Consider the following 57,340-nt stretch of genomic DNA (forward strand, 5'->3'; position numbering starts at 1 on the left):
CTATTGCGGTGCACCCGAGCACCCGCGGTGTACCCGAACGCCGCGCGCACCCCGCGAACGGTGCCATCTCCCGCGCGGCGCATGCCACCCGCATCCCGCGAACGGTGCCATTTCCGGCATCCCACCCACAAACCGGCACCGCAGCCGACAAATGGCACTCGCATACCGGTGCCACAAGTCAATAGCGGTGCCACTTCCCGCTAGTGGCCTGGTTTCCCGCCGATGTGCACGCTGCCCGCTGATGGGTGAGCGCCACCCCGCGCTCCCACCCCTCCCGGCCACACACTCCCGCGCACACCCCCGCCCGCGCCGCCTGCGTGCATCAACCGTTCTGCCCCTGCGGTACACCCAAAACCCTCAGGGACACCACCACTGCGGTGCACCCGAGCACCCGCGGTGTACCCGAACGCCGCGCACACCCCCGCGCACCCCGCGAACGGTGCCATCTCCCGCGCGGCGCATGCCACCCGCACCCCACGCGGCGCCGCCCGCTTTTGTGCTCGCGGCAAGATGCAACCACTAGGCTTAGATGCGTGACTGAACGTACCGTGATTTCGGCGCTTGCCGCCCTCGAAGAAGGCCCAGTAAAGGTTCAGGGATGGGTTGACACCGTCCGCGACCAGAAAAAAGTGCAGTTCATTGTGCTGCACGACGAGACCGGCGCATGCCAGCTCGTCAACCCGCGCACTGAAGATCGCGAGCACATCAGCGAGGTCATCTCGCCGCTCGCCAAGGGCACCATGCTCACCATCGAGGGCGATCTCAAGCACGACGAGCGTGTGAAGCTCGGTGGCCTCGAGGTCAAGATCTCGTCGATCACGGTTGAGTCGACAGCGCTTCCCGAAACCCCAATCGCCGACGACTCATCCATCGATGTGCGGCTCGACTGGCGTTTCCTCGACCTGCGCACCGAACGCAACAACCTCATGTTCCGCGTCCAGACCACGTTCGTCAACACGATGCGCCAGTACTGGATCGAGAACGACTACATCGAAATCTTCACCCCGAAGCTCATGGCCTCGGCATCCGAAACCAAGGCCGAACTCTTCGAGGTCGGCTATTTCGACCGCAAGGCCTATCTCGCGCAGTCGCCGCAGTTCTTCAAGCAGATGGCGCAGTCGGCTGGCTTCGGGAGGGTTTTCGAAATTGGTCCCGTGTTCCGCGCCGACCCGTCGTTCACCTCGCGTCACGCCACCGAGTTCACCGGCGTTGATGCCGAAGTTTCGTGGATCGACTCGCATGAAGATGTGATGCGGATGCAGGGAGAACTCTTGCGCACCGCACTCACCGCGGTGAAAGAAAAGCACGGCGACGACATCGAGCGAGTGTTCGGCGTCGAGGTCAAGGTTCCCGGCCCCATCCCCCGCGTGCCGCTACTCGAGGCCCGCAAGATCGTCGAGTCGCGCGGCCACAAGTTTGAACGCCAAGACCTCGACATGGATCCCGAGGGCGAGCGCGAGATCGGCCGCTGGGCGCTCGAAGAACACGGTTCTGAGTTCGTGTTCCTCACCGACTACCCCGCCTCGATCCGCCCGTTCTATCACATGCGCCATGACGACGAGGCCTCCCTGACGAAGTCGTACGACCTCATCTGGAACGGCGTCGAAATCTCCACCGGTGCGCAGCGCGAGCACCGCATCGACGTGCTCGAGCAGCAGGTTGCCGAAAAGGGGATGGATGCAGACGAGCTCGGCTTCTACCTCGACTTTTTCCGCTACGGCGCTCCCCCGCACGGTGGTTTCGGGATGGGGCTCGCCCGCATGATGATGCTCATGCTTCACCAGCCCAACCTGCGCGAAGTAACCTATCTGTTCCGCGGCCCGAACCGCCTGCAGCCCTAGGCATCCGACCCGAGACGATGAGTGCGCTGGCTGCCGAACCCGATCGCAACAACCTCACGCATCGTGTCGGCCGCGCCGGCCGCGAAGGTCTCGGGGTGGCCGACACCTCTGCAGGTGGCGAGCAACGTACCGGCAGCACTCAATGCATTCACCCGCGCTGGCTCGCGAAAGAGACGCCCCGGCAATATCTCAGTTCTGCTGCCGCGGTGCTCGCGATAGTGCCGCTGGCGATAGTTACGGGCATCCGTTTCGATATCGCCGAGGGGGTGCCCCGCTACCTCACGCAGCTCATCTACATCTACGCGGTCATCATGATCGTGTCGACACTGGTGTATGTGCCGCTCACGCTGTTCGCTTTTCGACAGCTCTCGGGGCTGTCGCTGCGCCGAGTTGCCGCGTGGTCGTCACCTCGATCAGAAGCCGAACTGGCCACCCAGCGACGCCGCGGAACCGGCGAGGTGGCGCAGGCGATCGGCTCAGCTTTCGTCTCGCTCGCAATCGTGGTGATGCTGCTGAGTTCTGACCAATTGCGTGGCGATCTGCTGCTCTCGGCTGCGGCACTCGCCGGAGTTGCCTGCTCGTGGGTGCTCATCCTCGTCTCGTTCGCGGTGCGTTATCTGCGCGAGTGGGCGCTCGGCAGGCTCCACTACGATTTCGGCGAAGATCCGCCAGTGTTCTCTGACATGGTGTTTCTCTCGCTGCAGATGTCTACCGCCTACAACCTCGCAAACACTCAGCTGCGCTCGGCGGCACTGCGACGGGTCGCCACCGCGCACAATCTGATGGCATTCGTGTTCAACACCGTGATTCTGGCGCTGCTGATTTCGGTGGCGCTGCCGTCACTCGTGTAACGCCGCTCGCAATCTCTCGGCTTCAACGAACCACTGCGCATGCTGTACGCCGTTGATTTCTACCACCGGCACGAGCTCTCCATACTGCGCCTGCAGTTCGGGATCGGCGTCAATATCGTGGCGCACCACTTCGGCCCCGGCATCTGCGGCTGCTGTCAGCACCACCGCGAGCGCATCGTCGCACAGGTGGCATCCCTGGCGTTCATAAAAATCGATGCGCGTCACGGCAGGAATGCTTCGTCTTCGTCAAGCTGATCGTTGGCTGCAGCCCTCGCTCGCATCCGCAGTGTTACTGCAGCGATAGCCGCGGCAGCGATCGAACCGAACAGCACGCCCAGATGCGCGTAGTCGGTGAATTGCGTCTGGCTGCGGAATGCGAGCTCACCGATGAGCAGCGACACGGTGAAGCCGATTCCTGCCAGGCCACCGAGCGCGGCCACATCGGCCAGGTGCATATTGTCGTCAAGTTTGAACATTGGCAGGCGGTGCAGCAGCAGCACCGTGAAGAAGATGCCGATGGGCTTACCGATGACCAACCCCAAGAATGTGCCGAGGAAAACCGGGTGTTGCAGCGCATCGAGCATGGTGCCGTTGCCCACAGCCATCGGCACTCCGGCCGCGAAGAACGCGAACACCGGTAGCGCGAGCCCCTGCGACAGCGCGTTCCAGTCATGTTCCATGTCTTCGGCGAACGAAATCTCTTGGCCGCGTTTCGGGAGGGCGGGCACGGCAAGCCCCAGCAATACGCCGGCGATTGTGGCGTGCACGCCCGAACAGAGCATGAAATACCACGACAGTACGCCCAGCGGGATCAGCACCGCCGCGAGGTTGATGCCGTTGTTCACCACCAGTGCGTACACCGCGATCGCTGCGGCCGCCGCCAGCAACCACCAGAGGTTGAGGTGCTGGGTGAAGAAGATCGCGATTACGAGGATGCCGAGAAGGTCATCCATCACCGCAAGCGTGAGCAAGAACACTCGGAAGGGTGACGGGAGCCCCTTCCCGAATACCGCCAGCACGCTCAGCGCAAAAGCGATGTCGGTGGCTACCGGCACCGCCCAGCCCTGCATCGCATCCACGCCGCTGGTGGCCACTATGATGGCGTATACGGCCGCGGGTACGGCCATGCCGCCCACTGCGGCGGCGATTGGCAGTGCCGCTTTGCGGGGGTCGCGCAACTGCCCGGTGACGAACTCGCGTTTGAGTTCGAGACCCACCACAAAGAAGAAGATCGCGAGGATGCCGTCGCTGGCCCAGCGGGCAGCGGGCATGTCTTCGATGCCGAGAAACGGGATTGGCAGGTTGAGGTTTTTCACCGCCGTATAGGACGGTTCGAGCGGTGAGTTGGCGAAAATGAACGCCAGCAGCGCCGCGAGCAGCAGTAGAACCCCGCCCACTTTGCGGGAGCCCAACCGCTCTTTCAGCGAGAACGTGTCGTCCGGGGGTCGATTTTGCAGCGCTGCCATGCCGTACATGGTACGCCGCTGGAAAAATCTTGGGGAAACGAGGATGCCCCACCGATTCGGCGGGGCATCTGTGTTGCAGTTCTACTTCTTGTTGCGACGCTGGTGGCGGGTCTTGCGCAGCAGCTTGCGGTGCTTCTTTTTCGACATGCGCTTGCGGCGCTTTTTGATGACTGAACCCATGGGCTCTCCCAACTATCTGGAAAATGTTGACGAACTCGCCGATGAGGCGCATCGGCGAAATTTTGCGCTCTTCCGAGCTTACTACGCGCTACGCGTCCCAGTCACACCCGAGATCGCTTCTTGCACCGAAGATTCCGGCACCCGGAACGACCGACCAAACTTCACCGCGGGCAGTTCGCCCGCGTGAATCATGCGGTAAACGGTCATCTTCGAAACACGCATCAGCTGTGCGACCTCGGCCACAGTCAGGAAATGAACGTCTTGTAGCTCGTTCGCTGCGCGCTGTTCTGGCGTCACCGCAGACTCACTTTCTGTGGCAAATGTAAACACGTGATACCTAAACCCTAGAGTGTCGTCGCAAATTCTCCAAGCTCGGGCATTAAAGTTCGCCCTCGAATCAGACGAGCCTCGCTGCGCTCACGGTCGCGACCCCAAACACGAGTAGCATCGTGCGTATGCCGTTGCTTCAGCGTTCGCGCCAGGCAATCTCGAAAATGAGTTCGGCTTCGCCGAGTCGGTTCGCGGTGCTGGTGTTCACTTCGATCATTTTGCTGTGGTCGTTGCTGCTTACGCTACCTATTTCTTCGGCCGACGGCACCCCCACAAGATACTTGGATGCGCTGTTCACAGCGGTCTCAACGATCTGTGTGACCGGTCTTTCCACAGTAGACATGGGCTCGCACTGGTCGCCTTTCGGCAATGTGGTCATCTTCCTCGGCATTGAGGTAGGCGCGATCGGTGTGCTGACGCTGGCATCGATTCTCGGCAGCGTGGTTACCCGTAAGCTCGGGCTTCGGCAGCGGTTGATTGCCGCCTCCGACGGTAATGCGCTGCGTTTACATCGCGGTGCGGTGTCTGAGAGTCAGGCTGTGCGTCTGGGCGAGATAGGCGGGATGCTCGCCACGGTGGCGCTGTCGCTCATCATTATCGAGACGATTATTGCGCTGTTCATCCTGCCGATGTTTTGGGCGTCTGATCTGGTGACCAATTGGTGGGATGCGGTCAGCTATTCGTTCTACTACTCGGCCAGCGCGTTCACCAACACCGGTTTTGCACCGAACCCCGGCGGCGTTGCCGAGTTCGCTGACAACGGTTGGTTTTTGGGATGTTTGGCTGCGGCCACATTCCTCGGTTCGCTCGGTTTTCCGGTGCTGTTTGCGCTGGTTCGCTGGATGCGTGACCGCACGAAGCGTCCCGGTGTGCACGTGAAACTGACGCTGGTGACCACGCTGGTGTTGTTCTTGCTCGGGGCTTTGGCGCTGTGGCTGCTCGAAAGCGGGAATGCCGACACCTTCGGTTCGCGAACCCCGGTCGAGGGGCTGCTGGGTGGCTCGTTCTTGTCGGTGATGGCCCGTTCGGGTGGGTTCTCGACGGTTGATATTAATGCGTTGAGCGACTCGTCGCTGCTGGTGCTGAACTCGCTCATGTTCGTGGGTGGTGGTTCGGCCTCGACTGCCGGTGGTATCAAGGTGACGACGCTGGCGATTCTTTTTCTCGCGGCGGTTGCTGAGGCGCGCGGAAGTTCAGATTTGCAGTTGTTCCGCCGCCGCATCCCCCACGATGTGCTGCGTCTGGCCATTGCCGTCGCGCTGTGGGGGGTCACGGTGGTGGGGTTCAACTCGATCCTGGTGATGACGCTCGGCGGTGCCGGGATGCGCGAGGCGCTATTCGACACGATCAGTGCATTCGCTACCGTTGGGTTGTCCACCGGGTTGACCGAGTCGACCACTCCGGCGGCGCAGCTGGTGCTTGCGGTGACCATGTGGCTTGGCCGGGTGGGCACCGTCACGATGGCAGCGGCGTTTGCTTCGAGCGAACGCAAACAGCTGTATCGACTTCCTGAAGAGAGGATCATCGTTGGTTGACGCGAACAGCAAGAATTCACCGGTGCTGGTGATCGGTCTTGGCCGGTTCGGTGCCGCCACTGCCGGGCAGCTGCAGCGGCAGGGCCGCGAAGTGCTCGCCGTAGACACCGATCCCGATCTGGTGCAAAAGTGGGCCGAGCGCGTCACGCACGCCGTGCAGTTAGATGCCCGCAATATCGAGGCGCTGCGGCAGATCGGGGCGCAGGAGTTCTCGGTGGCGGTGGTTGCCGTGGGCACTTCGATTGAGGCGAGTGTTCTGGTCACCGCGAACCTCGCCGACCTGAAGATCAATCAGATTTGGGCGAAGGCCATGTCGACCACACACGGTCGTATCCTCAAGCGCATCGGGGCGCACCACGTGATCTACCCCGAGGCTGAGGCTGGCGAGCGCGTCGCGCATCTATTGGGTGGCAAGATGCTCGACTTCATCGAGTTTGATGACGAGTTTGTGATGGCGAAGATGTATCCACCGAAGTCGATTCGCGGTAAGTCGCTGCGTGATTCGCAGGTGCGTTCGAAATATAAGGTGACGGTGGTGGGCGTGAAGTCGCCCGGCAAGGAGTTCACTTACGCCACCGCCGACACGACGATCACCAACTATGACGTGATTATTGTGGCGGGTACGAGCGATGGCGTCGAGGCGTTCTCGCTAGTGTCGTAGACACCCACGCTAGCTTGTCTCGGCACTCGCACTGCTGAGGTCTTGTGGGGGCAGCCGGCACCACGACTCGGCGACCAGTCCGGCGATCAGCAGCACGAGTGCACCCGCGGCCGAAAAGAGTGTGACCAGCGCACCCGAGTTGACGACCGTGCGCGATATCAGCCACAGCACCGCGCCACCGGTGAAGCCGACAAAAAGCGCCCCTACCAGGCTCGCGGCCTTGGCGAATGCGAGCGCGAACACCGCCCGAAACGGGTTTACCCGATGTGCGGTTGCCTGTTTTTCGGCGGCTTCGGCGGCATGTTCGGCCGCGGTGTGGCTTGCCGTACCGGCTACCGCGTCGGATGCGTGCTGTCGGTGTCGCACGGCTTCGCGCAGTCGTGAGGTGTATCCGCGCACGGGCCATGCCACCGCCAGCACCACCACGCCGATCAGTGCGAGGGTGATGCCCAGCAGTGGTGACGGGATGAACGCGGCCGAGCCGGTGCCCACTAGCCACAGTTCGAACGCCCAGCCGACCACCGCGCCGGCGATAACCGCGAGCACGAGTGTGAGCGGATTTGTTGGGGTCATCCTCGATACCTCCGCACTTCATCCGTGGTTTCAGCGAGCAGTTCGGTGATCGGGCCGCGGCCGGGAATCGTGGCGGTGGGCTCAATTTCTGCCCAGGGTGACAGTACGAATGCGCGTTCGAACGCGCGCGGGTGCGGCAGTTCGAGCGTTTCGTCGGCGATTTCGAGCCCGCCGTGTTCGATGAGGTCGAGGTCGAGGGTGCGGCTTCCCCACCGTTCGGCGCGCACGCGCCCGTGCAGATCTTCGATGCGCAGCAGTTCGTGCAGCAGCGCGTGCGGTTCGAGATCGGTGTGCACGGTCATGACGGCGTTGAGGTAGCTTGGCTCGCTCTCGTCGACCCCGTGCGTGGTCAGGGCCGCGGTTTCGTACAGCCGCGAACGGCGATGCGGCCACACGCCCGGCAGCGCTTCGATTTGGTCCATTGCCTGGCGGACTGCTGCTTCGCGGTTGCCGAGGTTCGCGCCGAGTGCAATCACCGCGCGGGCGGTGGGTCGGCGCGGTGTGGTGGGTTCGGGGCCTTCTGGGCGGTAGCGCAGCACGCTCACCGACACATCTTCGAAGCGAAGTTTCACGGGGGCCTGGGGTTTGTGTACGGTGATGCGCACCGCTTGCGGGCCTGAGAACGCAAACGTCACCGCGGCGAGTCGTTCGGCGAGCGTTTCGAGCAGGTCGACCGGTTCGTGCAGCGCCACCTCGTAGAGGGCCCGCATCAGGTGCCCATAGTGCAGTGTGTCAACGATGTCATCGCTGTCAGCGGCGGCGCGGGTGTCGAGCCACACTTCGGCATCGATGTAGAAATCTTGGCCGTTGGCTCGCTCGTGCGCGAACACTCCGTGTCGGCCGTGCACGTGCAGCCGCTCAATGCGGATGCGGTCGAGTTCGGGTGACGGTAGTGCCGGGTGGGCTTCGGGGCCGGGCCGGTTTGGCATCAGTTCGAGCGCCCGCTCAACCGGGTGCTGCTGGGTCATTGCTGTTTGCCCGCCCGCCACGAACGCGTCACCGCTATCGCGGTGGCGCTGGCCGCGACATTGTGCACCCGCACGGCCCACACATTGCGTTCGGCGCACAGTGCCGACACCACCGCGGTGGGGAGGTCGCGTTCGTTTACGGGTGCATTTTCTGGCAGTAGCGCACCCATGAAGCGTTTGCGGCTCACGCCGATCAGCAGCGGGTGGCCGAGGGCGAGAAAGTCGTCGAGCCGCTGCAGCACCGCCCAGTTGTCGTTGTGGTCTTTCGCGAAACCCAGACCTGGGTCAAGGATGATCTGGTCGGCGCTCAGCCCCGCTGCCAGCGCACGGTCACGCATCCCGATGAGTTCGGCGAGGATCTCGCTGCCGGCATCGCCATAGTCAGCCAGGTCATTCATCACCACCGAGTGTCCGCGCCAGTGGCTGAGCACGTAAGTGGCGCCGGTGCGGGCCATCAGTGGCAGCATGTCGGGGTCGGCGCGCCCGCCCGAAACATCGTTGATGATGACCTCACCCATTTCGAGGCAGGCGGCTGCGGTTGCGGCGTTCATCGTGTCGAGCGAGACGCGGATGCCGCGGGCGAGCAGCTGTTCAACCACCGGGGCCACCCGCTCGAGTTCTTCGGTTTGGGGGATGCGCTGGGCGCCTGGCCGGGTCGATTCACCTCCGACGTCGATGATGCTGGCCCCCTCGGCGACCATTCGTTCAGCAGCGGCCACCGCGCTCGCGCAGCGCTGCTGCGCGTCGGCAGATTCGTGCGCACCGCCATCAGAGAACGAGTCGGGGGTGACGTTCAGCACGCCCATAATTTCGGTCACAGCAGCTCCTCACGCGCAGTTGGTTCGGCGGCATCTGCTGCGCTGTCTCGATCGGTGCCGCCGAGGGCAATGAGTCGAAACGCTTCGGCCCGCTCATCACCGGCCAGCAGCGTGCCGCGGGCGGCTACTGAAACCGCGTCTGAATCACGCTGTTTGGGGCCGCGGGCGGCAACGCAATTTTGTCGAGCTTCTACTACCGCGAGCGCACCGCGGGCGTCGAGCCCGGTCATGAGCGCGTCTACGAGCTGTTCGCCGATGCGTTCTTGCAGCGCGAGTCGTGCGGTGCAGGTGGCAACCAGGTTGTGGATGCGACCGAAGCCGGTGATCCAGCTGCCGGGCAGGTAGGCCAGGTGAATCCAGCCATCAAAGGGCAGCAGGTGGTGTTCGCACATTGAGCTGAAGCGAATATTGCGCACCAGCACGAGGTCGCTGTCGGCTGCCGGGATGCGACCCTCGCGCAGGGCGGGCACGGGGTCGATGCCCTCGCCTGCGAGTAGTTCGGCTGAGGCGTCGGCCACCCGATCGGCGGTGCGCTCCAGGCGTGGGTCTGCGGCCAGCCCCCAGGCGTCGATGAGTTCGGCGATCGCCGCTCGGGTTCGTTCGCGATCTACGGTCATCGTGTGCCTATTCGGGTGAGTTCGAGTTGGCGGCTGTGCCGCCATGCGCGGTGCCCGGCCCCGAGCCGTCCATTTCGTCGGCGCGCAGGTGGGGTTTGAGTTCTACCGGTGGCTGGTTCGAGATTGGGCGACTCGGGCTTGAGAGCCACTGTTCGCGTGGCGGCAGCTTGGTGATGTTGGCGAACAGTTCGTCGAGCCGTTCGTGGCCGAGGGTTTCGTGTTCGAGCAGTTCGGATGCGAGCTGGTCGAGAATCGCGCGGTTGGCGGTGAGCACCTCGTAGGCTTCCTGCTGTGCGTTTTCGAGCAGGGCTTGCACTTCGGCATCGATCTGCGCCGCGACCGCTTCGCCGTAGGGTGCGCCCTGGGTTTGGGCGTAGGGTGAGTCACCTTCACTGTCACCGAACTTTACAGCCCCGAGTCGGTTCGACATGCCGTATTCGGTGACCATTCGGCGCGCAGTTTTGGTGGCTTTTTCGATGTCGTTAGAGGCTCCGGTGGTGGGGTCGTGGAAGACAATTTCTTCGGCGATTCGGCCGCCCATCGCGTAGGTGAGCTGGTCGAGCAGCTCATTTCGAGTGATTGAGTATTTGTCTTCGAGCGGCACCACCATGGTATAGCCGAGTGCGCGGCCGCGGGGCAGGATGGTGATCTTGGTTACCGGGTCGGTGTGGTTGAGTGCGGCGGCGGCAATTGCGTGGCCGCCCTCATGGTAGGCGGTGATGAGTTTCTCTTGGTCGTTCATCACTCGGCTGCGGCGCTGGGGGCCGGCGATCACACGGTCGATTGCCTCGTCGATGGCTCGGGCGTCAATAATTTGTGCGCCCATTCGTGCGGTCAGCAGTGCCGCTTCGTTCAACACATTGGCGAGGTCGGCACCGGTAAAACCGGGGGTTTTACGGGCGACGATGGCGAGGTCAACATCGGATGCGATGGGTTTGCCTTTGGCGTGCACCTCAAGAATCTGCCGGCGGCCCTCCATATCGGGTGCGTCAACACCGATCTGGCGGTCGAAGCGGCCCGGACGCAGCAGCGCCGGGTCGAGCACATCCGGGCGGTTGGTGGCGGCGATCAGCAGCACATTGGTGTTGTTGTCGAAACCGTCCATTTCAACCAGCAGCTGGTTGAGGGTCTGTTCGCGCTCATCGTTTCCGCCGCCGAGACCGACACCGCGCTGTCGTCCAACCGCGTCAATTTCGTCGATGAAGATGATGGCCGGTGCGTTCTGCTTGGCCTGTTCGAACAGGTCACGCACGCGGGAGGCGCCGACACCGACAAACATCTCAACGAAGTCAGAACCTGAGATCGAGTAGAAGGGCACCTGGGCTTCGCCGGCGACGGCTCGGGCGAGCAGCGTTTTACCGGTGCCGGGAGGTCCGTAGAGCAGCACACCCTTGGGCACTTTCGCACCCACGGCTTGGAACTTCTGCGGTTCTTTCAAGAAGTCTTTGATTTCGCCGAGTTCTTCGAGTGCTTCGTTGGCGCCGGCCACATCGGCAAAAGTGACCTTCGGGTCTTCTTTACTGACGAGTTTGGCGCGCGATTTACCGAAGCGCATCACCCCGCCGGCACCGCCCTGAGCGCTTGAGAGCATCAGCCACACGAAGAAGCCGATGAGCACCAGCGGCAACAGCAGTGAGAGTGCTGTACTCAGCCAGTTGGGCCCGGGCACCTCGTCGTTGTAGCCGCCGGCGGGTTCGGCTTCGTTCACCGCTTCAACTACCGCGTCAGCGCGGGCATTGACGAAGTAGAACTGCACCTGCTGACCAAATTTCTCGTCGGGCTTGGTGAGTTCGACGTCGACGCGGTTCTCACCATCGACAATCTTCACCTTCTCGGCCTTGCCTGACTTGATCAGCTGGATACCCTCTTGCGTGGTCACCTCGCGGCTGCCCTGCATGTTGATGAGGCTGAAACCAACCCCGATGAGGATGACAGCGATGAGCACGATGACGATCGGGCTCTTAAGGAACTTCTTGGGGCTCTTCATATTGGCTGTTGGAAACTTTCGGTTTGGCTTCATCGCGCACCGGTGTGCGGTGGCGAGAAAATGCGGCGCTCGCTGACTGAACTCTACCCGTGACAGGGCGAGCCCCGCAGTGAGTCTGCCCGGTGATCGCCCAGCGCGTACTTATGAATGACGCACGCGTGGTCTATAGTGCGGGCGGTTTCGGGGTCACTGACCGGTGCTCTCAAAACCACCGTAACGACCAGTTACGTCCCTTGAGCGCTCCGATCGAAGTTCAAAAACTCTCCACTATGATTGCCGAGCGCTGCCCGCAGCCCGGGAAATTTTCCAGGTTGTTCGGGCACGGATTACTGGTGAAACGCAACGAGGATTGGTAAAAATATTGCCCCACATTTCCGAAGCTCAATCCCACAGCGGTACCGGGTCTGCTTCTAAAATGGTCCGCCTCACCCTGTCTACCAACCTGCTCGACCGGTTCCTCGACCTCGCAGAGCGCTTGCAGCTCGAGCGAACCGATCTCATCGATCTGCTCGTGATGCGTGGCTGGCCGGTTGAACTTGAAGCCGCTGACCTTCAAGAAGCTGACGGTCAGCGCGCCAAACTCGCCACCGAGCTACTCGACGGTTTCGCCACCGGTAGAGCACTCAGCCGCTTCGACGTTGAAGCTCGCATCGAGTCGCCGGTTAATGTAACTGCCCTACGCATGGCAGCTCGCCGCGAAATTGATCCCAACGAGGTTGACCCCGGCCAGGGGTTCGCACGCACCCACATGGGTATGGATCTGCTCGATGGCCCCGAGGAGGTTTGGGCACAGGCCCGCGGATACTGGACAGCTCAGCCCGATGCCGAGTACCTTATCCCGGTGCGCCTCGGCTACGCCCCCTACGTGTTTCGCACCAATCGCTGGCAGCGCACCGAGGGGAGCGTGCGCCGTGTCTGGGCAACCAGCGGGCATCTGATCGACTACGAGAAGCAGCTGGCTGTGCCGCTGGTTGACACTCCGAACTTCGATGCCCCGGCGAAGCTCGACTATTCAGCGGCAACCCCCGCGAACGAGCTTGATCTGCAGGTGGCCGAAGCAATTGCCGGCCACATGATCGCCTTCACCGTTGGCGCCTCAAACCCGGTGGTGCGACTGCGCCAGCGCGGGCACGACCTGAGTTAGCGGTTGCATACAATTCGGCCGGGTAGCCAAGTGATTGGCTACCCGGCCGAATCGGTTTCTGCAGGCCGAATAGTTACCGCATCGGCAGACTCGGGTTAATCACTCGCCGGGCAGGTTCCACTGGCGCATCGATCAGCTCACCGCCAAACACTTCCGAGCGCAGCACCACCACATCGCGCAGATTGCGGTAACCCTCGTCGTAGTCGAGCCCGTACCCCACCACAAACTCGTTCGGCACATCGAAGCCGATGTACTTTACGAACACATCCGACTTCAAGCGCGTCGGTTTTCGCAGTAGCGTGCAGATTTCAACCGAGGCAGCACCACGCGAGCGCAGGTTTTCGCTCAGCCAGGTCAGTGTCAAACCCGAGTCGATAATGTCTTCAACGATGAGCACATCACGGCCCGTGACATCGGTGTCGAGGTCTTTCAGGATGCGCACCACACCAGACGATTCGGTACCCGAGCCGTATGACGACACCGCCATCCAGTCCATCTCAAGGTCAATGTTCATGGCTCGTGACAGATCGCTCATCACATACACCGCGCCTTTGAGCACACCAACCAGCAGCGGTGTGCGGTCGCGGTAGTCATTGTCGATCTCGCGGGCGAGTTCGGCCAACCGGCCACGAATCTCATCCTCAGTGATCAGAATTTCTCGGATCTGATCGTGGATCTGTTCGGCGCGCATGCCTGACCTTTCTCAGTCGCTTTCGGTGGTGGTGGCTCAGTGGGCTGACTCAGATGCATCGTGCTCGGCAGCATCGGCACGCGCCGCGCCGAAAAATAGCTGCCCTGCCAGGCGTTCAACACGGATACCCGGAAGATCGATCGGCCCCTGCCCGCGCCACTCGGTGGCGAGCGCGGCAACGGCCATCGTGTGCGCGCGGCTGAGTGACACGCCGAAGCCCTGCTCGGCAACCAAGCGGCAGATGCGCTGTCGCAGCGCTGCCGGCTGTGTTACCAGGCCGCCGATATCGAGCGTGATGCGCCCCTCGGCGTCCACATCAACAATTTCGCGTGCCCATTCTGCAGCCAGCGCATCGAGGGTTTCAGCGTCTTCACGCAGTGTTGTCGCCGTGCGTGCGAGTGCTTCGGCGATACCCGGCCCCAGCTCGGCTTCGAGCACGGGCATGACCGTTTTGCGGATGCGCACCCGACGGAATCGCTCATCGTCATTCTGCGGGTCGTGCCAGGGTTCGAGCCCCTGATCGGCGCAGGCCTGTACCGTCTCGCTGCGACGCATCCCCAATAGCGGGCGCACGAGGTTACCGTTTACCGAAGCCATCCCGTGCAGTGATTTACCACCCGATCCGCGAGCCAGCCCCAGCAGCACGGTTTCGGCTTGGTCGTCGAGCGTGTGGCCAAGCAGCACATACTTTGCATCCACTCGCTTACAGACCCGCTCAATCGCGCTGTAACGCGCGGCGCGTGCCGACGCTTCCGGGCCCGCCCCGCCGTCGATGACCTCAACCCGCTCAATAATCACCGGGTCGAGCCCGAGGTCGCGCGCCTGCTTGGCAGCGCGCTCAGCCTGCTCGGCCGATCCCTCTTGCAGCTGGTGGTCGACGATCACGCTTCCCACTCGTAAACCGGCACGCGGGCATTCGAATGCGGCCGCGGCCGCGAGCGCCAGCGAATCTGGTCCGCCTGAAAACGCAACAAGCACGAGATCGCCTTCACTGGCGTTTCCCCGCAGCGCGTTGCGAACCGCGCGGCGAGCGTCGGCTACTGGAGGGGTAAGACGGGCACGATTTGACACGCTGCCAGCCTACTGTGTGCGCGATCGACGCGCAGTATCTATCAGGTCACGGCCGGCCGAGTTTCTGATACAGCGCCCGACTGCTGAAATCTTCCGACAACTGTGCGCGGTAGCCTGAACACAAGCATTCGTTCTATTTCCAAGGAGTATCGATGGGCGCATATGACGTTGTCATTGAAATCCCCCGCGGCAGCCACAACAAATACGAGGTTGACCACGAGACCGGTCGTGTCTACCTCGACCGCGTACTGTTCACACCGTTTGTGTATCCCGTCGACTACGGATACTTCGAGAACACCCTCGCCGATGATGGCGACCCGCTCGATGCGCTCGTGATTCTCGAATACCCGGTGTTCCCCGGCGTGGGCCTGAAGGTGCGCCCGGTTGGCGTGCTGCACATGTCAGACGAGGCCGGCGGTGACGACAAGGTGCTCTGCGTACCCGCGAAAGACCCGCGCTTCGCCCACATCCAAGACCTCGAAGACGCGCCTGAAGACCTCCGCAACCAGCTCAAGCACTTCTTCGAGCACTACAAAGACCTCGAGCCCGGTAAGTGGGTCAAGGTCGACTCGTGGGGCGATGCGGCCGAAGCCGAGCAGATCGTCGAGAAGTCACTCGCCGCATACAAGCCCGCCAAGTAGTCGTGTTTCGGCAGTGATCGCAGCACTGCCCAGGCGTGAGGGCCGAGCACCGTCCCGGTGGCTCGGCCCTCAGCTTGTAAGTGCCAACGTTTTCAGCATCCTGGGCGGGTTGCTTTTGGCCGCATCCTGTTGCGGTGCCGGCAACGCTGACTAGTAGTAGTAGATACCGCGGGCAGCGAACCAGACCTGGGGATCGACGAGGTTTCCATACTCGGTAATCTCGATGTGCAGGTGGCAGCCGGTGGATGGCCCGGTTGTGCCGGCATAGGCGATGAGTTGACCGCTAGAAACATGCTCGCCCCAACCAACCGCGATACCGCCCGGCATGATGTGTGCGTAGCGGAAGGTATTGACCCCATTATCTGAGGTGATGTCGACCATATTTCCGTAGCCATCGGTCCAACCGGCATAGGTTACGGTGCCCGAGGTGACGGCGTAGAGTGGCGTACCGCAAGTGCCATTGACAACCAGGTCGAGTCCCGCGTGCAGTCGCCAGGTGCCGTAGATTGGGTGCAGTCGATACCCGAACGGGTCGGACACCCAGGCACCGGCACCGATCGGTCCGCTGACACCCGATGACGACTGTGCTCCGCCACCCCCACCGGATGCGCCGGAGCTTCTGGGTGCACTGGGTGCCGGGCTGTTTGCTGCTGCTGCAGCAGCAGCCGCACGTTCTTCTTCGGCGCGGCGGCGACGCTCTTCTTCTTCGCGGCGGCGTTGCTCTTCCTGGCGCTTGCGCTCAATTTCGCGCAACCGCTCGCCCTCTTTATAGTCGGCTTCAACCACGTCGCGACGTTCTACCAGCGGTGCCAGCATCGCTTCGAGTTCGGCTCCGCGTTCGAGCGCATGGTCACGTGCTTGCTGCGCCTCGGCTTGGGCTTGCTGCGCCTCGCGGTAGGCGGTTTGGGCTTCAGACTCGAGCCGTTGGCGCTCTTCGAGCGCAACCTTTGCCTGTTCGTTCAGCTGTTCGGCGTTATTGCGCTCAACCACCGCTGATTCGTAGACGCTGCCGTTGTGACTGCCGAGCTTCGACAGTGTCGACATGCTTTTCAAGAAGTCATCGGCCTGATCGGGTTGGGCTAGCAATTGCAGGGTCGGGTCTCTTGAAACCCGGTTCGACATTGCTGCGGTCATAGCGCCAGCTTCTGTTTCAGCCTCGGCTGCTCGCTTCGAGGCATCATCTGCCTGCTGTTCGAGCGTGTACTGCTGGCCCGCAGCTTCGTTTGCCGCCTGTTGCGCCTGACTGTAAAGGTTGCCCTTTTCTTGAGCCACCCGCTCAGTTTCTGCAACCTGGCCCTTGAGGGCGTCAATTTCGACGTGAATCTCGTCGATGAGTTTATTTTGCCGGTCGACATCGCCCTGCGCCGCAACGACGTCATCCCAGGTCGCGTATTCGTCGAGGGGTTTGGCGACCACAGCGGGGGCAGAGCCAAAGTGCAGACCGGCCAGCACGAGCGCGCCTGTCATCGCCGCGGCGGCGAGTGTGCGGCGGAATGTCGCGGCGTGCTTGGCGCGCATACGATCCTTTCGGGTCAAAAACCGGTCTCAGCAATTCTCACTGGTCACACACTTCACATATGTAACAAATGCCACATTGGCCACAGTAGTGCCCTTGCGCGCCGAATGTAACCCCTGCAATACCGAGAATTAGTGACGACTCGCCGTGGCGACACGACTCGACTTGCGCATCGTGTTCGACATGCCCTAAGCTCATACATCGGCGGTTCGCATGGACAGGGCCTCGGCCCCATCGTCTAGTGGCCTAGGACACTGGCCTTTCACGCCGGCAACACGGGTTCGAATCCCGTTGGGGTCACCGCGACAGATGTCGCAAGACCTGTTATGCTAGACCGCCAGCAAAAAATAAATATGAGGCCCTGTAGCGCAGTTGGTTAGCGTGCCGCCCTGTCACGGCGGAGGTCGCGGGTTCAAGTCCCGTCAGGGTCGCGAGTGGCGCCCTCTTCGGAGGGCGTTCCACTTGAGACACGCAAGTGCCTCGGCTCTGTAGCTCAGTTGGTAGAGCGTTCGACTGAAAATCGAAAGGTCACCGGATCGACGCCGGTCGGAGCCACTGAAACCCCCGGATTGCCGGGGGTTTTGAGTTTTCCGGGTAACCACGGCTCTGCCACCGTGAGTTCAGCGGAAGATTTCGCGCCTTCGATGCGATCACCGCCATCCTGGGCCTGAAATCTTCCGCTGAACTCATGCTCGTCCGCAGCCACCGCCCGCAGGCGTTAGGCGGCAAGTGCCTCCGTTGGCGAAACCTGAGCTGCTTTCATTGCGGGAAGCATGCCCGCAATCGCACCAACAACGATGGTTACCGCCACGCCCAGCAGCGCAATCAACGGCGGTACGGTGGGCGTCCAGCCGTTGAGTAGCGACACCGCGACAGTACAGCCCACACCCAGCACAAGCCCGGCAAGCCCGCCATAGGTCGCGAGCATCACCGCCTCAACCAAAAACTGTTTGCGCACATGCGCGCGGGTTGCCCCCAGCGCTCGACGCAGACCTATTTCACGCCGCCGCTCAAGCACAGTGATCACCATGGTGTTTGCCACGCCGATACCGCCCACCAGCAACGCAATCGAACCCACACCCACCAGCAACCCGGTGAAGGCCGTGTCGATGGCGTGCTGTGCCGCAAGCGTGTCGGACGGCCGGCTCACACTCACCTCGTTGGGTGACTTCGGGTTAATAGTTGCCGGGATGAGTTCCCGCACCGACTCAACCGACGCATCCGTCGAACGCTCGTAGAGCGTGGTTGGCGACCCAGTGAATCCGAGGCGCTCAGTGGCATGCGACGCACCAACCAGCACCGAAGTATCAAGCTGGGGCGCGAGCGCCGACGGTTTGAGAATGCCCAGCACCGTGTGGTTCTGGCCGTCAATATTCACCATCGAACCGGGCGAAATGATCCCCAGTCGCTTAGCTGCGGTTGCGCCGAGCACCGTGGTTGGATACTGCTTGGTCGCGTCGTTAAACCAGCTGCCGGTTTGCAGTTCACTCGATGTTGCCGAAAGCAGCCCGGTGTCGGTCGCGGCCACTGTCAAACTATTGGTGGCGGCCGGATCGATATAGCTGCTGCGGTAGGCCGAAACATCGGGCAGGTTTCCCACCCAACCCACCTCTTCTACACCATCGATGCGTTGGAGCCGTTCGGCCGAATCAACCGGCAGCTTGGCCGACTCGCCACTGAACGACTTACCTGCCGACACGGTCAACAGATTGGTACCCAGCGACGCAAGTCGCTCCTGAATCTTCGCCTGACTCGATAGCGAGATACCGATCACGGCAATCATCGCGGCGATACCGATCGCGATTCCGAGTGCTGAAAGCGTTGCCCGCACCGGATGCGCGCGCAGCCCCTGCCAGCCCAACCGCAGCAAGTCGTCTTGGCGAAGGTGTGAGCGTGATTGTTCGACTTCGAGTTCGAGTGTCATACGGTTCCCTCTTCCCGCTACGGCTGCGTGTCTGATTCGAGCACACCGTCACGGATGCTGATTTGTCGGCGAAACCCAGCCGCCAGCTCACGGTCGTGGGTGATGACCAATACGGTGGTGCCGGTGCGGTTGAGATCTTTCAAGATTTCAACCACCTGCGCACCAGAGCGGGTGTCGAGCGCACCGGTGGGTTCGTCCGCAAGCAGCAGCGGCGGGTCGCCGACAACTGCGCGAGCGATCGCCACACGTTGCCGTTGTCCGCCCGAAAGCTGGCGCGGTGTGTGATCGGCGCGGTCACCGAGACCAACCCGCTCCAGCGCCTCACGCGCACGTTCACGACGCTCTCTCAACGGCACTCCGGTGTAGAGCAGCCCGGTGGCCACATTATCGGTGGCGGTCTGCGCATCCTCGAGGTGGTATTGCTGGAATACAAAACCGATCAGGTGCGCCCGCAACGCCGACAGTTTCGCATCGCTCGCCGTCGAGACCCGATGACCGGCGATTGTGATCTCGCCCGCACTGGCACGGTCGAGGGTGCCAATCAGGTTGAGAAGGGTTGATTTACCCGAACCGCTCGGCCCAGTGATCGCCACCATATCTCCCGAATTGATGGTGAAGCTCACGTCATCAAGCGCCGTAGTTGGTGGCGAGCCATACCTGCGTGAAACGCCGCTCAGCGTTAGTAGCGGCCCCGTCGAGCTCATTCGCTCACCGCCACTTTGTCGCCCTCGTGGAGGTCACCGCTTTTGATTTCAACCAGGTCGTCGGCAAAGGCCCCAGGCTCTACCTGCACCCGAGTTACTTCATTGTTCTTAATCACTTCGACGGCATATTTACCGCCGGGCTCGGCGAGCAGCGCCCGCACCGGCACCGCGAGCACGTCCGTGGCCGTGGTGCGGGTAGTGACCACGCTGACGGTCACATCAGAGTAGGCCTCGGCCGCGGCGGGGTCGGTGAGTGAAAGCTGCACTGGCACTTTCACCGACTTTTGCCCCGACTTGTCTTCTTTTTCAACCGGCGGCTCAACCGACTCCACAACTGCCTGCGTAACCTGGCCATCGGGTAGTTTCACATCAACTTTGGCACCCACCGGCAGCAGGCTGCGCATGCTCGGGGGCACTTCGGTGGTGACCACCTTAGAGGTGCCGGTGACCTCGAGCACCGTGGTGCTTGCCGGATCGCCGGCCTTCGCTTGCTGCGCACTCACTTGCACATCACCCGGGATGAACACGACGCGACCAAGCTCGAGTGTCGTGCTCCACTCAAACCCGTTGTCTTTCTGCCACTGAGCGACCGCAGATGCGGTTAGCCAGCCGTAGTGTTCATCGGGTTCGTCGTCGAAGTAGCCGAGCGCCTGGAGGTTCTGCTCAAGCTGCATCACATCCCGGCCGTTCGACATGCCTTCTTCGAAGTTGCGCCAGGCGGGCACCTCGCCGCGCATCGAAAACACTGGGCGCTCGTTCACACGCATCATCTCAGTGCCGATCGACAGTTTGGTACCTGGCGCGGCTACCGAGGTGAGCGTTCCGGTCAGCTGAGTGCCATAGGTGGCGGGTTTACCGTGGTTGAGGGTGCCTTTGGTTTCGACCCGCTCAACGAGATCGGTCTTCGTGACGGTCGCGGTTTCAACTGTTGGCGAGACGCTGTGTGCAGACTCGTCGGCACCGGCACCGTTCATCAGTAAGAAGCCAGTGACACCCAGTGCGATCGCCACTACCGCAGCTGCCGCGGCGATAGCAGTTCGCTTTTTTGACATTAACCGCTCCTACTCGCCCTGGTTGACGAGACCGGCCTGTTCACTGCAGCGCTGCACATCAGCCGGGTCGGCTTCGGGGCCACCGTTCTGCTGCACAACAAAACCGTTCGCATCCGGCTTCGGGTCGGGTACGTCGTAGCCAGCTTCACGCATGCACTTCGCGTACGCGAGCAACTGTTCGTTGAGCTGCTCGTCGCTCACCGCATCCGCGCCCTGGGGAGCCGGGCCCACCTGGTCGGCACAGGTCTGCAGCACCGCCGCAACATCGACTCCATCTTCGTTCGTTTCGATGGGCGAGCCGTCGGGGTTCACGGGGATACCGGCATTTGCGGCGTCGAGGCCGTGTTCTTGCAGACAGCGATCAAAATCGTGCTGCCACTGCTCCATGCTCGCGGCCTCGTTCTGCTGCAGCTCGGGTTCGTTTGCAGAACATCCGGTGAGTGCGAGCATTGCGCCCGCACCGATGAGCAGCGCGGTGGCGGCAGTGCGTGAGGTGCGTGTGCTGAACATAGTGAGATACCTTTCGGGTCTGAATGAGTTTGGAGCCGATGTGACGGCCCGTTCACGACAGCTCCCAGTTCACCCGGGTATCGGTTGCGGTGACGTAAAAGAAAACACTTACGTTTCTTTTACCCGCTGCGTGACACACTTGGGCTGGCGACCACTGGCCACAATCTGAGCGGTCTGCATCCAGCCGTGCAGTCGGCCTCGGGAGGAATCATTCGCGTACTCATCGTTGAAGACGAACCGTATCTCGCCGAAGCGATCCACGACGGGCTCGCGCTGCATTCGATTTCAGCCGACACTGTCGCCAATGGCCGGGATGCGCTTGCCGCTATCGATATCAACGACTACGAGGTCGTGCTGCTCGACCGCGATATTCCCGGGATAAGTGGCGATGAAGTGTGTCGAGTGTTGAACCTGCGGGAAAAGCGGCCGGCAATTTTGATGGTGACTGCCGCGCGCCGCACACAGCAGAAAGTCGACGGTTTTCAGCTGGGCGCGGATGACTACCTCGCCAAACCGTTTGAGTTCGCCGAACTCGTGGCCCGGGTGCGAGCGCTCGCCCGTCGCCAGTTCACGACGCGACCAACTCGTTACGAAGCCGCCGGTGTGACGCTCGATCCGTTCCGTTACGAGGTCACTCGTGACGGTCGCTATATCCGGCTCAGCCGCAAAGAGTTCGCGGTGCTCGAGTCGCTGATGCGTGAACCGGGCCGCGTGGTCAGTGCCGAGACGCTGCTTGAAGAAGCGTGGGATGAAAACGCGAATCCGTTCACGCAATCGGTGAAGGTCACCATCAGTTCGCTTCGTCGCAAGCTCGGTGAGCCGTGGGTGATTCGCACGCAGCCTGGCGTTGGCTACACGATCGAGCGGACTGCCGATGATTAAACAGCGCTCATCGCTCGGCCACCGCAAGCAGCGCTTCACGGCCCGCACGCGCCTTGCGTTCTGGTATGCGTTGCTGATGATTCTGTGCGGTGGGGTGCTGCTGACGCTGATCATGCTCTTCATTGGTTTTGTGCCCGATTACGGCTTCAATTCGCGCGGCAGCGAAACCCCCCAGGGGCCGCTTGTGATCGCGGTGGATGACCCCTCAGTGATTACGGGCGACATCAAGATCGCGGTCGAAAGCCAGGCTGACCTGCTGACGCTACTGCTGCAGGTGTCGATCATTGCGCTAATCGGGTTGGCCGTGCTGAGTTCGGTTGCTGCATGGCTTTTGGCGGGCCGGATGCTGAAGCCACTGGCGGCCGTGAATGAGGCCGCCAAACTGGCCGCAGATGGTCGGCTCGACCACCGCATCGGGCTCACCGGCCCGCACGATGAGATCACCGAACTCGCGCAAACTTTTGACCAGATGCTCGAAAACCTTGAGCGTTCGACCGCGGCGCAGCGTCGCTTCACGGCTAACGCCTCGCACGAACTGCGCACGCCACTGGCCACTACTCGCACGATTCTCGATGTGACCCTGTCGAAACCCGGCGCGATTGATCGCGAGGTGCTGTACAAACTGCAGCGGGTGAATGAGCGCAGCATCCGCACCGTTGAATCGCTGCTTGATCTGGCCGAACTTGAGTCTGGCAAGGTCAAACCAACCGAGTGTGACCTTGCGAAGACGGTTGCCACGGTTTTGCGCGAGTGCCAACCGCAGTTTGCCGAACGAGCACTCACGGTTGAGCGTGCGCTTGCACCGGCCACTGCGTTCGGTGACGAGCGGCTGTTTCACCAGCTGGCGCAGAACCTGATTCAGAATGCCGTTCAGCACAATGTTGACGGTGGCAGTGTGATGGTCAGCACGGGGATGCGTGACGACGGCACCCGGGCCGAACTCACGGTGCGCAATACCGGCGAGCTGATTGATGCGGCGCAACTGGGTCAGCTGACCGAGCCGTTCAAAACCACGAAGGGTCGCACCGGTGGCACGAACCGCGGTCTCGGGCTGTCGATCGTGTCGGCGATCGTTGCACGGTCGGCGGGCTTGCTGGATATCGCCGCGAACGACGGCGGCGGGCTGTGCATCACGGTGACGCTGCCAAGCCGGGCACCGGCGGCGTAATCACCGGCACCCCTACCCGAAATTGGTGGGCGGTTAGCCCTCGTGTCCGGTCTGTTCGCGTGGCAGCAGCGGGGCCGAGCTTGCGGTGATACCGGTGTGGCTATCAGCTTTCACCGTGGCCCACACGTAGCCGCCATTGAGCTCATCCACCCACACCGCGCGCTCGGTGTCGCCGATACCGAAGCCGCTGCGCTGCGCTCGCGAAAAACCGAGCGGCGGAAAGATACGGTTGCCGATCTGAATGATCGTTTCAATTGGCATTGGCTGGCCACGAACAGGGCTCGTGTGCACCACAACCGCCATCCGCCCGTCTTCAACCCGCGTGGGGGTCAGGTATTGCGGCGGCTGAGTGATGTCACGAATCCATTCGCCCGCGCCGCTGGCGCTCACGCGCTTTTGGAAGCTTTCGATACGCGGCACAATCTGCTCGAAATACTCCTCAGCGCACTGACGGTTAGCGAGGTCGATATCGTCGCCAAAATCACCAAAAAGGTCGTTATGGAGGGGGGACATAGCTTATTTATTCCCTGCAATAACGGCGGCGAAGTCAGACAGGATGCCCGTTGAGTCTTGCCCCTCGGGAGTCTTCAGATAGGTGGAGTGGCGCGAGAACGGGTCGAGCGACCGGTGGTTACGGATCCCGTCGTCGCCCGACAGATGCTCAATACCATCGACCTTGGTGGGGTTCTTGCCGAATGAGCCGTCTGGGCCCATTCCCTGCACCCAGTCGTGGCTGTCGACGGCCGACACATAGGCTTGGCCCGCGACGTTATATTCGCGCGCATCCTGAACGCCCGACCCTGGCGATCCGAACATCACCAGATCATCCACGACACCGACATTGACGTCACGCATACCCATACCCGCGGTGGTAGAGCCATATGAGTGCCCGAAGACAGTCATCCTGGGATCGCCATGCTCGCCGTAGGCACGCGAGGCGTGCACCCCCTCAACGAACCGGTTGAGGTTACCAGCGCCGTCGGTAGCTCGACCGGTCGATGCAACTTCCACCGGGTTCTGCGGTGCGTCATAACCGATCCAAGACACCATCGCGATGTCGCTACTGTCAATACCCTGCTCAATCGAGGTGATGTTTCGCAGGCGCGTCATGTCAGAAACCATTCCCGGCAGTGAGTCACGCACTGTCGTGTTCATACCCGGCACGAGGGTTGCCACATACTTGGCCGAGTCGATGTCGCCGGTGGCGATTGCCGCGCGCACACCTTCACTGCCCGAAGCATCGAGCAACAGCAGCTGACCGCCCGCAGCGCGCGTGTCACGAATCGTGTTCAGGTCGTCGAGTCGCTCTTTGGCATCCAGATAGGCCTTGTACGTCAAGGGAGACTCTGGATCCATGCGCCACTGTTTTTCGGCTTCCGCCAGCTGTTTTTCAGCGTCTTCGATCAGCCCGGGCAGCCGATTCATGTTCGCTTTGTCGCGTGAGCGGCCATCGATGCCGTCGAGATTTCCGATGGCCTCGGGATGGTGCTCGATGATCTGCTGCTGCTCTTCAAGTGAAAGCGAGTTCCACCAGGCCGCAACCTCTCGGTCACTCCATCCCGGCTGCGGCAGATCGGGCAGGCCCTGCGCAAACGCATCGGCGCCCTCAGCTTTCACATCACCACGCTCAACCGCGGCGAGTCGATCGTGATAGGCATCATCCACTTCGCGCGCACGGCGCACCGAATCGGTAACATCACCACTGAGCTGCTCGCGATCAGCGTTTGCCTCGAACTGCTGCTGCATCCCAGCCTGAAAGTTACTGCGCAGGTACTCGTCGATTCTCTGCTGACGTGAAGGGGCGATCGAGACACTCCCCGACGAGTGAATCACCAGCTCTTTTATCGATTCAAAGCTTTGACACTCGTGCACCCGAGTTTCAACATCGGCAACCCCGCTCGCTGCCTGTGCGGTTGCCATGCTCAATTCACTCAGCAGTGACACCGAAAGATTGGTATCGTCCGAGCTCTTCGCGGTTGCCTTTTGCGCGGCCGAAACCGTCTCGCCGCGCGACTGCAGGGCGTTGCGGGCGTCGTCGAGATCATCTGCCGCATCGCGCAGACCATTGCCGCGCTCATTGAGATCGCCCACCGTTGTGTCGAGGGCAGATGGGTGCCATCCAAGAATGTCCTGCCAGCTAACCATTGCCGTATCTCCTAATTCTGGTATCCGGATACGGTGCACACAGAAGAAAACTTATCGCCCAGCGCTTCGTCGGCGGCGACGAAATCGCGGTCGGCAGCACGGCACGAGTCACCGTCTTTGGTGAGTTGTTTCGAGATCGCGCGACAGCGGTCATCCACCGACCTTCCGGCCGCCACTGCTTTGCTGCCAGACTTAGCGCCCGGCATAGCGGTGGCAACGGAACCGAGGAGCGAGGCCGTGTCGGTGGCCTTGAGAATTTCCGCGCTCGCCGAGTCAAGCTGACCAGCAAGTTTGGGCAATTCGCCCGCGACGATTTCGACGTCGGCCATATGCTTCTCCTTTTCCGCAGTGCGGCGAGATTATACCCGCAATGAGTAGCGTTGTCGTTACAGTTGTTCACCAAGCAAGATTTCTCGAATGCGTCGCTGGTCTTCCATGAGTGAACCAATCAAAATCCAGTTTTCTGATTTTGGCGGGCGAATCTGCAGCGGCGCGGTAAGAGCCGGGATGGCCGAAGTGATCGGTTCGGGGTTCACATCCGCCTCGAACACCGCCAGACGCACATCATGCGCTTGACGGCGCAGCTGCTCGGCAATTTGCGCGGATGCGGGCTCGTCGATGATCGAGTCGCTGTAGTGGTCGAACACCGCGCGAGTCATCCCCACCACCCGATTCACGATGGGACTGAGCTGATCGTTGAGCAGGTCGCGCATCTGACGCAGTTCGCGGTGATGTTTCGAACGCCGCGGATTCATGGTGAGCGACTCATCGGCATCAGCGATGCATTCGATTGCTTTATCACGCATCGGTCGTAGCAGTCGCGCCTCGATCATCAACTGCTGCAGCTGCGCCTGCTGGTATTCGGTGGTGAGCGCATCCGCCAGCCGGTTAAGCGCTTCGGCAACTTCGCCGCCAAGCACACGAAGCTGGTCGCGCGCTGCTTCGGTTTGCAGCGGCGGCACCAATAGCGCGTTGATCGCCAACCCGATAACGGCACCGAGGATGGTTTCGAGGATGCGGTCAACCGCATAGGTTTCGCTGGTTGCGCCCAGGGCGAGCACTAGCAGGGCGCTGATGGCGATCTGGTTGCTGGTGGGCGGGGTGGCACGAATCGCCCACCCCACACACAGCGCGAGCACGCAGGCCGCGAGGATGGTGACGCCACTCACACCGAACACCGCGCCGAGCACACTCGAAATCAGCACCCCGAGAACGGCCCCGATGGTGCGTTCAATACCGCGGGTGAGCGACTGGTTCACGCTCGGAGCCACAATCAACATTGCGGCGATGGCGGCGAACACCGGCGTATCGGTGCCCACGAGCCACTGCGCCACATACCAGGCGGTGATCACCGCGATCGCGGTTTTCAACACCTGTAGCAGCGGGCCTCGACGCTTAACGCGCAGGGCACTCGCCAGTTGTTGGCGGCGGCGGTTGTTGGTTGGTGACATCCTTTCCACTGTAGTCTTGAGCGCCCGGAAATAAGCTCGGGCCCAGCTGCGTTGCAGAAGCTGGGCCCGAGCTGCGCGTTATGCGCGGCTACTGCTGGTTCTTGCGAGCGTCAAGGTACTGCTTGACGGTGGGGTCGCCGGTCTGCTCGAGCCAGTCGAGCAGCTCTTGCGAGGCGGAGGGAGCTGCGGCCAGGTAGGGCCACAGTTCGCGGTGGTTCGCCATCGGGTGCAGTTCTGCCGCGGGTGTGTTCGGGTCGAGTGCCCGGCGAGCAAGAGCGGCAAGATCAACATTGCCGTCTTGTTGGGCCTCGGGCTGCTGCGCGACCTCCGGCTGGGCGGCGGATGCAGCACCAGTTACCGGTTCAGCCGTCGCCGTTTCCGACTGCTGCGAGGTGGCCTGCTCGGTGACGCTAGCGTTGTCGGTCTGGTACTGCGCCCCGCTTTCGTTCTGATTATCAGCCTGTTCGCCGGGCTCCTCGGTCGAAACCGACTGGGGGTAGCCGGCAGCTTCCTGGGATGCTCCCTGCTGGCCATACTGCGATGTTGCAGCATCCTGTTGGCCGTACTGCGAGGCCGAAGCATCGGGCTGACCAAACTGCCCAGGCTGATCCTGCTGCTGGCCAAACTGACCAGGCTGGTCCTGCTGCTGACCGTACGGCTGCGAGGCCTGCTGGTTCCAATCCTGCTGCGGCTGCTGACCAAAACCACCCTGACCATACTGGCCCGGCTGACCCGCATCCTGCTGTCCATACTGCTGCGCGCCCTGCTGGCCATACTGGCCTTGCTGACCAGCATCCTGTTGCTGGCCGTACTGCTGCGCGCCCTGCTGGTTCCAATCCTGCTGCGGCTGCTGACCAAAACCACCCTGACCATACTGGCCCGACTGGCCAAACGGCTGGCCCGCATCCTGCTGACCAAACTGCGCAGGCTGGTTCTGCTGCTGACCGTACGGCTGCGAGGCCTGCTGGTTCCAACCCTGCTGCGGCTGCTGACCAAAACCACCCTGACCATACTGGCTCTGCTGACCGTAGCCACCAGCGAACTGCTGGCCACCAGCGTTCTGCAGCTGCAGCGCAAGACCACGCGAGCGGAAGAACTCTTTCATCTGCGGCTGGAAGAACACACCAGCCAGCACCACCAGCGGCAGCAGCACGAGCGTCGCCAGCAGGTGCACCGGAGCCACATTCGGGCCGAAATACGCCATGATGCTGCCATCGTCGTGGAGCTGAATCGCGGCAATAATCACCGCAACAAGACCGAGCACGGCGGCAGCACCGAGCGCAATGAGCAGCAGCATCTGCTTGGTGCTCTCACGGCGCTTGCCCAGCAGAATGTTGCCGAATACTGCGGCACCCCCGCCGAGGAGGGTGAACACCAGCAGCACAATCCAGAGCGCGGTGTCGGTGCCGCCCGAAACGAAGAATCCGACTGCTGAAAGCAGCACCGCAACGGCAACACCGCCGCCGGCGATCAGCGCGAGGCTCGCACCCGAGAACCAGCGAGCGGTCGGATCCATGGGCTTGCGGGTAGCAATGGTCGCGGGGCTGATCGCGATTGCACCCGCTACCGCGGCCATCGTGAGCGAATAACCCGAAGAGATTACCGACTCAATACCGCTACCCGAAAACAGCAGGCCGAACGTGCCGTCGAGCACCAGCGCGAGCCCAGCAGCCACACCGACCGCGAGCATCGCAATGCGGCCTGCTTCTGAACCCATCAGCATCAGCACGAGCGGCAAACCAACGATCGCCGCAACCAGCACAACACCGGCGAGCAGGTTCAAGAGCTGGTAGCCGACAGCCTCACTCGCGTAGCGGCTGCTCTGAGCCATGAGCATGATGCTCGTCACAATGCTGATTACCAGACCGAGACCGGTCACAGCCACTACGGCATAAGTGCCGATCTTGTTTACCAGTCGGTGCAGGCTGGCAGCAGGCGATTGGATGCCGCCCAGCGCAAGCAGCTCATAGTCACGCGGCTGGATGTTAAGCGCGCAACCAGCCAGACCGATCGCCATACCGGCGCCGACACCCGCTTGACCGGGGCCAACGCTCGTGCCGCTGCTCAGAGAAAAGGCAGTAACGATCTCGAGAATGATGTAAACGAGCGCGGCGATCAAATACGGCGCCTGCGTACCGAGTCGAATCAGATGCGCAACCTTCGGCGCCACCGGCACCATGCCGAAACGCACGAGCAGCATGAAGCCACCACCGAGCGCCGCCACAATCGCGGTGAGCACACCGGCAATTGAGGTGGCGGTGAGTGTCACACCGCCACGGCTCGCACCGAGGTTCCACACCATCACTAGCGCGATCAGCAGCAGAGCCGGGCCGCCGATATCGCGCACCCAGTCGAGCCAGGTTGCGCCCGGCATCGGCTGTGCCGGCGGACGCTGCGGCGCCTGCTGACCAAACTGGCCCTGCTGACCGTAGCCGGGCTGACCATATGGCTGCTGCGGCTGCTGACCATATGGCTGCTGCGGCTGCTGGCCGTATGGCGGCTGCTGCGGCTGCTGGCCATAGCCAGGCTGGCCGCCAAACTGCGGCTGCTGGCCGTAGCCGGGCTGCGGCTGCTGACCATAGGGCGGTTGGCCCTGCTGGTAGTTCGGGAAATCGTTTGACACGGCTGATTCTCCTTTGCACTGTCGGCAGCCCTGTTGGGGGAGTCAGGTGGAGCCTACCGGTTTAGGCAGCCACAAGCACAACCTGAGCCGAGATTTACAACAATCGGAGCATCCGAATTACCAATACAGCGGGGTGATGAAACCAAACGCCACCAACTCGCGAACATTGCGATCAAGCTGATCACGCAGCTGCGCATCCGATATCTCAAGCAGTCCCGAAAGCGCGGCCACAATCTGCGCACCGGTCAGTTCGCCGTCACACACCGAAACAAACGCGGCGAGTTCGGTTGACAGCGGATAGGTGCGTCGAAACGTGCCGCCCTGACGCAACAACATGGCATTGGGATGCTCCGAGTCGGGCAGCCGGTGCCGCTCCTCAGTCACATCGGGCGCCACCACATAGGTTTCGTCAAACAAATCCTGCTGGCCGTGCTGACGCAGCCAATCATCGGCACTGAACGCCGCTCGCACGCTGGCACCAAGCGGCTGCGCCAACTGATGCTCCAAGGTTTCGAACCGTCGCACCGGCTCGGCAACCGCAACCTCCGGCCGGTGCAACATGAGCATCCCCATCCCCACCGACTCAACCTCGCGCGCAGCAAAATCGTCAAGATAGCGCAGGAACTGCTCGCGCCACGATGTCAATTCGCGGTTCTCTTGCGCATCCTTCAGCCACATATCGGCGTATTCGATGCCGGAGGCACGCTCACGCTGCACCACCCAACAGTCGATATCGCCAGGCACCCAACCCTCAATGCGCGAGTGCCAGCTGCTATCACCACGGTGGATCTCCCAGTTGCCGAGCATCACCGCGATACCGCCCGGCCGCAGCTGCGCACCGAGACCGCGCATGAGCTCTTCAACAAGCCGATCACCGGGGCGGCCACCATCACGGTAGGTGTACTGGTCGTGATGCTGCTCACCGTCGGTGCGCGGTGTAATGACGAACGGTGGATTCGATACCACTAGGTCGAAAGTTTCGCCCTCGACCGGTTCGAGCAGGTCACCGATACGCAACTCCACCCGGTCGTTAAGCCGCTGCGGGTCGATGCCGAGCGTGTGTGCGTTCAGCAGCAGGTTGAATCGCGCGAACGCAATCGCCCGCGCAGAAATATCGGTGGCCACCACGCGGCGGGCGTGCGACAGCAGGTGCATGGTCTGCACCCCCATCCCCACCCCGAGATCGAGCGCCGAATCAACCCGATCACGCGGCGTGATCTGAGCCAGGTTTGTGGTGGCAGGGCCGATGCCAACAACATGGTCGCGGCGCAACGCCCGGTCGGCGGCGATCTGCACTCCGCCCAGGTCAGATGCGACCCACAGCTCGGCGTGATTCTCGGCATGAGCGACCGCGTAGGGGCGAATATCGATGCACGCCCGAACCCGGTTACTATCAGCCGGTTCGAGCAGCCCCACAGCGAGCTGATCGGCCACTGCGGGTAGCTGCTTGAGGGCCACCGGTTGGGCCAGCAAATACACCCGGATGAAAGCCGCGAGCGCATCCGCCGGCCCGCGGTCAACCGCCACCTCGGCGGGCAACAGCAGGTCGCGATCAAGCGCGGCGGTGGGTGCTTCGCCGAGGCGCTCACGCACCCCGTCGACGGTGTATCCCGCCTGCTGCAGGGCGGCGTGGATGCGAGCCAGCCGGTCGAGATCACTCGAGTCGGGGGCGTCGCTGGGGTCGTCAAAAATGATGGCTGATTCGGTCACGCTGCCATTGTGGCAGCCTGCCGCGCCGCGCTCGCTCGTCCTGCACCAGCCAGCTCTACGCTGCACCCACCAGCCCTGCGTCAGCTCTACGCTGCACCCACCAGCCCTGCAGATTTTTGTTTCCTGACTGCATCCCGGTTGCTGAAAATTGTTTCCTGACTGCATCCCGGTTGCTGAAAATTGTTTCCTGACTGCAAATCGGCCGTATTCGCGCCTTTTCCGACCAAAAATCGCCAGAATGCAGCCAAAAAACAAAAATCAGGAAACAAATTTCTGAGGCCAGGAAACAAAATTCGCCAGCCGGTACGCGGTGCGAGGATGCAGCCGGAACTAGCATCGGAGATGCAGGGCGGCAGCAGGACGCGGCCGGGGCTAGCGACGGGGATGCAGGGCGGCGGCAGGCTGCAGCCGAAGCGGCGCCGGATGCGGCGAGAGCTACGGTTGCAGCGGCGCGAGCGCCGAAAGGGTCTCGAGCCGGTCGACGAGCGAGTAGGCGTTGATGGCGAGCAGCAGCTCGTCGGCACCGGTGCGCTCAACAAGTTCGGCAAGCCCGTCGCGCACCGTTTCGGCAGTGCCGACATACTGGTTCCCCTTCGACCGCTGCCACAGATCGGTGTGCTCGACATCCACGGCGAACTCGGCAGCAGCCTCAGGCGAAAGCAACTTGTCGAGCTTGCCGGCAAGCAGCTGGAAGCGAGAAACGCGCTGAGTCACATCCAACCGCTGCGCTTCGGCCTCGGTGCCAGCCACCAAAACCGACGCGCTAATCATGAACTGTGGCTGTTCTTGCCTTGCAGATGGGGTGAAGTGCCGGCGATAGTGGTTGGCGGCGCTGACCGCATCCCCGCCCATATTGAAGTGGTTGGCGTACGCATACGGCAGCCCCATCGCCCCGGCCAGTTCAGCCGAGAACAGACTCGAGCCGAGCAACCAAACCTCCGGCGAGTGGGGAATATCGGCCGCTGCGTGCAGCCGGTGGCGCAAATTCCCCGTCACCGCACCGTTGGCGGGGTCGAGATAGTGCATGATCTCGACCACATCGTTCGGGTAGCGCTGCACCGCCTCTTGCGAGGTGTCGCGGCGAAGTGCGGCGGCGGTGACCGGGTCGGTGCCGGGAGCGCGGCCCAGACCCAGGTCGATACGGTCGGGATACATCGCCTCAAGCAGCGCGAACTGCTCGGCAACCACAAACGGGGCATGGTTCGGCAGCATGACGCCACCCGACCCGAGCCGGATGCGTTCAGTGTCGCTGCCGAGCCAGGCCAGCGCCACCGCGGGCGAGGTCGACGCAATCGCTCGCGTGTTGTGGTGTTCTGCCACCCAATAGCGGTGGTAGCCGAGCCGATCGGCGGCCCGCACCATCTCGCGCGCGTCACGAAGCGCATCATGCGGGGTTTGATTTTGTGTCAGCGGAATGAGATCGAGCAGTGAGATTCGAGGCATGCTTCAGAGCACATCATGAATTGCTGATTGCATCTCGAGATCGATGCGCAACCTTAGCCACCTACGATGAGATAGTGAGGTTGGGGGCAATGCCCCGTAGATCAGTTTTCGGAGGATGTATGGGCGTTCGCCACCTGCGCACCGCGCTAGCTGCCGCAGCTGCAATCGTCACCCTCACCCTCACCGGCTGCTCCACCAGTTTCTCGGTGCAGGCCTCGCCGGGTGGCTATCAACCTTTTTTGCCGGTGCCGAAGAGCAGCGATTCGGGGCTGCGAGAAGAGTTCGAACTTTCACCGCAAGAGTCGCACGAGTTTTGGAGCGACCCCAATAAACTGCGCAACGCCGAGGGGATGGAGTTCCAGGTTCCCGACAATGGCCTACCCTCCGGGCCCGGCGATCCGGCAACCGGGGCCAGCCGCCCCGCAACCGCACCGATGCCCGCTTCACCCAAGGGGCTCGGGGTGATCTCGGATGCCGAACTCTACGATCGTTCGGGGCTTGGCGCAAGCGCGTTCGGGCGCCTCTACTTCACGTTTGACGGTGTTTCGCTGAATGTGTGTTCGGCCACCGTTGTTAATTCTGATTCGGGCGATATCGTCGTCACCGCCGCGCACTGTGTGGTGTCAACCGACGGCAAGGGCACACTCGCCGAATCGATGATTTTTGTTCCTGGCGATCGCAATAATGCCGAGGAGGCCCCGTATGGCATGTGGGCTGCTGTGAGTGTGTCGGTGCCGCAGGAGTTTGTCGATAAAGCCATCACCGACGACTCGGGGGTGCTGACCTCAGACGAAGGCTGGAACTACGACTTCGCGTTCCTCAAGATGGAAGAACAAAACGGTCGCTCCATCCAAGAGGTGACGGGGGCGCAGGGCATTGCTTTCGGCATTCCCACCGACACCCTGACTCAGGTGGGATACCCGTCGGCGCCTCCATTTGATGGGCTCGACGAGTATGTCTGCGCTTCAACCGAGTACGCATCGAACTGGCAGGGCGGTTATGCACACACCTGCAATATGACTCAGGGTTCATCCGGTGGCGGCTGGCTCACCAAATATGATGCCGCGTCGGGCACGGGCTATGTGGTGGGCGTCACCTCAACCGTGATGCTCAACACCTCCACCGCTAACGCTTCGGTGTTGGGGCAGACCGCACTGAACCTCTACCGAGACCTGGACGGACAATCATGATGCGCGCATCCTGGCGTCGCGGCATCGCGGCGGGCCTCAGCTCGGTGCTGGTCGCATCCCTACTGGTGGGATGCACCCCGAGTTTCGAAATCAAACCCTGGGCCGTTGCCGACCACGATGAAAAAGTCGCCTACCACGCGGATGCCGGCGAGAAACTCCTCAATCTCGACGCTACTGCCAGCCTCACCAAGATTGAGTCGTTCCAGGCCACCGGATATATGCATATCGAATCGGATTCGCACGGCTCGGCACACTTCGAATACCTCACTTCGGTTGAGGGTGAGAACTACGTCTCGCGTCGGGTGTCGTCACTCGAAGGCGACTCGTTCGACCAGTCGCACCAGGCCGGCTCGCCGTACACCTACTTTTTGTTGGGTGATCGCTATAAGAAGCAGCTTGCCGGGGGCAAAACCTGGGTGCAGCTACCGATGGGTGATCTCGACCGGATGCGCAATGCCGAGTCGAACTGCACGCTCTACTCGGTGGCCTATATGTGCTTCCTCGTGAAGGCCTGGAACAACACCAAACAGCAGGACGACAATGTTCCGGTGCAACTGTCACGCAGCTCCAATGGCGACCAACACTTCGCCACCGCGGTGAGCTATGAGGCGCTGTCGGATGTGGGTTTGATTCCATCCGACGGGCAGTTCGATGGCTTCCTCGCCGAAAAAACGCGTGCCATGAAGCTGCCGCTGCATCTGTGGGTGAATAGCGACGGTGCCGTCACCAAGATCGAAGTGAACGGCACACTCACCGGTGATGATGGCCATACACTGCGCCTGCAGATCGGTTTCGAGATGACCGCAACGGCACCCTCAGGGTCGATGAAGCCGGTGGCTGACGATGCGATCCCCGGCAATGATGTGTTGCGAATCACCACTCGGCAGCAGCTTGATGAGTTCCTTAACCGGCTCAACTCGATGTGATGGTTTGAGAGGAAAAACTGATGACCACTCCCCCAAATCACCCGCAGGATCCGCGCTTTACGCGGCCGATGCCGCAGCAGCCGCACAGTAACCCACCCCAGCAGCCTCACGGTAACCGAACCCAGCAGCCGTTCGGCGGTGTGCCCCAGCAGGCTGCCGGTCAGCGCCCCGGCCAACAGCAGGCGCCGGCGCCGCGCTGGCAACCGGTGCCCAAGGCCCCGTCGAGCACTCCCCCCGCAGCGCCGCCGGCCGCCCCCGCACCCCTGAGCTCATACACCAGCGGTAAAGCAAGCTACGGCACCCCCACCCCGATGAAGTGGGAAGAACCGAAAAAACGTAAAACTCGCAAGCCCGGGCGCGGTGCCCGGCGCACCGTCGCCGTGCTGTCGCTGCTGCTGCCGCTGGGCATCGTCGGTGGCGCCGCAGCCGGTTTCTTCTTCGCCAACCAGGTGTTCAGCTATAACGAGAGCAAGCTCGAATCGGAAGTCGCCAACGTGCTGCGTGATGACTTCGGGCTCACCGATGTTGAAAAGGTCAACTGCCCAGCCTGGGTGAAGGTAGAGCAGGGCAATTCGTTCCAGTGCGAGTTTGAGTACAACGAGGGCACCCAAACCGTGACCGTCACGCAGTCGGCACAGTCTGGGCAGCTCATCGTCGGCGCGCCCGAAAACTAACCCGTCGCCCCCGGTCAGCTAAGCCGCGACCACGCCGCCGAATGCCAGACCCAGCAGATAGGTGACGGCCGCGGCCCCGTATCCGATCAGCAGCTGCCGAAGCGCACGCTTCCAGGGCGAAGCGCCCGACAGCACCCCGACCACGCCACCGGTGAGCAGCAGCGCCGCCCCCACGATAACCGCGGCCACCAGCACTGCCGGCAGCCCGTGCATCCCGAACAGCCACGGCAGCACCGGGATAATCGCGCCGGCGGCGAAGAACAGGAAGCTCGAGATCGCGGCTCCCCACGGCGTGCCGAGTTCTTCGTGCGCATCGGCCTGATCTGTGTGCCGCTCCGCCGCATCCAGGCGGGCGAACATGCTCGCGGCGCGGGTGGCGGCCTCTTCACGCGTCATCCCCCGGGCGCGGTACACGAGTTCGAGTTCGTTGGCGTTCACATCCAGCAGCGGAATCTGCTCGGCGGTGCTGACACGAGGGGTGGATGCGGCCAGCAATTCACGCTGCGACGACACCGACACAAACTCACCGGCGCCCATCGATAGTGCACCGGCGAGCAATCCCGCGATACCGGTTGCCAGCACGAGCGGAGCTGGGGCGCCGGTTGCGCCGATGCCGAGCACCAGCGCGAGGTTTGACACTAGGCCGTCGTTAAGACCGAACACGGCCGCCCGGAATGTGCCACTCATCCGGGCTCGAGACCGGGTAGCGAGCGAACGCACCACCTCTTCGTGGATGTGTTCATCGGCCGCCATTTGCGCGGTGGCGTCGGGGTCGGCCGCGTAGGGTGAACGTGCCTCAGCGTTTTGCATTAGCGCGAGCGTGAACACCGAACCGAATCGGCGGCTAAAGCGGGCAAACAATCGCGTTGCCAGGTCAGCTTTCGGTGGCCGCGGCTCCGTGGCATGTTCGCCAAGCAGCGCCACCCAGTGCGCTTCGTGCCGCCCCTCGGCTTCGGCAAGCTCGAGCAGAATCTCACGCTCTTCACCGGTGCGCCGTTTGGCGAGCGCGCGATAGGTGGCCGCCTCAGCGCGTTCGTTGGCAAGGTAGCGGCGCCAACGTCGAATCTGCTGTGGCGTGGGGGCGGTCGACATGCGAACACTTTCACGAGTGTGGGCGATAACCTCTCCAGCCTAGGCCCTGTGGCCGTTAGCGAACCGGAATTATCCGTTCACCATCACGCAGCTCACACAGCGGGTCGGATGCGAGCGCCGCGCGAATCGCGTCGCGGTGCACCTGTCGCATCGGCGGCAGCAGGTTGCTCGGCCACCAGCGCACCTGTCGCGACTCGTCATCTCCCACCCCCGCACTGCCGCCGAGATAGCGGCAGCGGAACACGAGCCCGGTGTACTGCGCAATATCACCGTTGGCGTGCGTGACCTGATCGGTGACGTGCACCTGCGCCAACCGTTCGATTGCTGCATCCACGCGGGTTTCTTCAAGCGTCTCGCGAACGGCGGTGATCGCCGGATGTTCGCCGGGGTCGACCACACCAGTCACCGGTGCCCACAGGCCGTCGTCTGCCCGTTGCACGAGCAGAATATCTTCGCTGCCGTCGCCCGCCGACCATCGCTGCCGGTCAACTGATCGAAGCCCCCGCCCAACTCGAGGCGCCTGTGCGGCGGCGGCTGTGCCAGTTGACCGCTCGGCGGTTTCGGCGTCGGCGGTGGTTGCGGCATCGTCGGCGTGTGGGCGCAGCACCACCGCGGTGCAGCCGATCAGCCACAGCGGTGCGTGGCCGATTTTCGATCGCAGTTCAACAATGAATTCTGGGATGGGCATGGTGGCGAGCCGCTAGGCGCCGCGAGCGCCATCGTTGCGCTGCGAGACGTCGACGATGCTGAAGTTCTGGAACGAGCGGGATGCGGTGGGCCCGCGCTGTCCGAAATACCGCGACTGGTACTGCTTTGAGCCGTAGGGCACTTCGGCTTCCGACGAGAGTTGGAAGAAGCACAGCTGGCCGATCTTCATACCGGGCCACAGTTTGATTGGCAGGGTCGCAACGTTGGAGAGTTCGAGGGTGACGTGCCCCTGGAATCCGGGGTCGATGAAACCGGCGGTCGAATGGGTTAGCAGCCCGAGCCGTCCCAATGACGACTTTCCTTCGAGGCGGGCGGCAATGCCGTTGCCGAGCGTGACCTGCTCATAGGTGGCGGCGAGCACGAATTCGCCCGGATGCAGAATGAATGCCTCGGTGGGGGCGGTTTCGATCAGATGCGTGAGCTCGGGTTGTTCTTGCGCGGGGTCGATTGATGGGTACCGGTGGTTGTCGAACAGCCGGAAGTATCGATCGAGTCGAACGTCAACGCTCGCGGGCTGCACCATTTGCGGGTCCCACGGGTCGAGCGCGATAGTGCCGGCGTCGATCCCGGCGCGGATGTCACGGTCGCTGAGCAGCATAACGCCAGCGTAGTCACATCCGCGCCGGGATGCGCGGATTCTTCAGTGCCAGAGAGGCCCTATTCAGCTTCGGCGAGGTTTTCGCCGCCCGGGCGCGAGCCGAGTTCTTGGTCGAGTTTGAGCAGACCTGCACCGTCGTCGCCGATGAGTTTCACGCGGCCGATAATTTCGCTGACACTGGCTTCTTCTTCAAGCTGTTCGTCGATGAACCAGTGCAGCAATGGCAGTGAGTCGATATCGCCCTCGGCGGTGGCGATGCGGTAGAGGTTGCGGATGGCGTCAGAGACGCGCTTTTCTTGTGCGAGTGACGCTTCGAATGCTTCGAGCACTGTTTCTGCGTGTTCGGTCATGGCGTCGATCTGTTCGAGTTGCGGTCGGCCGCCACGGTCGAGCAGATGCTGCGCAAACTTGGCTGCGTGCACTCGCTCTTCGTCGGCTTGGGCTCGGAACCAGCTGGCGATTCCCGGAAGGTCGAGTGCTTCCATGTCGTATGCGAGCTGGTCATAGGCGAGCGCCGAGTGCTGCTCGAGGGTGACTTGGGTGTTTACTGCGGATGCGAGTTTGCCTTGGATTTCCATGATGCAACGCTACTGCTTTGAGTTGTGAATCGGCTTAATATTTCGGCGCTTTTTCACGGCCGCATCACGGGTTTTCGTATCCACGTGCCGCAGCCGCCGACGCGCATCACGACGGGATGCCCGCGCGGCTCGGTGCTATACTTCCATTCGCTGCACTGTGCAGCGTGTGGGGCTGTAGTTCAATGGTAGAACTTCTGCTTCCCAAGCAGACAGCGCGGGTTCGATTCCCGTCAGCCCCTCCACTCCGCCTTCGCCGCGGTGCGCCGCCGCCCACATCCGCGCCGCCCGCTTGGGCGTCCGCGCCGCATCCGCCGCTTTCCACTTCGGCACGCTCCGCCGCAGCGGGATTTGTGGGTCTCCGCGTCATTTGTACGTGGCACAACACACACAATTGACGCGGAGGCACACAGAAGGTGAATATCAGTGCGCGGGATGCGCGGCGGTGCGCGGGATGCGCCGCGGCGACGCGGCGATCTACATCATGTAGAGTATCGATAGAGCATTTGGAGGCATGATGGCTGGCGACCGCACCCGCGAACGCGGTGAACTCGAGGGTGAGGTCATGCAGATTCTCTGGGCCAGCGACGAAGCGATCAGCGCCCGCGACATCCAAGACCGATTCAGCGGCCGAACCCCCGCCTATACGACACTCATGACCGCGCTCGACCGGCTTGAGCGTAAAGGCCAGGTGCAGCGACAGGCCGAGTCGCCCCGCAAAGTGCGATTCAGCGCCACCCACAGCGCGGGCGAGCACGCCGGTGACCGCATGCTCACCGCGCTGAACAACACCGGAGATCGCGAGGCCGCACTGCTCCAGTTCGCGGGTAATCTCGATGAGGCCGATGTTGAGCTGCTGATGTCGGCGTTCAATCGGTCGAACCGAAAGCACAAGCGCCGCTAACCAATGATTGCCGCAGCGATCTCGCTCGCACTCGCACTCGTGTGCATCCTGGCAGTGCCCCCATTGCTGAGCCGGGCAACCTGGACGGTACACCGCCCCAAACTCGCGCTCGCACTGTGGTTTGCCGCTTTTTTCACCGGCTGCGCGCTCATACTCAACGCCCTGTTCGCGCTCGTTTTGTCGAGCCTCGACACCGCGAGCATCTCGACAGTGAGCGAGTCGCTTATCGTCACCGCCGCCGCTTGGGGTTCGCTAGCAATTATCGGTGGCGTGATCGCGATCGTTGCACAGGTCGACGAACCGCTACAGCACGCCCAAGACCGCGAGCGCATAGCCCTGGCCGATGCCGCACTTAATCTTGAAGAACGCCCGGGCTTCACCCTGGTGCTGGTTGCCAGCGACTCGCTCTTTGCCTGCTCGGTACCGGGTCGAAGCGCGCAGATCATGTATTCGACCGCGCTGGAAGCGCTGCTCAGCCCACCCGAGTTGCAGGCGGTAGTCGCGCACGAATACGCGCATTTGCGCGGTTCGCATCCACGCCTGATGCGTGTCGCCTCGGTGGCGGCGCGGCTGCTTCCAAGGTGGCTTCCTGCCGGGCGCGAGTTCAAGCGCGCAACTGCGCTGCTCATTGAACTCATTGCCGACGACACGGCTGGTAAGCAGGCGGGTGCCGCAAACCTCGCCAATGCGCTCGTCAAAATGGGGGATGCGACCGGGGATGCATCGCTTGAGGCACGCGCGATACGGCTCACTCTGCGCGTGTGGCCGCTGGGACGCAAACGGCGTCTTCCCGAACCCATCCGACTGCGACAATCTGCCAACCCGAGCTAGCGGGAATCCACCGCCGGAAAACACCTGGGGCCGATGATCAGGTCTGCTGCTGCCAGATCAATCGGCCCACTACGGCATTGCATCCGGTAGTTATCGCTCCGACAGGGGCGGGCTCCACTTCGCCCCGCGCTTTTGTCTGCTGCAACTCAAGCGTGTCGATTTCGAGGCTGGTCACTCAACCGCTCGATTTCGAGCCAATCGATGATTACTACATGCAGTAGTAGATTACGGTGCGGATGCATCAGGGTCAACGACAAGATGTCGAGCTAACAGCAAACTGTCAGAAACGAAACCATCCGCCACTAGACAGCATCGAGCGTTTCGAGCCACTCGGTCACGATCTTCGCGAACTGCGCCGGATGCGTGCGGTTCCAATCGTGGCCGGCGTCGGGAACCACCCGCATCGTAGCGTTCGGCAGCAGTTCGGCAACCCGGCCACTGAACCGGTGATTCAGCCGGTCACGCTCACCAACGAGCACCAGCACCGGCACTTCAATGCGGGTGAGTTCAGCGCTCTGGTCGCTATTGGCCAGATGCTGCAACACATCCAGCAGATCTTGTTTGTTTAGCCCGATGCCACCGTGCGCAATCGACCCGGCTTCCAGCTGCTTTGCCGGCATCATCCGCAGCAGCGCTCGTTGCACGTTCATCAGCGCCTTCGGAGGCTTCGCCACCGGAGCCGATAGCACCAGGCCACGCACCAGACCCGGCTCACGGCTTGCGAGTCTGATCGCGACCTTCGCACCCAGTGAAAGCCCCACAACCACTGCCGAATCTTCGGTGCGGTCAGCAAGTTCGGCGGCAACCCAATCGGCGGCTCGGTCGAGCGTGAATGGCACATGCGCCGGCGCCGAAATCGATGGCATACTCGCGGCGTTCGCATCCACCCATTCGGGTAGCTGTGCAATGACCGGCAGCCACGATTCGGGCCCCTGCCCCATGCCGTGGATGAACTCAACTGGCAGGTTCATGCGGTCGATCCTTTCGGGGGTCATGGCGTCACTCTTCGGCCAGCTGCGGTTCCATATACCCAACCTGAATCAGCTGTCGGCCGTGGGCTCGTGAGATCAGCTGGCCACGACCGGCGGGCCCTGGCTGGAACTTAATCTTGCCGATGACCGGACCTTCCTCGGGGCTACCGGGCAGCAGCAGCGAGGTCGAACCGAGGTCGATGAGCGCTCGAATCGCCGGATCGAACAGCGCCCGCGAAACACCACCCGAACGTCGGGTGATGAACAGGTGCAGCCCGACATCTCGCGCCTGCGGCAATAGTTCAACAATCGGTGCCAACGGATTACCCTGCGAAGTATTCACCAGGTCAAGATCGTCGACCATGATGTAGAACTCCGGCCCCTGCCACCACGAACGGTCGCGCAGCTGCTGCGGTGTCACATCCTTGCCCGGCAGCCGTTGCTTGAGCAACCCGGCAATTTCAGCCATCGCGGCTGTGGTCACCTGGTGGTTCGTGTAGTAGCCCGCCAGGTACACATCCGGGATCTCTTGCAGCATACTGCGGCGGAAGTCGACCAGGAAGAACTGCGCCTCGGGCGGCCGGTTCAGGCGCATCACCTCGTGCGCGATCAACCGCAGCACGCCCGTCTTACCCTTCTGCGAGTCACCGAAAACGAATAGATGCGGTGAGACTGCCGGGTCGAAACCAATCGGTTCGAGGCGCGCCTCGTCGATACCGAGCAACACACCGCCGGCGACCTCTGGTTTCGCTGCAGAACGCACCTGCTCGAGCGGCAGCATTTCGGGCAGCATCTTGAGCTTGGGGCCCGGGGCACCCTGCCATGCCGAACCGATCGCGTTCCAGGCATGGGCCACACCATCAGCGATAGTGTCGGCCTCATTTTTGCCGTCGATACGCGGCAGGCCGGCCAACACGTGATGCTCAGAGGTCGATAAACCACGCCCCGGTGTTCCCTCGGGCACCAGTGCCGCCTTCTTCGCGTTGATGGTTGAGTCGCGCACTTCACCGAGGCGCAGCTCAAACACCGAACCGAATGCGCCCTGCAGCGCCTGCCGCATATCGGCCTGTCGGGCTGTGGCAACAACCAGGTGCACACCCAGCGCCAGTGCCCGGCCAGCAAGGTCTTGAATGGTGCGGTCAAGATCGACGAAGTCGGCCTTCATGTTGTTCCAGCCATCAATTACCAGGAACACATCGCCATAACCGTCGTCGTAGCGCCCGGCTTCGCGGCCCCGCCGATAGGTGCCGATCGAGTCGATACCGTGCTCGCGGAAATAGGCTTCCCGGTCGGCCATGATTGCCGTGATCTCGGCAATAATTCGTGCCACCACGTCTGGCCGATCACGGCTTCCCACCGCGGCCACGTGCGAAGCATTGCGGAACCCGGTAAAAGTTCCGCCACCAAAGTCGAGGATGTAGAACTGCGCCTCGCGCGGCGTGTTCACCAGCGACAGCGCCATCACCAGTGTTCGCAGCACCGTCGACTTACCCGATTGCGCGCCACCGTAAATCACGACGTTACCGGCACCACCGGTGAGTTCGAGCACCATATGCTCGCGTCGCTGTTCGCGTGGCACATCCTTAATGCCGATGGGAACGGTGAGTCGCCCCTTCGCCCGCCAGCTCGGCGAGTGCAGCCCGTACTCACGGTTAATAGCGAGGTCGCCAAAGAGCTGGTCGAGGGTGTCAGGCAGATCAAGCGGCGGCAGCCACACCTGGTGCGCCTTCGGTTCCATCGGAAGCAGCTTGGCGATCGCAATATCGGCAATCGACATGCCTTCCCAGCGTTCGTCGCCAGCTTTCACCACGGTCTCGGGCTCGACTGGTGCAACAGTTGCCGGGTCGGGTTTGCGTTCTAGCACCGGCGCTGCGGTAAACGGCAGGATGCGTGCTGCACTCGAGCGCTTCGGTGCGGTTTTCGCCGCCTCAGCCTTACGTGGTTTCGGTGGCGCACCCACATAGGATGCACGGAACTGCGTCATTCCTTCACCGGCGGTCTTCAAGAAACCGACACCCGGCACGGCCGGCAGCTCGTATGCATCCGGAGTTCCGATCACCGCCCGCGAGTCTTGTGCAGAGAAAGTGCGCAGACCCACCCGGTACGACAGGTGTGATTCCAGGCCCCGCAGCTTCGACTCTTCCAATCGCTGCGTGGCCAGCAGCAGGTGAATCTCAAGCGAACGCCCGAGGCGACCAATCGCCACAAAAGTGTCGATGAAGCCTGGTTTCGCGCTCAGCAGCTCAGAGAACTCATCCAGGATGATGAACAGCGCCGGCATCGGCGGATAGTTGTGCTTCCCCTCGCGTCGCGCCTGCTCGTATTCGCGCACGTTCGGATAGTTACCCGCCGCGCGCAACATCTCCTGCCGGCGCACCATCTCGCCGTGCAGGGCCTCTTCCATACGGTCGACCAGCGAGAGCTCGCTTTCGAGGTTCGTAATCGTGGCCGACACGTGCGGCATCTCGGCCATACCGGCAAACGTCGCTCCACCCTTGAAGTCGACCAGCACAAAGTTGAGCTGTTCGGGGCTGTGGGTGAGTGCCATTGCGGCGACGATGGTGCGCAACACCTCCGACTTACCCGAGCCGGTGGCACCGATGAGCAGACCGTGCGGGCCCATACCCTGCTGCGCGTTTTCTTTAATGTCGAGCTTCACGGGCACGCCCTCGGGCGTCACACCGAATGGCACGTTGAGACGGTCACGTCCCTGCCGCATCACGATGTCGACCTTCGGGTCGAAGTCGCGGATATCACCCAGATGCAGCAGCTCGAGCAGGTCACGCTGGCGAGTGGGGTCGCTGGTGCCGCGCGGAGTGGCCGACTCGGCCAACTCGTCGGCACCATCCCCGCCGTAGCGAGCCAATCGGCGCGCCACCGTCAACGCCAACGCGCGCGACATGGCATCGGCGGTGAGCGTGTTTGTGCCGTCTGCCAGCGTGGCAACCGTCAGTTCACGGGTGCCGTCGGTGCGCGGGGTCACCACCAGGCGCAGGGTCGTGTAGTCGTCAAGCTTGCCCCACTCTTCAAGCAGCTCAAGCACACAAATGCCCTGGCGAAGCAGCGCATCTCGCTCGTGAATCGACAGCTGCACACCGTCAACAATGATGATCACCTGCGGCAGCGCCACATCTGGCGAACCACCGGGCAACATCCGCGCGCGTTCAAGAATGTCGGGCGGCAACAGATCAAGCACTTCGGCGAACGAACCGCCCATCATGCGCATCCCGCCGAGCGCATCGGTTTGTTGACTGCGAATATGCGGCAGCCACTTCAGCCAGTCCCACTCTTGCAGACCGTCTTCGTCAGCGATCAACGCCACCTGCAGCAGTTCGGGGCTCACCAGGGTGGCGAGTGAGGTGACCATCGATCGCGCCAAGTCACGAGCGTGCTCGCGTCGACCAGCCACCTCAATGCGACCGTAGTTGGCGACGCTCAACCCCACCGGTAGATCGTCGATGTTTTCAAAGGTCGATACGAAGCGCGTCACCGCCGAAAGACACACCGGGTCGGCGGTCGACAGCGGCGCCAGTTCTGGCTCACGCAAATCGAGCACGAGGCGCTGCGTCGAGGTGCCGATGCGAGCGGCAAACGTATTGAGATCGGGATCGCTTCGCTCCCAGAGCCGCTCGCGCTGCTGCACGATCATCGGCAGTGCCTCGGGTTCGGGCAGATTCCAGGTGGCGAAGGCCCGCTGGTCGACCACCGCGCGCCGCACATCCTTACGCAAATCGCCCAGATAGGCGAGGTACTCGCGCCGCTGATTGGTGACTTTCGTGCGGTGTTGCGTGACCTGGCGCGCGACGGTGAACGCCACCATCGCGATCATCAACACCACCATCGTGCCACCCATCAGCAGCATGCGCGGGTTGGCATTGGCCGAGAAGGCCATGAACACCATGATGCCCATCGAACCGAACATCGGCACCACCATCGCCATGATGTTGCCCGGGCCGGCTCCTTCGACGACATCGGGCGGTGGCTGTATCGCAATAGTTCCCTTCGGGAGCCTTGGCCGCTCGACATTGCCTGATCGTGGAGTCGGCACTCGCACCCCCGGAGTTGACGTTAAGTTGGCCTGATCGCCGCTTTGCTGCCTTAGACTATAGCCCGTCAAGACAGTGAGCTGATTGTGTCAGCCGTAACACGCAAGCCGCTGTCCGTTCGATTCCTCCGGGCCGAAACGAGGTGCAGGACGTGCCCGATAGCCAGACCACCGCGACGCTCTACCGGGGCGACCAGGTGCTCGATATCGCAGTTCCCGCGCGCTCGACAGTCGCAGGTGTGCTCGCGCAGGTGAGCACCGCATCCGACCCGGTGGATGCGTTCGATGAGCTTGGCCGCAAGCTCGCCGAGTCGGAAGTGTTTGGCGCCACCATCCCGGCCGGCTCAACGATCTTCTTGCGAAGCAGGCACGAAGCCACGTCAGCCGAACGCACCAGTGCTGTGAAAGCGGCCGCGCAGGTTGAACAGCGAATTTCGCTTGCGCCACTAGCCGCGATCTGCATCCTGACGGCGCTCAGCCCAATCATCAGCCTCTTGATGGCGAGCAATTGGCCGCTGCGGTTCACACTCGCCGCGATACTCGCCGTGGCGGCAGTGTCGCTACTGTGGCGGCTGCCGACGCAGCCGATCTGGCATGGCTTGACTGCGCCGGTCGTGGCCGCAGCCTGTGGTGCCGTGCTGGTGCCGCATCCCGCGATTGCCGCCGGCTGGTCGTACGCGCTCGCATTTACCTGGGCTGGCGTGCTCGCGGCAGTGCTGGTGCCGACGCTACACCGACACGAACACTATGAGTCGGCGATCCGGCTCTGGGTGATTCCCGCCGCTGGGCTGTCGATTATCAGCATCGTACAAACCAACAACGCCATCGCCGCCCCGCTCGGTGTTGCCGCTGCCGTGGCAATGCTGGGTCTTGCGCCGTCACTTTCGGTGCGGGTGCCTGATGAACAGCTCGTCGATATGCCCGCGGTGATGAGCACCGCCCCCTCAGTTCACGCGCCCGAGACGCGTCCCCCGGCCCGCATTACTCCTGCCCGCGTGCGCCACACCCTGCGTCTGGCGAGTGGTCTTTATACCGTCGCAATCAGCACGGCCTGTATTGTGCTCGTTGCCTCGGCGCCGGGAGTGATGGCCGTTGTCGGTCAACCCACTATCGAGGGCTGGGCGGCGCTCGCGCTGATCTGTATAGCTTTCGCTCACTTCCTGCTGCAACCGCGTGATTCACGCACCGCTTTTGCACGCTGGACACCGCGCCTGGTCGTGGTGGTGCTGCTGTGTGGTTTTCTCGCCATGCGCCCGCCGGGTGACGATCTGGTGTGGATTGGTGGTGCCGCTGCGGGCGCCGCGGGTTGCTGCGCCGTGGGTATTTGGATTCGGCATGGCATGTATGCGCCACTAATCACCCGTATGGCGGATGTGTTTGAACGCGTGGCACTCGGGCTGGCGATTCCGGCGGCCATCGTCACTTCCGGCCTGTTTAGCGCGGTTCGATCGGCGGTATAATGCCCGCCAGCGTGCGCGCGCTTCGCGCTTTAAACCCAAATGAGAGGACCATTTACCGTGGCAACACCCCCTGCTGACGCGCTCGCAACCACCGAGTCGCCAGGGTCTCGCTCGGGCCGAGTGCCGTGGCTGGGGCTGCTGCTTGACCTCGCTATTGTTGGCGCAGCTGCGGGGGTTTGCTGGTGGCTGAGCCATAAGTCGTCGCTACTGACCATCATTGTCTGCGCGCAATTGCTGCTGGTGTGGTGCTTCGTTTGGCGCATTACCGGGGCGACCCCGGGTATCTGGATCTTGACTTCGGTGTTCGGGGTTGGCTCAGAACACCGCGCCGACACCGAGCCAGCAAACCTCGACGTGCAGCGAGCCATTGAGGATCACGGTTTTGGCACGCAGCAATCGACACAGCTCTGGCACGAAACGGGTGCTGCGCAATCGGCTCCTGAAGAAACCTGGGCTGGGCCTCCGGCAACCACCGGGATGCAAGTGGATGCTCAGCCAGCTGCCGGCACGGTTACCGACCCGGGTGTGCCCGGTCACGTCGGTGCGGCAGGCGGAACCAGTATCGGTGTTCGCGCTGGTTTCATCGGCCCGGGAATCGCCAGCCCCGCGCCGTCTGCGACCGCGGCTCCCGCTCCACCATCGCTGCCGCAGCTGCCACAGCTACCGGAGCCGCCGCAGTCGCAGCAGCCGCAGCAGCCGCATCCGGGGTCGCCACAGCCCGTGCCGGCGGTACCGCCGGCGCCACACCCGGCAGTGCCCAGCCCTGCGGTTTCGAATCAGTCGATCCCCAGCTCGGCGGTCCCGAGCTTTGCAGCCCCCAAGCCAGCTAACTCCAATCCAGCGATTCCAGGCTTCACACCGCCACCGGTGGCGCCCGCCGCCCCAGCTAGCGCCTCGGCTGAGTCTGGCCCCGCGGCACCACCCGGGGCGGCTCCCGCTGAGATTCCCGCTGAGGCTCCCAATCATCCGGGCCTGCAGACGCCACGTCCTGCCTCCAGGCAGGTAAGCCCTGTGCCACCCAGGCCCACTGCACCTAGTTCACCTGCAGGCGCCCCAGCTACGCCGGCACCCGCCGATCCGCCAGTCGCCGATGCTCAGTCTGAGCCTGCGAGTTCTGCAGCTGTGCCATCCCCTACAGCTGCGGCGACGCCTCCTATCGCGCCGGATACGCCGCCGTCCGATGCGGCGTCCCAGGCGGCTACTACAGCTCCCAAACCCTCTGCGCCCGCGCCACTTTCGCGCCGAGCAGCACGTGCCCTACCTGTCCGTGACCGGTTGCCAGACCTGTTTCAGCAGGTGGCATCCGAACTCGAGTCAATCGACGAGACTCAGGTTGCCGAAGAGGCTGCGGTACCCACTGCCCCGACCGAATTGTTGCTCCCAGACGGCCAACACGAGCAGCTCGCTGGCAGGATGCTCGTGGGCCGCAAGCCCGTGGCTGAGCATGGCGAGAAGGTAGTGACGATCGTGGATGAGCGTCGGTCGATCTCCCGCACACACTTCGCAATTGAGGTGATGGAGCGCGCGGTGCTTGTCACCGATCTTGGCTCGGCGAACGGCACCCGCCTAGTGCGCGACGGACACGAGCTCGCGCTCAGTGCTGATTCGCCCGTGGCTTTGCTTCCCGGTGACGAGATTCACATCGGCCGGTTCAGGTTGCGGCTGCGCTAGCTGCAGCGGCGGCACGCACGTATCTGCAACCCTTACACACAAAAAGACCCTGGCTTACCACCAGGGTCTTTTCGCTGCGTCAGAACTGACTAGCCACCGAAGCGGGCTGCGCCGCTGCGGTCGGTCTGGTTGAAGTTCGAAGCCGATTCACCAAGGAGGCCCTTGATCTGCTGGAGCACCTGGCTCATGTCGGTGAGGGCCGAGTTCCAGTTCGCCTTGGCGACCTGGTACGAGTTGGCTGCTTCACCAGTCCACTGCTCAACGAGCGGCTTGAGCTGGTTCTCCATGTCGTCGAGCTGGTTCGAGATGTTGCGCGAACCGGCGTCGATGTCGTTCTGTGCGTTGGCAACTACGCCATAGTCAACACGAATGTCAGTCATGATTATTCTCCGTTTTCGATTCGTTCCCGCCGACTAGGCGCCGTAGGTGAAGTTGATGTTCGAGGTTTCGATGTTGAGCGAAGCGGCGCGCTCTTCATCGGTGGTGTCGAAGTCTGCCTGAGTGCCGCGGAGGTCTGACTCGAAGTTGTCGAGAGCCGAAACGAGGCGGTTGGCGTCTTCGTCCCAGCGCGTCATGAGCTGACGGAACTGGGTGGCGGTACGACCATCGAAAGCACCCACCGAGATTGCCTCGATCTGGCCGCGGAGGTTCGAAATGGTCTGGGTCAGCTCGTTACGCGACGTGCTGACGATCTGGGCACCACGATCAATGGCACCAGCTTCTGCGTTAACAGTCATGATTCACCTCTGTGTATTGGTTCGCAGACGTGTGCCTGCTTCGTGCGGATTGCGTGTGCAGTATACGGGCTTCGAGTAATTTTACAATTTACTTTTCCGTTACTTTTGGGGGTCGCCTCTGATCAGGGCTTTCTCATCAAAAGCGAAGACTAGCTGGGTGGTTGTGATCGCTGCTGTTCACCCGGAAACTGGTTCGGGTAGCCGTTCGAATAACCGCCCGGAGGGCCGTTCGTTGAGCCCGGGGGTGCCTGATAACCATGCGGTTGACCACCGGGCGGGAACATTCCCTGCGGTGGCGCCACGTGCGCGGGCTGCTTTTTCTTGCGGCTCGCGACAATCACCACCACCACCACCACAATCACCACCACCGCGATAACCACGAACGCGGCGATAATACCGATCACGATGACGGGAAAAGAACCCAACGGCCGCGACTGCGAAGTTGCAGAATCTCCCGCTGCGTCGGTTCGTTCCGATTCACCCGGTGCTGGTGCACCCCACGAGTCAGCCTCGGGCGCTGCGCCGAGCCAGCCCTCATCCTTGGCTTCCTGAGGGAGCCACTTCACAACTTCGGGATTGATACCCGCATCCACCCGATAGTTGCTCGGATATCCCAAGGTTTCGTCGAGGAGGAAGCCCTCGCAGACATCGCGAACCGCGAGCCATTCGGGGTCGGCGTTGATCGAGTCGGGGTAGAGCAGCGGCTCATCCGGATATTGCGAGGGGTCGTTCTGGATGAACTTAACCGGGTCGATGCCGCCGTATCCGAGTTCGTCTGAAACAGCGCCACCGCCTGTCGCGGTTGCGGTGAGTGATCGGATGAGCTGGTTGTAGGTGGCGTCGGGCCACTGCTGACGTCCAAGGGCGAGAGTGCCAGCAACAATGGGCGCCGAGAAACTCGTACCCGCGCCGTTTGTCGATAGCTTTCCATCGCTGCCACGCAGCACGAGCCCCTCGCCGGGTGCTCCCACGGTGACTTCGGTACCTGCCGAAGCCCAATCGGTTGCCTTGTTGCCCTGCTTGGTGGCGGTAACGGCCACCACGCCCGGCAGCCCGGCCGATTCAGCCTCTACCATCTTGCGGTTACCGGCACCGGTCACCAGTGCCCTGTCTTGCATCTGCCAGTAGGCGTTATCGTAGTTACCCGGTTGGATGGGGCCCACCACCGAGATCGACAGGATGTCGGCACCGTGCCGCTCGGCATCCGCCATGCGTCCTGCGCTGAGCACCTTTGCCGGATCGCACTCGCTGGGCCACTTTGAAGAGCTCGGTCTGAGCACAAACGGGGTCTCCATTACCAGTAGCTTTGCGCGCGGCGCTACGCCCTGGATGCGATCAGGGCCGCCCTGGCCGACGATCATGGCGGCCACATTGGTGCCGTGGTTGACTGAGCCTTCGTAGTCGACGCCATCGAGGTTGGTCAATTTTTCTTGCTTGGCAATGTCGCGCAGCGGTGCGCATTCATCGGGCATTGGCACGAACTCGATATCCGCTCCCTGCAGGTCGGGCGAATCGAGGTCGACGCCACTTTCGGCAACAGCGACCGTCACTCCTGAACCGTCATGGCCCTGTTCAAGAAGCTGCGCATAGCCGAGCTCGGTATTGAACCATGCGGTTGACTCTGCAGCCGCTGCGGTGTGCGCAAGCGGTGGCAATAGGCTGCCACTCAACGCCACGAGGGCGGCGGCCGCAGTCTTCTGCCAGCGACGTGCAACTCCCCCCACTCGGTTGGTTACAGTCACCAGCGGTCACCTTCTGGAGCCGCGACCTCAATCACGCGGTCGGTTACCGCACCGGCGTCACCGGCAGCTCCAACGTCGACCTGCGCCGGCGCGTCATAAAACTCAACACCCGAGGCCCCATAGTTGCTGCGGCGCCGCGTGTCACGCTTATCACGGCCTTTGGCGCCACCGGTGGCGCCGGCAGCACCGGCCATGGGAACCATGCCCATGCCACCGCGACCAGCACCGGCACCGGCTGCTCCGGCCGCACCAACCCCGCGACCGGCACCCGCGCCTGCAGCAGCACTGCTACTGGCACCAGCACCTGCACCGCTACCAGCACTCATGCCACCTGCACCGGCACCCACGCCGCCTACACCGCGGACACCACCGCCAGCGCCCATACCGCGACCGCCGGGGGCATTCACGCTACGGCTCGCGCCAGCGCCGGAAGCACCTGCGCCACCACCAAATCCAGCTCCGCGGCCGCCGCGCGCAGCAGCGCCCGCCGCAGCACCACCGGCCATTCCACCGGCTGCCGGAATCATGCCCATTCCGCCGGCTCGGGGAGCCATGCCACCAGCGGCTGCGGCCGGCACCCCGGCTGCCGGCATCATTGGCAGTGCAGCGTTGGGCACCAGTGCCGCGCCCCCACGGCCACCGAGGGCCGCAGCGCCGAGACCGAGCGCGCCAGCTCCGGCGCCGGCGCCGGCGAGCAGCGTGCCGCCGGCTACCTGACGGCGCATTTCTTGCTCGGCGAGATCACGAATCACCGGGTCGCGCGGGGCAGCACCGTCACGCGGGTCGAGGGGCAGCGAGTAGCCGTTGTCGAGTGGCCCGTCCTGGCTCATTTCGCCGGGACGGTACACCTTGATGGGCCATTCGGATGCGGGGGGCACCTTCGTCGAGGGAGAGTACACCATGGGCTGGCCGCTGGGAACCCCGCTGCGATCGGTGAAATACGGCGAGGATGACGCATCGTAGGGACCGTCCAGCAGGAGTTTCTCACGAAGCACTTCGGGGATCTCAAGAGAGCTACGGTCCATGCCGGAGCGCAGTCTCCGCAGTGCCTCTTGAGCTTGGCGCTCACGCTCTTCTTCGCGGCGTGCACGCAGACCCTCGAGGAAGCTCGAGCCACTGGTGATGCCGGTCTCTGGAGACCACACCACCGGCAACTTGCCGTAGGCATACTCCCAGAAGTTCACTCCGCCGCTGGGCAGGTTCTGGTACTCGCTCTGAGCGGTCTCCATGTGCGCCTGTAGCTCGTCGGTAATCGAGCTCCCCTGCAGCGCGGTTTCTTGCAGCATGTCGATGTAATTGCTGAGCTTGTCGAAGCTTGAGCGGATGGCAACATCGGTGTTGCCGCCAAACATCGAATCGAGCTGCATGATGCCCTGCAGTTTGCGAGCACTCGAGTCGAGTTGAGCGGCCGCAGCAGTCAGTTCGACTGAGTCGAAGGTGAAGGCTCCGAGGTTCGCCTGCATCACCTTGCTGAGTCGGTCAACGTAGTAGCCCACGGTTTAGTCCTTAGTGTCCTCTTGCAAAAATTTCACTCACGGCTGGCTAGTTACCAGCTGAGGCGCTGGTGTCAGCCTGCACCTGCTGCTTGTGGTATTCGTCAATGGCGGAATACTGCGGGTTCTCGCGCTGCAGCACCTCACGCACCTGGGCCCGTTCAGCGTCGGTAGAACCGGGCAACAAACTTGCCAGAACCTCATCGTTACTGAACACCGACGACCGAATGAATTGCGGCATGAAACGTAACTTTTCGATGAGCTGCTGCCGCTGCCGGTACGGGTCGAACGACTGCTCGTATTGCCTCAGGCCCGTGCGTTCATCGAGCTGCGCGAACTGGTCGGCCATTTGCTGCTGGGCAGCCTCGTCAAGCGCTTGAAACTCTTCGTGGGTCTGCGTGAGCAGCTGCGCGTAGCGCTCGGCAACCTCGGCCGCCTCGCGCATCCGGTCGGCGAGCGTAGCCATGAACTTTTGGCTGCGAACCTGTGCCGTACTCGTTTCTGAAAGGTCGGTCCACTTAGATTCGTCTTGGCGGGCCGAGGCCTCGTTCACTTTCGACGCGGTCTCGTTGGTCACCTCGCCGCTTGAGGTGACCAGATGCTCGGCAGTCGATACTGCCTCCGGAGTTACCTCAACGTTCTCTGTCACTGCGTCCTCCCCGCTACCGCCCGTTTGATCACCGACAAGGGGCAGTGTACCCCGAGCGACTCGCCCTGCGAAAGCTTTTCGCAACTTATCGGTCATCGCCGCAGACACGGTGGCGCAAGACTGCCGAGATACTCCGGCAACTGGTCGCTGAACGACTATTGCGTCAAGCAGGCGCGCTGGCTCGGCGACACCTGCCCATCGGCACCGCGCACCCACACCTCGATACAGTTCGAGCCGCTGACAATCGGGAATGTCACCGAATTGTTTGCCGTCAGCTCGATGATTGTTTCGTGCCCTGCCCGCTCAACGCGGTAGCCAAACGGTTTTCCGCTCATCTCGGCAACATAGTCGGGGGCCTGCCAGGTAGCCACCACATCCTCACCGTTCACCGTCAATTTGAGTTCCGACACCTGGGGCACGCTAGTTGGCACGACGTCTTCGGTGCTGCTCTGGTTGCGACTCTCGCCTGCCGGTGCGACAGTCCAACCACCGCCCCGCAAGAGCGCAAACATCAGCACCCCGGCCACAAGCACCCCGGCGGCAATCGCCAGGGCGTTACCTACCACCGATGCGCGGCGCGGCGCGGCCGCCCGCACTGCGTTTTCGCCGTCGGTGCTGCGCTGCAGCGAGTCTGACAGGTGGCGCGCCATGGGCTGATCTGAAAAGTCGAACGCTTGCTGCCGGGTGGTTGCCGCGCTGATGACCGATACGGGGCGAATGCGGGTGGCGTCAGGGTCGTCTGCGAGTTCAACCGCGGCGCGCCCCTCGCGCACCGTGCCGAACGAGCGGATCTCGAGTTCGGTTTCGGGAATACCGAGTTCCCGCTGTTGCTGTTGCAGCATCCGACCAAAATCAGCCGCTGATGGTCGGCTCGCCGCATCCCGCGACATTGCCCGTAGCAACAGTTGAGCTACCGAATCGGGCACATCGCGACGCGCGATAGCACCGGCCGGTGCCGAAAGCACTCGCGCCACCAGCGCGCTGCGGGAGTTGTCGCCGCCGGGGATCTCGAACGGTGAGCTGCCCGCTAGCCACGTCCAGATTGTCGCCGCGAGCGAGTAGACATCTTGCGCTGGCGACACCGTGATCTTCTCGTAGTGCACCTCGGGTGCGGCCCAGGGCACCGATAGCCCACCCTCGCCGGGGCGCATCGGCAGCCCAGTGGCACCCGAAATACCAAAGTCGGTGAGCACCGGCGCACCAAACTCGGTGACGAGGATGTTTGCCGGCTTCACATCCCGGTGCACAATCCCCACCGAGTGCAGCGTCGCGAGCGCACCGGCCATAATGACCCCGTATCGCAGCGCGTCTACGAGACTCAGGGTGGTTCCGCCGCGCTCCCAGATCGGTGGTCGACAGGCTTCGAGTGCCATCCATGGCGCACCCGAATCGGTGCGGCCGGTGGCGTAGAGCGAGACGATACCGGGATGCGATGACACCTGCGCCAACACATTGGCTTCGCGGCGAATCGCGGCGGCCGCTCGCGGCCCTTCCTGCTGACGCAGCACCTTAATGGCGACATCCCGCTTGGGAACGTGCTGGCGATACAGGTGCACATCGGCGCTGCCGCCACGTCCGAGAAACTCTCGCCACGTGTATCCAGCAATCTCTGGCCCCTGAGGGCTGGCGGTAGCCACCTAGCGCTCCTTACTCACTGTTCCGGTGCCGGCCACGCGGTTTTTCGGCACGGTTCCGGCGGTGTCGTGATTTGAGCGTACGCCACGACATCCGGATGCGGTACCGCTGCCACGGCCCCTCGGGCGCGAGTGCGTGGCGCAATCGTCGTTCGGCGTCCCAGGCACGATCGTTTTCAGACTTCGTTACCGGCTGGCCCGAGAACTCGGCCGCTCCCACCTCACCCGCGAGCGCGAGTGCCGTACCGCCAAGCTGCCGCTGTGTTTCGAGCAGCTGGGCGTGTTCGAGCACAGTACCGGCCTTGTTCGGCACAAACCCCGCATCAATCGCGTAGTCTTCGGCCTCATACCAGGCTGCAAGCACACCACTGCGCCCGTGATAACTGCGCCTGCGCTGTCGACGCCACACCTTATAGAGCGGCACACCGAGTATCGGCACCAGCAGCAGCAACACCAAGAACGATGCGCCACCCACGGCAAACCACGGGAAGGGTGCCCCCGGTTGCACCGGATCATCGATATCGCGATCTTCATATTCGGATGGCAGCTGCGGGGGTTCTTTCGGCGGTTCTGGCGGCTGCAACACCTGCGGCCGTGGCACCGATTTGGGTTCGGGCAGCTCGGTCTGTGGGGTGTGGTCTTTTGGTGGGGTCGGATCGAACGGCACCCAGCCAACCTGTTCGAACTCAACCTCAACCCACACGTGCACGTCGCTACCGTGCAGCACCATCTGTGTGCCGGTGTAGTTCTCAGGGTAGACACCAACCACCACGCGGGCGGGAATACCGAGGCTTTGCGCCGCAAGCGCCATGGCGGTGGCGTATTGCTCGTCGTCGCCGATCATCTGTTCACCATCGATCAGCTGCGAAATGCGGTTGTTGTTGTGACCGGGGGCTGAGGGGTATTCGAGACCGTTCGCGTAGTAGCCGGTGTCGCGAAAGTGGCGTTCGAGTGAGCGCACCCGGTCGATCGGTGACGACGCGGTTGCGGTCACCGAGGCGGCAAGACTTGGCAGGTTATCGGGCAGCTGCTCGGCCGCACGAATAGGTGATTTGCCGAACTCTAAACCGCTGAGTTGAGCTTCTGACCAGCCCGGTTCTACCCAGCCGCTCTGCTCGATTCGCATATTTTCGGGTGACGGAGCGGCGGCCACTGCCGATTGCAGATTAACGTCATAGAACAGTGAGGCAGACGCCGCGCTGTCTGAGAGATTCACCTTTTCGACATGCCCCAGGCTCGGCACCCAGCGCGAAACCGGGCGGTGCAGATCGATTGCGATGTCGTAGTCGCGGGCTGCTGGATTTCGCTGTTCTTCATCCGCGCGTGAAACAACCTCCCCGATCTGCCGGAAGCCGTGGCCCGCATCGGGTTCGGAGATTCCCCAGCGCACACCGTCATAGTGGTCCATCGCGGCGAACCGGATGCGGCCGTCTTTCGGGAGTCCAGAAACGGTCACGATCGGTTCGTCAACCAGATCGGCGCTCAGGTGCCGGAAGCGTTCGAGCGGCGTTGGTAAATCTTGCACCATGAGTGGCGGTGCCACATAGTGTCGCAACACGGTGCGCGGCGTGGCACCGAGCCACATCGGCGCGATCAGTCCGGCGATCAGCGCGGCCACCGCGATCGTGCCGAGTGTTGCGGCGGCGCGTCGCAGTGGGCTGGCCACCACGCGTCGCCGCTGCTGGCCCGTGTGCACGGTGGTGTGCATTGTCGTTGGTGAGCTGTCGATACTCTCGCCCACATTGCGGGCGGCCACTCGGGCGGCTTCACCAACTGCGATGTCGGTGCCGAGATCTGCACGTCTCCAGCCGGCAACGATCGCAAGCCAGGCGCTCACCGCTGCTACCAGCCCGATTCCCAGCCACAGCGCATAGGGAGCGTAGGGCACCGACCAGGCGGCGCCGATTACGTACCAGATCAGCGGCGGCAGCGTGGTGAGCACTGCTCGGCGGTTCATCGCGGCAAAACCGGCGATCAGTGCCGAAACAAATCCGGTGAAATAGGGCAGTACAGCCGGCCCAATAAAGGGGTATGCGGGTGGTACCAGGGTGAGCAGGTCTTTCCATGCGTTTGCGGGCTGCACCACCAGCGCCGTGAGCGTGTTAATTGTCGGCAGGATACCGTCGGGGGTGGTTTGTGGCAGGGCTGCAACCGCACCGAACGCGAAATACACCAGCACCGCAACACCGGCGGTGCTCACCCAGTGCCAGCGCCAACGGGCCGCAACCACTGCCAGCACGATGCCGAGCCCAGCCCCGAATGCGGCAGCTCGCATACCGGCGCCCTGCGCAAACACCGGTTCGTGCGCGAACACGCCCGGTAGGTGCAGCACGATCAGCGCGGTGACGATGATCGCCATGCGCACCAGAGTGAGCGGTGGTTGTGCCGGCCGGTTCACTGCACCATCACCCCGCTAATGCGTCGCAAATCGCTGAGATCGGCGAACGTGAAGCTCGGCGCCTCGGCGACACGCCCGCGCACCACGCGGCCGCCAGCTGCGGTGCGCAGCACCAGCGGGCGCGCCGATAGCGGGACAGTGCGCACGGCGCGCAGCACCTCATCGGTGTCGATACGTTCGCCGGTGATGATCGTGACGGCTGACGCCTGCGGGCGTTCGCGCAGCCCCGCGTGAACGAGTTCGGCGAGCATCGGCCCCTCGGCAACGAACTTGATATCGCTGGCGGCATCCAGCAGCCGCATCGGGGTGACCAACGGCATTTCGGTTTCACCGAAGCGCACCGATGCTGAGCGACCCAGTGAGATGGCTTCAAGCCCGTATGAACAGGCGGCGCTGAGGCCGAGCTCTGCGGCCTCGTCACCGTCATAGGAGCTTTGTCGCAGGTCGAGCACCACGAGATGTTCGCTGCGTCGGGTTTGTTCAAACTCGCGCACCACCAGCCGACCGAGCCGGGCCGAGGTGGGCCAGTGCACGTGGCGA

At 62.6% G+C, this 57,340-nt stretch carries 53 protein-coding genes and 4 tRNA genes (1 of these 57 cut by a window edge); 20 read left to right on the forward strand and 37 right to left on the reverse strand.

Annotated elements, in window-relative coordinates:
* From RQ865_RS04770 to RQ865_RS04780, 3 genes are all read left to right on the forward strand, one after another.
* Positions 1-185: hypothetical protein (locus RQ865_RS04770; protein WP_311477980.1), on the forward strand; the 185-nt coding region annotated here is incomplete at its 5' end.
* Between the two features lie 348 nt (positions 186-533).
* Positions 534-1,841, forward strand: a complete 1,308-nt coding sequence (aspS, locus tag RQ865_RS04775) for an aspartate--tRNA(Asn) ligase (RefSeq protein ID WP_311477981.1) — start codon at positions 534-536, stop codon at positions 1,839-1,841.
* Positions 1,842-1,858: 17 nt separating this feature from the next.
* Positions 1,859-2,692 (forward strand): DUF1345 domain-containing protein, encoded by an 834-nt coding sequence (locus tag RQ865_RS04780; RefSeq protein ID WP_311477982.1) that lies wholly within the window; start codon positions 1,859-1,861, stop codon positions 2,690-2,692.
* Here RQ865_RS04780 and RQ865_RS04785 read toward each other — a convergent pair.
* The 4 genes from RQ865_RS04785 to RQ865_RS04800 all read right to left on the reverse strand — a co-directional run bounded on the left by RQ865_RS04785 (position 2,681) and on the right by RQ865_RS04800 (position 4,635).
* Complete coding sequence (locus RQ865_RS04785; RefSeq protein WP_311477983.1) at positions 2,681-2,917, reverse strand: glutaredoxin family protein; 237 nt, start codon at positions 2,915-2,917, stop codon at positions 2,681-2,683. The two genes, RQ865_RS04780 and RQ865_RS04785, sit on opposite strands and share 12 nt — an antisense overlap.
* Complete coding sequence (gene nhaA, locus RQ865_RS04790; protein WP_311477984.1) at positions 2,914-4,158, reverse strand: Na+/H+ antiporter NhaA; 1,245 nt, start codon at positions 4,156-4,158, stop codon at positions 2,914-2,916. Before nhaA ends, RQ865_RS04785 begins: the two co-directional genes overlap by 4 nt.
* An 81-nt stretch (positions 4,159-4,239) precedes the next feature.
* Positions 4,240-4,338 (reverse strand): 30S ribosomal protein bS22, encoded by a 99-nt coding sequence (locus RQ865_RS04795; RefSeq protein ID WP_005504750.1) that lies wholly within the window; start codon positions 4,336-4,338, stop codon positions 4,240-4,242.
* Positions 4,339-4,419: 81 nt separating this feature from the next.
* Complete coding sequence (locus RQ865_RS04800; RefSeq protein ID WP_311478086.1) at positions 4,420-4,635, reverse strand: helix-turn-helix domain-containing protein; 216 nt, start codon at positions 4,633-4,635, stop codon at positions 4,420-4,422.
* A gap of 158 nt (positions 4,636-4,793) precedes the next feature.
* Here RQ865_RS04800 and RQ865_RS04805 point away from each other — a divergent pair, with 158 nt between their 5' ends.
* Together RQ865_RS04805 and RQ865_RS04810 are read left to right on the forward strand one after the other, a co-directional pair.
* Positions 4,794-6,203, forward strand: coding sequence for a potassium transporter TrkG (locus RQ865_RS04805; RefSeq protein WP_311477985.1), 1,410 nt, complete (start codon positions 4,794-4,796; stop codon positions 6,201-6,203).
* Complete coding sequence (locus RQ865_RS04810) at positions 6,196-6,864, forward strand: TrkA family potassium uptake protein (protein ID WP_311477986.1); 669 nt, start codon at positions 6,196-6,198, stop codon at positions 6,862-6,864. Before RQ865_RS04805 ends, RQ865_RS04810 begins: the two co-directional genes overlap by 8 nt.
* Before the next feature lie 9 nt (positions 6,865-6,873).
* Here the strand turns inward: RQ865_RS04810 and RQ865_RS04815 are convergent, their stop codons facing one another.
* Genes RQ865_RS04815 through ftsH form a run of 5 tightly spaced genes read right to left on the reverse strand, consistent with a single transcriptional unit; the run spans position 6,874 to position 11,827 of the window.
* A complete protein-coding gene (locus RQ865_RS04815; RefSeq protein WP_311477987.1) occupies positions 6,874-7,437 on the reverse strand; it encodes a DUF3180 domain-containing protein in 564 nt (187 codons plus the stop codon).
* Positions 7,434-8,405 (reverse strand): 2-amino-4-hydroxy-6-hydroxymethyldihydropteridine diphosphokinase, encoded by a 972-nt coding sequence (folK, locus tag RQ865_RS04820; protein ID WP_311477988.1) that lies wholly within the window; start codon positions 8,403-8,405, stop codon positions 7,434-7,436. The genes RQ865_RS04815 and folK overlap by 4 nt, the downstream gene beginning before the upstream one ends.
* Positions 8,402-9,223 carry a dihydropteroate synthase gene (folP, locus tag RQ865_RS04825; protein WP_311477989.1) on the reverse strand — a complete coding sequence of 274 codons (822 nt, stop codon included), beginning with the start codon at positions 9,221-9,223 and terminating at the stop codon, positions 8,402-8,404. Before folP ends, folK begins: the two co-directional genes overlap by 4 nt.
* Entirely contained in the window at positions 9,220-9,840 is a 621-nt protein-coding gene (gene folE, locus RQ865_RS04830; protein ID WP_311477990.1) for a GTP cyclohydrolase I, read from the reverse strand. Before folE ends, folP begins: the two co-directional genes overlap by 4 nt.
* Positions 9,841-9,847: 7 nt before the next feature.
* The gene (gene ftsH, locus RQ865_RS04835; RefSeq protein ID WP_311477991.1) at positions 9,848-11,827 is read right to left on the reverse strand and encodes an ATP-dependent zinc metalloprotease FtsH; all 1,980 of its coding nucleotides are present in this window, start codon (positions 11,825-11,827) and stop codon (positions 9,848-9,850) included.
* 415 nt (positions 11,828-12,242) lie between these two features.
* Between ftsH and RQ865_RS04840 the strand changes: the two genes are divergently transcribed.
* The gene (locus tag RQ865_RS04840; RefSeq protein ID WP_311477992.1) at positions 12,243-12,971 is read left to right on the forward strand and encodes a hypothetical protein; all 729 of its coding nucleotides are present in this window, start codon (positions 12,243-12,245) and stop codon (positions 12,969-12,971) included.
* 73 nt (positions 12,972-13,044) lie between these two features.
* On the opposite strand, the gene hpt is transcribed toward RQ865_RS04840, so the two are convergent.
* Both hpt and tilS read right to left on the reverse strand, forming a co-directional pair.
* A complete protein-coding gene (gene hpt / locus RQ865_RS04845; RefSeq protein ID WP_311477993.1) occupies positions 13,045-13,662 on the reverse strand; it encodes a hypoxanthine phosphoribosyltransferase in 618 nt (205 codons plus the stop codon).
* 36 nt (positions 13,663-13,698) lie between these two features.
* Positions 13,699-14,733: a tRNA lysidine(34) synthetase TilS gene (gene tilS / locus RQ865_RS04850; protein ID WP_311477994.1), complete on the reverse strand. Its 1,035-nt coding sequence runs from the start codon at positions 14,731-14,733 to the stop codon at positions 13,699-13,701.
* Between the two features lie 152 nt (positions 14,734-14,885).
* On the opposite strand from tilS, the gene ppa reads away from it, so the two are divergent.
* On the forward strand, positions 14,886-15,374 hold the full coding sequence (gene ppa / locus RQ865_RS04855; RefSeq protein ID WP_311477995.1) for an inorganic diphosphatase: 489 nt from the start codon (positions 14,886-14,888) through the stop codon (positions 15,372-15,374).
* Between the two features lie 150 nt (positions 15,375-15,524).
* Here the strand turns inward: ppa and RQ865_RS04860 are convergent, their stop codons facing one another.
* Positions 15,525-16,892: a M23 family metallopeptidase gene (locus RQ865_RS04860; protein WP_311477996.1), complete on the reverse strand. Its 1,368-nt coding sequence runs from the start codon at positions 16,890-16,892 to the stop codon at positions 15,525-15,527.
* 225 nt (positions 16,893-17,117) lie between these two features.
* Here RQ865_RS04860 and RQ865_RS04865 point away from each other — a divergent pair.
* The 3 genes from RQ865_RS04865 (at position 17,118) to RQ865_RS04875 (ending at position 17,445) form a co-directional block, all read left to right on the forward strand.
* Positions 17,118-17,190 (forward strand) — tRNA-Glu (locus RQ865_RS04865).
* Positions 17,191-17,247: 57 nt separating this feature from the next.
* A tRNA-Asp gene (locus RQ865_RS04870) sits at positions 17,248-17,321 on the forward strand.
* A 51-nt stretch (positions 17,322-17,372) separates the two neighbouring features.
* A tRNA-Phe gene (locus tag RQ865_RS04875) sits at positions 17,373-17,445 on the forward strand.
* Between the two features lie 163 nt (positions 17,446-17,608).
* On the opposite strand, the gene RQ865_RS04880 is transcribed toward RQ865_RS04875, so the two are convergent.
* From RQ865_RS04880 to RQ865_RS04895, 4 genes are read right to left on the reverse strand one after another with little or no spacing between them, the layout of a single operon-like run.
* The gene (locus RQ865_RS04880; RefSeq protein WP_311477997.1) at positions 17,609-18,814 is read right to left on the reverse strand and encodes an ABC transporter permease; all 1,206 of its coding nucleotides are present in this window, start codon (positions 18,812-18,814) and stop codon (positions 17,609-17,611) included.
* A 17-nt stretch (positions 18,815-18,831) separates the two neighbouring features.
* On the reverse strand, positions 18,832-19,518 hold the full coding sequence (locus tag RQ865_RS04885) for an ABC transporter ATP-binding protein (RefSeq protein ID WP_311477998.1): 687 nt from the start codon (positions 19,516-19,518) through the stop codon (positions 18,832-18,834).
* Positions 19,515-20,570, reverse strand: coding sequence for a peptidoglycan-binding protein (locus tag RQ865_RS04890; protein ID WP_311477999.1), 1,056 nt, complete (start codon positions 20,568-20,570; stop codon positions 19,515-19,517). The genes RQ865_RS04885 and RQ865_RS04890 overlap by 4 nt, the downstream gene beginning before the upstream one ends.
* 9 nt (positions 20,571-20,579) lie before the next feature.
* Positions 20,580-21,080 carry a hypothetical protein gene (locus RQ865_RS04895; RefSeq protein WP_311478000.1) on the reverse strand — a complete coding sequence of 167 codons (501 nt, stop codon included), beginning with the start codon at positions 21,078-21,080 and terminating at the stop codon, positions 20,580-20,582.
* A gap of 210 nt (positions 21,081-21,290) precedes the next feature.
* On the opposite strand from RQ865_RS04895, the gene RQ865_RS04900 reads away from it, so the two are divergent.
* Complete coding sequence (locus RQ865_RS04900) at positions 21,291-21,962, forward strand: response regulator transcription factor (protein ID WP_311478087.1); 672 nt, start codon at positions 21,291-21,293, stop codon at positions 21,960-21,962.
* Positions 21,955-23,130, forward strand: a complete 1,176-nt coding sequence (locus RQ865_RS04905) for a HAMP domain-containing sensor histidine kinase (protein WP_311478001.1) — start codon at positions 21,955-21,957, stop codon at positions 23,128-23,130. The genes RQ865_RS04900 and RQ865_RS04905 overlap by 8 nt, the downstream gene beginning before the upstream one ends.
* Before the next feature lie 33 nt (positions 23,131-23,163).
* Here the strand turns inward: RQ865_RS04905 and RQ865_RS04910 are convergent, their stop codons facing one another.
* From RQ865_RS04910 to RQ865_RS04940, 7 genes are all read right to left on the reverse strand, one after another.
* A complete protein-coding gene (locus tag RQ865_RS04910) occupies positions 23,164-23,643 on the reverse strand; it encodes a hypothetical protein (protein WP_311478002.1) in 480 nt (159 codons plus the stop codon).
* 3 nt (positions 23,644-23,646) lie between these two features.
* The gene (locus RQ865_RS04915) at positions 23,647-25,275 is read right to left on the reverse strand and encodes an alpha/beta hydrolase (RefSeq protein WP_311478003.1); all 1,629 of its coding nucleotides are present in this window, start codon (positions 25,273-25,275) and stop codon (positions 23,647-23,649) included.
* A gap of 11 nt (positions 25,276-25,286) precedes the next feature.
* Positions 25,287-25,604, reverse strand: coding sequence for a hypothetical protein (locus RQ865_RS04920; protein WP_311478004.1), 318 nt, complete (start codon positions 25,602-25,604; stop codon positions 25,287-25,289).
* Positions 25,605-25,661: 57 nt separating this feature from the next.
* On the reverse strand, positions 25,662-26,726 hold the full coding sequence (locus tag RQ865_RS04925; RefSeq protein ID WP_311478005.1) for an FUSC family protein: 1,065 nt from the start codon (positions 26,724-26,726) through the stop codon (positions 25,662-25,664).
* 88 nt (positions 26,727-26,814) lie between these two features.
* Complete coding sequence (locus RQ865_RS04930) at positions 26,815-29,349, reverse strand: hypothetical protein (RefSeq protein WP_311478006.1); 2,535 nt, start codon at positions 29,347-29,349, stop codon at positions 26,815-26,817.
* A gap of 117 nt (positions 29,350-29,466) precedes the next feature.
* The gene (locus tag RQ865_RS04935; RefSeq protein WP_311478007.1) at positions 29,467-31,059 is read right to left on the reverse strand and encodes a methyltransferase; all 1,593 of its coding nucleotides are present in this window, start codon (positions 31,057-31,059) and stop codon (positions 29,467-29,469) included.
* Between the two features lie 435 nt (positions 31,060-31,494).
* The gene (locus tag RQ865_RS04940; RefSeq protein ID WP_311478008.1) at positions 31,495-32,502 is read right to left on the reverse strand and encodes an LLM class flavin-dependent oxidoreductase; all 1,008 of its coding nucleotides are present in this window, start codon (positions 32,500-32,502) and stop codon (positions 31,495-31,497) included.
* A gap of 119 nt (positions 32,503-32,621) precedes the next feature.
* Between RQ865_RS04940 and RQ865_RS04945 the strand changes: the two genes are divergently transcribed.
* Genes RQ865_RS04945 through RQ865_RS04955 form a run of 3 tightly spaced genes read left to right on the forward strand, consistent with a single transcriptional unit; the run spans position 32,622 to position 35,292 of the window.
* Positions 32,622-33,692: a trypsin-like peptidase domain-containing protein gene (locus RQ865_RS04945; RefSeq protein WP_311478009.1), complete on the forward strand. Its 1,071-nt coding sequence runs from the start codon at positions 32,622-32,624 to the stop codon at positions 33,690-33,692.
* Positions 33,689-34,618: a hypothetical protein gene (locus RQ865_RS04950; protein ID WP_311478010.1), complete on the forward strand. Its 930-nt coding sequence runs from the start codon at positions 33,689-33,691 to the stop codon at positions 34,616-34,618. The genes RQ865_RS04945 and RQ865_RS04950 overlap by 4 nt, the downstream gene beginning before the upstream one ends.
* Before the next feature lie 20 nt (positions 34,619-34,638).
* Entirely contained in the window at positions 34,639-35,292 is a 654-nt protein-coding gene (locus RQ865_RS04955) for a DUF4333 domain-containing protein (RefSeq protein ID WP_311478011.1), read from the forward strand.
* Positions 35,293-35,310: 18 nt separating this feature from the next.
* Here the strand turns inward: RQ865_RS04955 and RQ865_RS04960 are convergent, their stop codons facing one another.
* From RQ865_RS04960 to RQ865_RS04975, 4 genes are read right to left on the reverse strand one after another with little or no spacing between them, the layout of a single operon-like run.
* On the reverse strand, positions 35,311-36,384 hold the full coding sequence (locus tag RQ865_RS04960; protein WP_311478012.1) for a VIT1/CCC1 transporter family protein: 1,074 nt from the start codon (positions 36,382-36,384) through the stop codon (positions 35,311-35,313).
* A 55-nt stretch (positions 36,385-36,439) separates the two neighbouring features.
* Positions 36,440-37,072, reverse strand: coding sequence for an NUDIX domain-containing protein (locus RQ865_RS04965; RefSeq protein ID WP_311478013.1), 633 nt, complete (start codon positions 37,070-37,072; stop codon positions 36,440-36,442).
* 12 nt (positions 37,073-37,084) lie between these two features.
* A complete protein-coding gene (gene dcd / locus RQ865_RS04970; RefSeq protein WP_311478014.1) occupies positions 37,085-37,690 on the reverse strand; it encodes a dCTP deaminase in 606 nt (201 codons plus the stop codon).
* 59 nt (positions 37,691-37,749) lie between these two features.
* A complete protein-coding gene (locus RQ865_RS04975) occupies positions 37,750-38,268 on the reverse strand; it encodes a ferritin (RefSeq protein WP_311478015.1) in 519 nt (172 codons plus the stop codon).
* Positions 38,269-38,436: 168 nt separating this feature from the next.
* Here RQ865_RS04975 and RQ865_RS04980 point away from each other — a divergent pair.
* The 3 genes from RQ865_RS04980 (at position 38,437) to RQ865_RS04990 (ending at position 40,000) form a co-directional block, all read left to right on the forward strand.
* Positions 38,437-38,510 (forward strand) — tRNA-Gly (locus tag RQ865_RS04980).
* Positions 38,511-38,779: 269 nt separating this feature from the next.
* On the forward strand, positions 38,780-39,169 hold the full coding sequence (locus RQ865_RS04985; protein ID WP_311478016.1) for a BlaI/MecI/CopY family transcriptional regulator: 390 nt from the start codon (positions 38,780-38,782) through the stop codon (positions 39,167-39,169).
* A gap of 3 nt (positions 39,170-39,172) precedes the next feature.
* Positions 39,173-40,000 carry a M56 family metallopeptidase gene (locus RQ865_RS04990; RefSeq protein WP_311478017.1) on the forward strand — a complete coding sequence of 276 codons (828 nt, stop codon included), beginning with the start codon at positions 39,173-39,175 and terminating at the stop codon, positions 39,998-40,000.
* 302 nt (positions 40,001-40,302) lie between these two features.
* Here the strand turns inward: RQ865_RS04990 and RQ865_RS04995 are convergent, their stop codons facing one another.
* Together RQ865_RS04995 and eccCa are read right to left on the reverse strand one after the other, a co-directional pair.
* Positions 40,303-40,971: an alpha/beta hydrolase gene (locus RQ865_RS04995; protein WP_311478018.1), complete on the reverse strand. Its 669-nt coding sequence runs from the start codon at positions 40,969-40,971 to the stop codon at positions 40,303-40,305.
* Between the two features lie 28 nt (positions 40,972-40,999).
* On the reverse strand, positions 41,000-45,025 hold the full coding sequence (gene eccCa / locus RQ865_RS05000) for a type VII secretion protein EccCa (RefSeq protein ID WP_311478019.1): 4,026 nt from the start codon (positions 45,023-45,025) through the stop codon (positions 41,000-41,002).
* A 143-nt stretch (positions 45,026-45,168) separates the two neighbouring features.
* Here eccCa and RQ865_RS05005 point away from each other — a divergent pair, with 143 nt between their 5' ends.
* Positions 45,169-46,476, forward strand: a complete 1,308-nt coding sequence (locus RQ865_RS05005; protein WP_311478020.1) for a hypothetical protein — start codon at positions 45,169-45,171, stop codon at positions 46,474-46,476.
* A 57-nt stretch (positions 46,477-46,533) separates the two neighbouring features.
* Complete coding sequence (locus RQ865_RS05010) at positions 46,534-48,147, forward strand: FHA domain-containing protein (RefSeq protein ID WP_311478021.1); 1,614 nt, start codon at positions 46,534-46,536, stop codon at positions 48,145-48,147.
* 89 nt (positions 48,148-48,236) lie between these two features.
* Here the strand turns inward: RQ865_RS05010 and RQ865_RS05015 are convergent, their stop codons facing one another.
* The 8 genes from RQ865_RS05015 to RQ865_RS05050 all read right to left on the reverse strand — a co-directional run.
* Entirely contained in the window at positions 48,237-48,527 is a 291-nt protein-coding gene (locus tag RQ865_RS05015; RefSeq protein ID WP_311478022.1) for a WXG100 family type VII secretion target, read from the reverse strand.
* Between the two features lie 33 nt (positions 48,528-48,560).
* Positions 48,561-48,884 carry a WXG100 family type VII secretion target gene (locus RQ865_RS05020; protein ID WP_311478023.1) on the reverse strand — a complete coding sequence of 108 codons (324 nt, stop codon included), beginning with the start codon at positions 48,882-48,884 and terminating at the stop codon, positions 48,561-48,563.
* Between the two features lie 149 nt (positions 48,885-49,033).
* Positions 49,034-50,626 (reverse strand): S8 family serine peptidase, encoded by a 1,593-nt coding sequence (locus tag RQ865_RS05025; RefSeq protein WP_311478024.1) that lies wholly within the window; start codon positions 50,624-50,626, stop codon positions 49,034-49,036.
* On the reverse strand, positions 50,623-52,122 hold the full coding sequence (locus RQ865_RS05030; RefSeq protein WP_311478025.1) for a hypothetical protein: 1,500 nt from the start codon (positions 52,120-52,122) through the stop codon (positions 50,623-50,625). Before RQ865_RS05030 ends, RQ865_RS05025 begins: the two co-directional genes overlap by 4 nt.
* A 46-nt stretch (positions 52,123-52,168) precedes the next feature.
* Positions 52,169-52,768, reverse strand: coding sequence for a hypothetical protein (locus RQ865_RS05035; RefSeq protein ID WP_311478026.1), 600 nt, complete (start codon positions 52,766-52,768; stop codon positions 52,169-52,171).
* Between the two features lie 155 nt (positions 52,769-52,923).
* Positions 52,924-54,405: a serine/threonine-protein kinase gene (locus RQ865_RS05040; RefSeq protein WP_311478027.1), complete on the reverse strand. Its 1,482-nt coding sequence runs from the start codon at positions 54,403-54,405 to the stop codon at positions 52,924-52,926.
* Positions 54,406-54,415: 10 nt separating this feature from the next.
* Positions 54,416-56,761, reverse strand: coding sequence for a transglutaminase domain-containing protein (locus tag RQ865_RS05045; protein WP_311478028.1), 2,346 nt, complete (start codon positions 56,759-56,761; stop codon positions 54,416-54,418).
* A gap of 35 nt (positions 56,762-56,796) precedes the next feature.
* Positions 56,797-57,340: the final stretch of a DUF58 domain-containing protein gene (locus RQ865_RS05050; RefSeq protein ID WP_311478029.1), read on the reverse strand. 668 nt of this gene lie beyond the right edge of the window; 544 of the gene's 1,212 nt are visible here — the last part of the coding sequence; the start codon falls outside the window, past its right edge — the gene reads right to left on this strand; the stop codon is at positions 56,797-56,799.

Origin of the sequence: uncultured Gulosibacter sp. (assembly GCF_963509965.1) — a bacterium.
Lineage (GTDB): Bacteria > Actinomycetota > Actinomycetes > Actinomycetales > Microbacteriaceae > Gulosibacter.

Excerpts from the sequence above, each read along its gene's own strand:
- RQ865_RS04780 (WP_311477982.1), top strand. The coding sequence starts at position 1,859 with ATGAGTGCGCTGGCTGCCGAACCCGATCGCAACAACCTCACGCATCGT.
- nhaA (WP_311477984.1), bottom strand. The coding sequence starts at position 4,158 with ATGGCAGCGCTGCAAAATCGACCCCCGGACGACACGTTCTCGCTGAAA.
- RQ865_RS04795 (WP_005504750.1), bottom strand. The coding sequence starts at position 4,338 with ATGGGTTCAGTCATCAAAAAGCGCCGCAAGCGCATGTCGAAAAAGAAG.
- RQ865_RS04805 (WP_311477985.1), top strand. The coding sequence starts at position 4,794 with ATGCCGTTGCTTCAGCGTTCGCGCCAGGCAATCTCGAAAATGAGTTCG.
- RQ865_RS04815 (WP_311477987.1), bottom strand. The coding sequence starts at position 7,437 with ATGACCCCAACAAATCCGCTCACACTCGTGCTCGCGGTTATCGCCGGC.
- folK (WP_311477988.1), bottom strand. The coding sequence starts at position 8,405 with ATGACCCAGCAGCACCCGGTTGAGCGGGCGCTCGAACTGATGCCAAAC.
- folE (WP_311477990.1), bottom strand. The coding sequence starts at position 9,840 with ATGACCGTAGATCGCGAACGAACCCGAGCGGCGATCGCCGAACTCATC.
- ftsH (WP_311477991.1), bottom strand. The coding sequence starts at position 11,827 with ATGAAGAGCCCCAAGAAGTTCCTTAAGAGCCCGATCGTCATCGTGCTC.
- RQ865_RS04840 (WP_311477992.1), top strand. The coding sequence starts at position 12,243 with ATGGTCCGCCTCACCCTGTCTACCAACCTGCTCGACCGGTTCCTCGAC.
- hpt (WP_311477993.1), bottom strand. The coding sequence starts at position 13,662 with ATGCGCGCCGAACAGATCCACGATCAGATCCGAGAAATTCTGATCACT.
- ppa (WP_311477995.1), top strand. The coding sequence starts at position 14,886 with ATGGGCGCATATGACGTTGTCATTGAAATCCCCCGCGGCAGCCACAAC.
- RQ865_RS04860 (WP_311477996.1), bottom strand. The coding sequence starts at position 16,892 with ATGCGCGCCAAGCACGCCGCGACATTCCGCCGCACACTCGCCGCCGCG.
- RQ865_RS04880 (WP_311477997.1), bottom strand. The coding sequence starts at position 18,814 with ATGACACTCGAACTCGAAGTCGAACAATCACGCTCACACCTTCGCCAA.
- RQ865_RS04885 (WP_311477998.1), bottom strand. The coding sequence starts at position 19,518 with ATGAGCTCGACGGGGCCGCTACTAACGCTGAGCGGCGTTTCACGCAGG.
- RQ865_RS04890 (WP_311477999.1), bottom strand. The coding sequence starts at position 20,570 with ATGTCAAAAAAGCGAACTGCTATCGCCGCGGCAGCTGCGGTAGTGGCG.
- RQ865_RS04895 (WP_311478000.1), bottom strand. The coding sequence starts at position 21,080 with ATGTTCAGCACACGCACCTCACGCACTGCCGCCACCGCGCTGCTCATC.
- RQ865_RS04905 (WP_311478001.1), top strand. The coding sequence starts at position 21,955 with ATGATTAAACAGCGCTCATCGCTCGGCCACCGCAAGCAGCGCTTCACG.
- RQ865_RS04910 (WP_311478002.1), bottom strand. The coding sequence starts at position 23,643 with ATGTCCCCCCTCCATAACGACCTTTTTGGTGATTTTGGCGACGATATC.
- RQ865_RS04915 (WP_311478003.1), bottom strand. The coding sequence starts at position 25,275 with ATGGTTAGCTGGCAGGACATTCTTGGATGGCACCCATCTGCCCTCGAC.
- RQ865_RS04920 (WP_311478004.1), bottom strand. The coding sequence starts at position 25,604 with ATGGCCGACGTCGAAATCGTCGCGGGCGAATTGCCCAAACTTGCTGGT.
- RQ865_RS04925 (WP_311478005.1), bottom strand. The coding sequence starts at position 26,726 with ATGTCACCAACCAACAACCGCCGCCGCCAACAACTGGCGAGTGCCCTG.
- RQ865_RS04940 (WP_311478008.1), bottom strand. The coding sequence starts at position 32,502 with ATGCCTCGAATCTCACTGCTCGATCTCATTCCGCTGACACAAAATCAA.
- RQ865_RS04945 (WP_311478009.1), top strand. The coding sequence starts at position 32,622 with ATGGGCGTTCGCCACCTGCGCACCGCGCTAGCTGCCGCAGCTGCAATC.
- RQ865_RS04950 (WP_311478010.1), top strand. The coding sequence starts at position 33,689 with ATGATGCGCGCATCCTGGCGTCGCGGCATCGCGGCGGGCCTCAGCTCG.
- RQ865_RS04955 (WP_311478011.1), top strand. The coding sequence starts at position 34,639 with ATGACCACTCCCCCAAATCACCCGCAGGATCCGCGCTTTACGCGGCCG.
- RQ865_RS04960 (WP_311478012.1), bottom strand. The coding sequence starts at position 36,384 with ATGTCGACCGCCCCCACGCCACAGCAGATTCGACGTTGGCGCCGCTAC.
- RQ865_RS04965 (WP_311478013.1), bottom strand. The coding sequence starts at position 37,072 with ATGCCCATCCCAGAATTCATTGTTGAACTGCGATCGAAAATCGGCCAC.
- dcd (WP_311478014.1), bottom strand. The coding sequence starts at position 37,690 with ATGCTGCTCAGCGACCGTGACATCCGCGCCGGGATCGACGCCGGCACT.
- RQ865_RS04975 (WP_311478015.1), bottom strand. The coding sequence starts at position 38,268 with ATGGAAATCCAAGGCAAACTCGCATCCGCAGTAAACACCCAAGTCACC.
- RQ865_RS04985 (WP_311478016.1), top strand. The coding sequence starts at position 38,780 with ATGATGGCTGGCGACCGCACCCGCGAACGCGGTGAACTCGAGGGTGAG.
- RQ865_RS04990 (WP_311478017.1), top strand. The coding sequence starts at position 39,173 with ATGATTGCCGCAGCGATCTCGCTCGCACTCGCACTCGTGTGCATCCTG.
- RQ865_RS04995 (WP_311478018.1), bottom strand. The coding sequence starts at position 40,971 with ATGAACCTGCCAGTTGAGTTCATCCACGGCATGGGGCAGGGGCCCGAA.
- RQ865_RS05015 (WP_311478022.1), bottom strand. The coding sequence starts at position 48,527 with ATGACTGACATTCGTGTTGACTATGGCGTAGTTGCCAACGCACAGAAC.
- RQ865_RS05020 (WP_311478023.1), bottom strand. The coding sequence starts at position 48,884 with ATGACTGTTAACGCAGAAGCTGGTGCCATTGATCGTGGTGCCCAGATC.
- RQ865_RS05045 (WP_311478028.1), bottom strand. The coding sequence starts at position 56,761 with ATGGCGATCATCGTCACCGCGCTGATCGTGCTGCACCTACCGGGCGTG.